Annotated in this window: 53 protein-coding genes (2 of these 53 cut by a window edge); 32 read left to right on the top strand and 21 right to left on the bottom strand. The window is 65.0% G+C overall.

Features of this window, described 5'->3' with window-relative positions:
* The 3 genes from J7396_RS13465 to ykgO all read right to left on the bottom strand — a co-directional run.
* Positions 1-600: the 5' portion of an agmatine deiminase family protein gene (locus J7396_RS13465; protein WP_209261578.1), read on the bottom strand. Its footprint begins 435 nt before the window's first position; only the first 600 of its 1,035 coding nucleotides appear in the window; it begins with the start codon at positions 598-600; its stop codon lies beyond the left edge, outside the window.
* Between the two features lie 236 nt (positions 601-836).
* Positions 837-1,178 (bottom strand): hypothetical protein, encoded by a 342-nt coding sequence (locus J7396_RS13460; RefSeq protein ID WP_007970129.1) that lies wholly within the window; start codon positions 1,176-1,178, stop codon positions 837-839.
* A gap of 240 nt (positions 1,179-1,418) precedes the next feature.
* Complete coding sequence (ykgO, locus tag J7396_RS13455; protein WP_005913193.1) at positions 1,419-1,544, bottom strand: type B 50S ribosomal protein L36; 126 nt, start codon at positions 1,542-1,544, stop codon at positions 1,419-1,421.
* A gap of 172 nt (positions 1,545-1,716) precedes the next feature.
* Here ykgO and cmk point away from each other — a divergent pair, with 172 nt between their 5' ends.
* The 9 genes from cmk to J7396_RS13410 all read left to right on the top strand — a co-directional run bounded on the left by cmk (position 1,717) and on the right by J7396_RS13410 (position 12,031).
* Positions 1,717-2,400 carry a (d)CMP kinase gene (cmk, locus tag J7396_RS13450; protein ID WP_008572390.1) on the top strand — a complete coding sequence of 228 codons (684 nt, stop codon included), beginning with the start codon at positions 1,717-1,719 and terminating at the stop codon, positions 2,398-2,400.
* Between the two features lie 182 nt (positions 2,401-2,582).
* Positions 2,583-4,268, top strand: coding sequence for a 30S ribosomal protein S1 (rpsA, locus tag J7396_RS13445; protein WP_003489652.1), 1,686 nt, complete (start codon positions 2,583-2,585; stop codon positions 4,266-4,268).
* A gap of 88 nt (positions 4,269-4,356) precedes the next feature.
* Positions 4,357-4,668 (top strand): integration host factor subunit beta, encoded by a 312-nt coding sequence (locus tag J7396_RS13440; RefSeq protein WP_008572387.1) that lies wholly within the window; start codon positions 4,357-4,359, stop codon positions 4,666-4,668.
* A gap of 66 nt (positions 4,669-4,734) precedes the next feature.
* Positions 4,735-5,040, top strand: a complete 306-nt coding sequence (locus J7396_RS13435; RefSeq protein ID WP_003489650.1) for a LapA family protein — start codon at positions 4,735-4,737, stop codon at positions 5,038-5,040.
* A 6-nt stretch (positions 5,041-5,046) separates the two neighbouring features.
* Complete coding sequence (lapB, locus tag J7396_RS13430; RefSeq protein ID WP_003489647.1) at positions 5,047-6,225, top strand: lipopolysaccharide assembly protein LapB; 1,179 nt, start codon at positions 5,047-5,049, stop codon at positions 6,223-6,225.
* Entirely contained in the window at positions 6,225-7,193 is a 969-nt protein-coding gene (locus J7396_RS13425) for a glycosyltransferase family 4 protein (protein WP_209261635.1), read from the top strand. Before lapB ends, J7396_RS13425 begins: the two co-directional genes overlap by 1 nt.
* 13 nt (positions 7,194-7,206) lie before the next feature.
* Entirely contained in the window at positions 7,207-9,114 is a 1,908-nt protein-coding gene (locus tag J7396_RS13420) for a nucleoside-diphosphate sugar epimerase/dehydratase (protein ID WP_046931922.1), read from the top strand.
* The gene (gene galU / locus J7396_RS13415; protein ID WP_008572379.1) at positions 9,114-10,007 is read left to right on the top strand and encodes a UTP--glucose-1-phosphate uridylyltransferase GalU; all 894 of its coding nucleotides are present in this window, start codon (positions 9,114-9,116) and stop codon (positions 10,005-10,007) included. Before J7396_RS13420 ends, galU begins: the two co-directional genes overlap by 1 nt.
* Before the next feature lie 173 nt (positions 10,008-10,180).
* Entirely contained in the window at positions 10,181-12,031 is a 1,851-nt protein-coding gene (locus J7396_RS13410) for a monovalent cation:proton antiporter-2 (CPA2) family protein (RefSeq protein WP_209261577.1), read from the top strand.
* Positions 12,032-12,301: 270 nt separating this feature from the next.
* Here J7396_RS13410 and J7396_RS13405 read toward each other — a convergent pair whose 3' ends face one another.
* Positions 12,302-12,622: a DUF1244 domain-containing protein gene (locus tag J7396_RS13405; protein ID WP_014090312.1), complete on the bottom strand. Its 321-nt coding sequence runs from the start codon at positions 12,620-12,622 to the stop codon at positions 12,302-12,304.
* 49 nt (positions 12,623-12,671) lie between these two features.
* On the opposite strand from J7396_RS13405, the gene folD reads away from it, so the two are divergent.
* From folD to guaA, 3 genes are all read left to right on the top strand, one after another.
* On the top strand, positions 12,672-13,583 hold the full coding sequence (folD, locus tag J7396_RS13400) for a bifunctional methylenetetrahydrofolate dehydrogenase/methenyltetrahydrofolate cyclohydrolase FolD (RefSeq protein ID WP_011347659.1): 912 nt from the start codon (positions 12,672-12,674) through the stop codon (positions 13,581-13,583).
* Positions 13,584-13,764: 181 nt separating this feature from the next.
* On the top strand, positions 13,765-15,222 hold the full coding sequence (guaB, locus tag J7396_RS13395) for an IMP dehydrogenase (RefSeq protein WP_008572372.1): 1,458 nt from the start codon (positions 13,765-13,767) through the stop codon (positions 15,220-15,222).
* A 121-nt stretch (positions 15,223-15,343) separates the two neighbouring features.
* Positions 15,344-16,909: a glutamine-hydrolyzing GMP synthase gene (gene guaA / locus J7396_RS13390; protein ID WP_014090311.1), complete on the top strand. Its 1,566-nt coding sequence runs from the start codon at positions 15,344-15,346 to the stop codon at positions 16,907-16,909.
* A gap of 146 nt (positions 16,910-17,055) precedes the next feature.
* On the opposite strand, the gene J7396_RS13385 is transcribed toward guaA, so the two are convergent.
* Together J7396_RS13385 and J7396_RS13380 are read right to left on the bottom strand one after the other, a co-directional pair.
* A complete protein-coding gene (locus tag J7396_RS13385; RefSeq protein WP_209261576.1) occupies positions 17,056-19,437 on the bottom strand; it encodes a DUF2309 domain-containing protein in 2,382 nt (793 codons plus the stop codon).
* A gap of 27 nt (positions 19,438-19,464) precedes the next feature.
* A complete protein-coding gene (locus tag J7396_RS13380; protein WP_008577913.1) occupies positions 19,465-21,036 on the bottom strand; it encodes a proton-conducting transporter membrane subunit in 1,572 nt (523 codons plus the stop codon).
* Between the two features lie 109 nt (positions 21,037-21,145).
* Between J7396_RS13380 and J7396_RS13375 the strand changes: the two genes are divergently transcribed.
* Positions 21,146-22,036 (top strand): LysR family transcriptional regulator, encoded by an 891-nt coding sequence (locus J7396_RS13375; protein ID WP_008577914.1) that lies wholly within the window; start codon positions 21,146-21,148, stop codon positions 22,034-22,036.
* A 155-nt stretch (positions 22,037-22,191) separates the two neighbouring features.
* Here the strand turns inward: J7396_RS13375 and J7396_RS13370 are convergent, their stop codons facing one another.
* From J7396_RS13370 to J7396_RS13350, 5 genes are all read right to left on the bottom strand, one after another.
* The gene (locus J7396_RS13370; protein ID WP_209261575.1) at positions 22,192-23,412 is read right to left on the bottom strand and encodes an FAD-dependent oxidoreductase; all 1,221 of its coding nucleotides are present in this window, start codon (positions 23,410-23,412) and stop codon (positions 22,192-22,194) included.
* A gap of 22 nt (positions 23,413-23,434) precedes the next feature.
* Positions 23,435-23,743 (bottom strand): 2Fe-2S iron-sulfur cluster-binding protein, encoded by a 309-nt coding sequence (locus J7396_RS13365; RefSeq protein WP_209261574.1) that lies wholly within the window; start codon positions 23,741-23,743, stop codon positions 23,435-23,437.
* A gap of 9 nt (positions 23,744-23,752) precedes the next feature.
* Positions 23,753-24,934, bottom strand: coding sequence for a cytochrome P450 (locus J7396_RS13360; protein WP_011347403.1), 1,182 nt, complete (start codon positions 24,932-24,934; stop codon positions 23,753-23,755).
* Positions 24,935-25,066: 132 nt separating this feature from the next.
* The gene (locus J7396_RS13355; protein WP_008577918.1) at positions 25,067-25,978 is read right to left on the bottom strand and encodes a helix-turn-helix domain-containing protein; all 912 of its coding nucleotides are present in this window, start codon (positions 25,976-25,978) and stop codon (positions 25,067-25,069) included.
* Positions 25,979-26,161: 183 nt separating this feature from the next.
* Entirely contained in the window at positions 26,162-27,292 is a 1,131-nt protein-coding gene (locus J7396_RS13350; RefSeq protein WP_209261573.1) for a YeiH family protein, read from the bottom strand.
* 115 nt (positions 27,293-27,407) lie between these two features.
* Here J7396_RS13350 and J7396_RS13345 point away from each other — a divergent pair, with 115 nt between their 5' ends.
* Positions 27,408-28,331 (top strand): LysR family transcriptional regulator, encoded by a 924-nt coding sequence (locus J7396_RS13345; RefSeq protein WP_209261572.1) that lies wholly within the window; start codon positions 27,408-27,410, stop codon positions 28,329-28,331.
* A gap of 211 nt (positions 28,332-28,542) precedes the next feature.
* On the opposite strand, the gene J7396_RS13340 is transcribed toward J7396_RS13345, so the two are convergent.
* The 4 genes from J7396_RS13340 to J7396_RS13325 form a co-directional block, all read right to left on the bottom strand.
* The gene (locus tag J7396_RS13340; RefSeq protein WP_031422913.1) at positions 28,543-29,163 is read right to left on the bottom strand and encodes a hypothetical protein; all 621 of its coding nucleotides are present in this window, start codon (positions 29,161-29,163) and stop codon (positions 28,543-28,545) included.
* Positions 29,164-29,207: 44 nt separating this feature from the next.
* Positions 29,208-30,335: a Cache 3/Cache 2 fusion domain-containing protein gene (locus J7396_RS13335; RefSeq protein ID WP_029819529.1), complete on the bottom strand. Its 1,128-nt coding sequence runs from the start codon at positions 30,333-30,335 to the stop codon at positions 29,208-29,210.
* A gap of 252 nt (positions 30,336-30,587) precedes the next feature.
* Positions 30,588-31,229: a response regulator transcription factor gene (locus J7396_RS13330; RefSeq protein WP_008577924.1), complete on the bottom strand. Its 642-nt coding sequence runs from the start codon at positions 31,227-31,229 to the stop codon at positions 30,588-30,590.
* Positions 31,222-34,314: a sensor histidine kinase gene (locus tag J7396_RS13325; RefSeq protein WP_209261571.1), complete on the bottom strand. Its 3,093-nt coding sequence runs from the start codon at positions 34,312-34,314 to the stop codon at positions 31,222-31,224. Before J7396_RS13325 ends, J7396_RS13330 begins: the two co-directional genes overlap by 8 nt.
* A gap of 517 nt (positions 34,315-34,831) precedes the next feature.
* Between J7396_RS13325 and J7396_RS13320 the strand changes: the two genes are divergently transcribed.
* From J7396_RS13320 to J7396_RS13290, 7 genes are all read left to right on the top strand, one after another.
* The gene (locus J7396_RS13320; RefSeq protein ID WP_029819527.1) at positions 34,832-35,254 is read left to right on the top strand and encodes an AraC family transcriptional regulator; all 423 of its coding nucleotides are present in this window, start codon (positions 34,832-34,834) and stop codon (positions 35,252-35,254) included.
* On the top strand, positions 35,251-35,907 hold the full coding sequence (locus J7396_RS13315; protein WP_011347411.1) for a hydrolase: 657 nt from the start codon (positions 35,251-35,253) through the stop codon (positions 35,905-35,907). The genes J7396_RS13320 and J7396_RS13315 overlap by 4 nt, the downstream gene beginning before the upstream one ends.
* Positions 35,904-36,338, top strand: a complete 435-nt coding sequence (locus J7396_RS13310) for a DoxX family protein (protein WP_011347412.1) — start codon at positions 35,904-35,906, stop codon at positions 36,336-36,338. Before J7396_RS13315 ends, J7396_RS13310 begins: the two co-directional genes overlap by 4 nt.
* A gap of 113 nt (positions 36,339-36,451) precedes the next feature.
* A complete protein-coding gene (locus tag J7396_RS13305) occupies positions 36,452-38,299 on the top strand; it encodes an amidohydrolase (RefSeq protein WP_209261570.1) in 1,848 nt (615 codons plus the stop codon).
* A 94-nt stretch (positions 38,300-38,393) separates the two neighbouring features.
* Positions 38,394-40,022, top strand: coding sequence for an MFS transporter (locus tag J7396_RS13300; protein ID WP_046932269.1), 1,629 nt, complete (start codon positions 38,394-38,396; stop codon positions 40,020-40,022).
* Between the two features lie 4 nt (positions 40,023-40,026).
* A complete protein-coding gene (locus J7396_RS13295) occupies positions 40,027-40,257 on the top strand; it encodes a DUF1427 family protein (RefSeq protein WP_057682197.1) in 231 nt (76 codons plus the stop codon).
* Complete coding sequence (locus J7396_RS13290; protein WP_008577142.1) at positions 40,254-40,412, top strand: XapX domain-containing protein; 159 nt, start codon at positions 40,254-40,256, stop codon at positions 40,410-40,412. Before J7396_RS13295 ends, J7396_RS13290 begins: the two co-directional genes overlap by 4 nt.
* A gap of 304 nt (positions 40,413-40,716) precedes the next feature.
* On the opposite strand, the gene J7396_RS13285 is transcribed toward J7396_RS13290, so the two are convergent.
* Both J7396_RS13285 and J7396_RS13280 read right to left on the bottom strand, forming a co-directional pair.
* Positions 40,717-41,541, bottom strand: a complete 825-nt coding sequence (locus J7396_RS13285) for an alpha/beta hydrolase (RefSeq protein ID WP_011347416.1) — start codon at positions 41,539-41,541, stop codon at positions 40,717-40,719.
* Between the two features lie 761 nt (positions 41,542-42,302).
* Positions 42,303-43,637, bottom strand: coding sequence for an Nramp family divalent metal transporter (locus J7396_RS13280; protein WP_209261569.1), 1,335 nt, complete (start codon positions 43,635-43,637; stop codon positions 42,303-42,305).
* A 141-nt stretch (positions 43,638-43,778) separates the two neighbouring features.
* Here J7396_RS13280 and mntR point away from each other — a divergent pair, with 141 nt between their 5' ends.
* From mntR to orn, 3 genes are all read left to right on the top strand, one after another.
* Positions 43,779-44,246 carry a manganese-binding transcriptional regulator MntR gene (mntR, locus tag J7396_RS13275; RefSeq protein WP_011347418.1) on the top strand — a complete coding sequence of 156 codons (468 nt, stop codon included), beginning with the start codon at positions 43,779-43,781 and terminating at the stop codon, positions 44,244-44,246.
* On the top strand, positions 44,243-44,758 hold the full coding sequence (tadA, locus tag J7396_RS13270) for a tRNA adenosine(34) deaminase TadA (RefSeq protein ID WP_039416737.1): 516 nt from the start codon (positions 44,243-44,245) through the stop codon (positions 44,756-44,758). The genes mntR and tadA overlap by 4 nt, the downstream gene beginning before the upstream one ends.
* Positions 44,759-44,829: 71 nt before the next feature.
* Entirely contained in the window at positions 44,830-45,414 is a 585-nt protein-coding gene (gene orn / locus J7396_RS13265) for an oligoribonuclease (RefSeq protein WP_029819517.1), read from the top strand.
* A 221-nt stretch (positions 45,415-45,635) separates the two neighbouring features.
* Here the strand turns inward: orn and J7396_RS13260 are convergent, their stop codons facing one another.
* A complete protein-coding gene (locus tag J7396_RS13260) occupies positions 45,636-46,628 on the bottom strand; it encodes a mechanosensitive ion channel family protein (protein WP_008577156.1) in 993 nt (330 codons plus the stop codon).
* Positions 46,628-49,006, bottom strand: a complete 2,379-nt coding sequence (gene ppsA, locus J7396_RS13255; RefSeq protein ID WP_209261568.1) for a phosphoenolpyruvate synthase — start codon at positions 49,004-49,006, stop codon at positions 46,628-46,630. Before ppsA ends, J7396_RS13260 begins: the two co-directional genes overlap by 1 nt.
* Positions 49,007-49,148: 142 nt before the next feature.
* Here ppsA and J7396_RS13250 point away from each other — a divergent pair, with 142 nt between their 5' ends.
* The 3 genes from J7396_RS13250 to J7396_RS13240 all read left to right on the top strand — a co-directional run bounded on the left by J7396_RS13250 (position 49,149) and on the right by J7396_RS13240 (position 51,227).
* Complete coding sequence (locus J7396_RS13250) at positions 49,149-49,970, top strand: pyruvate, water dikinase regulatory protein (protein ID WP_003482830.1); 822 nt, start codon at positions 49,149-49,151, stop codon at positions 49,968-49,970.
* 188 nt (positions 49,971-50,158) lie between these two features.
* The gene (locus tag J7396_RS13245) at positions 50,159-50,668 is read left to right on the top strand and encodes a DUF1249 domain-containing protein (protein WP_008573198.1); all 510 of its coding nucleotides are present in this window, start codon (positions 50,159-50,161) and stop codon (positions 50,666-50,668) included.
* Positions 50,669-50,738: 70 nt separating this feature from the next.
* A complete protein-coding gene (locus J7396_RS13240; protein WP_008573201.1) occupies positions 50,739-51,227 on the top strand; it encodes an 8-oxo-dGTP diphosphatase in 489 nt (162 codons plus the stop codon).
* A 360-nt stretch (positions 51,228-51,587) separates the two neighbouring features.
* Here the strand turns inward: J7396_RS13240 and J7396_RS13235 are convergent, their stop codons facing one another.
* Positions 51,588-52,346 carry a 3-hydroxybutyrate dehydrogenase gene (locus J7396_RS13235; RefSeq protein WP_011347421.1) on the bottom strand — a complete coding sequence of 253 codons (759 nt, stop codon included), beginning with the start codon at positions 52,344-52,346 and terminating at the stop codon, positions 51,588-51,590.
* A gap of 84 nt (positions 52,347-52,430) precedes the next feature.
* On the opposite strand from J7396_RS13235, the gene J7396_RS13230 reads away from it, so the two are divergent.
* The 5 genes from J7396_RS13230 (at position 52,431) to J7396_RS13210 (ending at position 56,248) form a co-directional block, all read left to right on the top strand.
* Positions 52,431-53,093: a CDP-alcohol phosphatidyltransferase family protein gene (locus J7396_RS13230; RefSeq protein ID WP_011347422.1), complete on the top strand. Its 663-nt coding sequence runs from the start codon at positions 52,431-52,433 to the stop codon at positions 53,091-53,093.
* 54 nt (positions 53,094-53,147) lie between these two features.
* Positions 53,148-54,377 carry a class III poly(R)-hydroxyalkanoic acid synthase subunit PhaE gene (gene phaE, locus J7396_RS13225; RefSeq protein WP_209261567.1) on the top strand — a complete coding sequence of 410 codons (1,230 nt, stop codon included), beginning with the start codon at positions 53,148-53,150 and terminating at the stop codon, positions 54,375-54,377.
* Entirely contained in the window at positions 54,374-55,450 is a 1,077-nt protein-coding gene (locus J7396_RS13220; RefSeq protein ID WP_011347424.1) for a class III poly(R)-hydroxyalkanoic acid synthase subunit PhaC, read from the top strand. Before phaE ends, J7396_RS13220 begins: the two co-directional genes overlap by 4 nt.
* A gap of 115 nt (positions 55,451-55,565) precedes the next feature.
* The gene (locus J7396_RS13215; protein ID WP_011347425.1) at positions 55,566-55,763 is read left to right on the top strand and encodes a PspC domain-containing protein; all 198 of its coding nucleotides are present in this window, start codon (positions 55,566-55,568) and stop codon (positions 55,761-55,763) included.
* A gap of 8 nt (positions 55,764-55,771) precedes the next feature.
* Positions 55,772-56,248, top strand: coding sequence for a hypothetical protein (locus tag J7396_RS13210; protein ID WP_014090228.1), 477 nt, complete (start codon positions 55,772-55,774; stop codon positions 56,246-56,248).
* Here the strand turns inward: J7396_RS13210 and J7396_RS13205 are convergent.
* Positions 56,206-56,764 carry the 3' portion of an FAD-dependent oxidoreductase gene (locus J7396_RS13205; protein WP_122272902.1) on the bottom strand. 653 nt of this gene lie beyond the right edge of the window, so 559 of the gene's 1,212 nt are visible here — the last part of the coding sequence; its start codon lies beyond the right edge, outside the window; the stop codon is at positions 56,206-56,208. The genes J7396_RS13210 and J7396_RS13205 overlap by 43 nt on opposite strands.

Here is a 56,764-nt window from a genome sequence, read left to right as displayed (position 1 = left end):
GCCGTGATCCAGCCACAGCACGCGCTCTTGCGCCAGCCACGTGGCCAGATCGCTGCTGAGCGATTCGCGCGTGCGCTGCGGATGCCGCTCATGCAGGCACTTCCAGGTGGTCAGCAGGGTGCCGGCACCATCGGTCTCGATGGCGCCACCTTCCAGCGCGAAGTCGATGGTCTCCACCTGCGCCGGCACGAACACTTGCGCGGCATCCAGCGAACTCACCAACTGATCGTCCAGGCTGGCTTCGAACTTGCCGCCCCAACCGGTGAAACGGAAATCCATCAACCGGAAGCCGGCTTCCTGGCGCAGCGTGATCGGGCCCGAATCGCGCAGCCAGGTGTCGTTGTACGCGGCGATCACGAAGCGCACGCGCGTCATGTCCACCCGCGCCGAACGCAGCCGCGCCTCGGCATAGATCTGCAGGTCGTCGTCGGCCACGCAGATGACCACCGGCTCGAAGCGGGAGATCGCCGTGACCAGCGCAATATAGGTCTCTTCCACGTCGGCCAGGCGCTCGGCCCAATCGGTGCCGGCATGCGGCCACGCGAGCAACACGGCGGATTGGGGTTCCCATTCGGCGGGAAAGCGAAGACGGTCGGTCATGCCAGGCAAATACTCATCTTGGTGTGCAGGCCATCGCCCGCTAGGTCATCGACATCCCGCACGGTGGATGCGGGCTCTTGCGATCCAGGCGCTGATCGCCGCGCCGGCCTTCTAACAGCATTGCAGCAACGCATGTCCGGCTGCTGACGGACACGGTGCACCTTGCGATGCGAATCGTGACGGCCGGCGTGCGAAGACCGGATGCCGAAACCTCCGGTCGAGCCGTCACCGATGCCTCAGCGGATCGGCGGCTTGGGCCCGATCTCGTTGGCATCGGCCTTGTTGGCCACCACGTCGATCACCTTGCTCTTTTCGAAGTACACGGTGAAGGCCGGATACACCCAGCGATGGATGGTGGGCCATTGGCGCTTCTGGCCGCCACGTGGGTCGAGCTTTTCCTGTGGCGCGCCGTAGCGGCCTTCGACCTGGCTCATGCTCTCGCCGCGCAAGGGCAGGGCAGCGGCAGGCTTCTGCTGTGCGCGGTCGACCAGCAACGTATCGGCCGAAGCGACGGCACTGATCCCCATCAGCGCGATTGTCAGCACGACCGGCGGCATCACAAACAAACGGTTACGCATGTCATCTACTCCCCAGTGGACAAGATTTCAGATGGTGATTACAGCAAAAAACGACGACAGGCGCTGTTGCGACACGGCTGACCTGTCGGGGCCGCGATTGCCCGGCGCCCTGGCCCAGGGACGGCGATGTCCTGCGTGGGCAGGCCGGCGGTAGATCCGTATGTCAACCACTGTGAAGCAGCGGCCAAGAAAAAACCGCCCGGAGGCGGCTTTCTCGGGTCTTGCACGCGCCGCAAAGGCTTAGCGCTGACGCGCCTTGAAACGCGGGTTCGACTTGCAGATCACGAAGACCTTACCGCGGCGGCGGACCACCTTGCAGTCGCGGTGACGGGTCTTCGCAGACTTCAGGGAGGACAGGACTTTCATGGCACACCTCGGCGTAAACGGTTGGATTCGATGGAAGAGTGCCCACGGTCGAGGGTGCACCCGGAATTAAGCCGGCGATTCTAACCGGCTTTTCGTCGTGCTTTCAAGTGGTTGCAGCGCGATCGCTGCGAGCGGCGCTACACTACGCGCTGATGACCTTCCGGAAACCTGAATGACCGACCTGTCGCCCGTTCTCACCATCGATGGCCCTTCCGGTGCCGGCAAGGGCACCGTGAGCCGGATCGTGGCCGCCCGGCTGGGCTGGCATTACCTCGATTCGGGTGCACTGTATCGCGCGGTGGGTGTGGCGGCGAGCTGGGCCGACCTGGATGTCTCCGACCCGGCAGCGCTGGTGCGTTGCACCTTCGACACCAGGGTGGAGTTCGACGATGCGGGCGAGGCAGGGCTGCGCGTGCTGGTCAATGGCGCAGATGCGACCAGTGAGCTGCGCCTGGAAACTACGGGCGCGCTGGCCTCGGCCATTGCCGCCATTCCCGAGGTGCGCAGCGCCCTGAAAGAGCGCCAGCGCGCATTCAGGCGCGCCCCCGGCCTGGTTGCCGACGGGCGCGACATGGGCACGGTGATCTTCCCCGATGCGGCCTACAAAGTGTTTCTGACCGCCAGTGCCGAAGAACGTGCGGGCCGTCGCCATAAACAGTTGATGGAAAAGGGTGTTTCGGTTATCTTTGACGACCTGCTGCGCGAGATCATGGCCCGTGATGCCCGTGATGCGCAGCGGGTGGTGGCGCCATTGCGGCCGGCCGAAGACGCCGTGCTGATCGATACCAGCGGAATGGGAATCGAAGATGTCGTCCAGCGTGTGGTCGGGTTGCTCGCAGACCGTGCGCCGTCGTAAGCGTTTGGCAAGCGGGTTTGTCCCGCCGACCGTAAGGCGTTCCAAAGCTCCGTCGCGCATCCTGCGTGGCGGTTCTATGACTTCCAACCGACTCGCTGTCCGGAGTCGACCAACAGGCTGGGCGGTTCGCATCTGTCGCATTCCGACGATCGGCGCCCGTGTGTTCAACTGAGTAAATTCAAATGACAGAATCTTTTGCAGAACTGTTCGAAGCCAGCCAAGCCAATCTGGCGAAGCTGAAGCCGGGCTCCATCGTCACCGGTACCGTCGTGGAAGTCCGCGGCGACGTGGTGGTGATCAACGCTGGCCTGAAGTCCGAAGGCATCGTGCCGATCGAGCAGTTCCGTAACGACGCTGGCGAGATCGATGTCGGCGTAGGCGACCAGGTCAAGGTCGCCCTCGATTCCATCGAGAACGGCTTCGGCGAAACCGTGTTGTCGCGCGAGAAGGCCAAGCGCGCGATGGTGTGGGACGAGCTGGAAGAAGCGTTGGAAAAGAACGAAACCATCACCGGCCGCATCAGCGGCAAGGTCAAGGGTGGTTTCACCGTGGACATCAAGGATGTCCGCGCGTTCCTGCCCGGTTCGCTGGTGGATGTGCGCCCGGTGCGCGACCCGGCCTACCTGGAAGGCAAGGAACTCGAGTTCAAGCTGATCAAGCTGGACCGCAAGCGCAACAACGTCGTTGTCTCGCGTCGTGCAGTGGTCGAAAGCGAGCACTCGGAAGAGCGCGAGCAGCTGATGGACAAGCTGCAGGAAGGCGCGATCCTGAAGGGTGTCGTCAAGAACCTGACCGACTACGGCGCGTTCGTGGACCTGGGCGGTATCGACGGCCTGCTGCACATCACCGACATGGCCTGGAAGCGCGTGCGCCATCCGTCCGAAGTGGTCAACGTCGGCGACGAGCTGGACGTGCGCGTGCTGAAGTTCGATCGCGAGCGTAACCGCGTCAGCCTCGGCCTGAAGCAGCTGGGCGAAGATCCGTGGGACAACATCGCGCGTCGTTACCCGGCCAACAGCCGCGTGTTCGGCAAGGTCTCCAACGTCACCGATTACGGCGCGTTCGTCGAGATCGAGCCGGGCGTCGAAGGCCTGGTGCACGTGTCGGAAATGGATTGGACCAACAAGAACGTCAACCCGTCCAAGGTCGTGCAGGTCGGTGACGAAGTCGAAGTCATGGTCCTGGACGTGGACGAGGAGCGTCGCCGTATCTCGCTGGGCATGAAGCAGGTTGCCGCCAATCCGTGGGAAACCTTCGCTGCCACCCACAAGAAGAACGACAAGGTGTCCGGTCAGATCAAGTCGATCACCGACTTCGGCATCTTCATCGGTCTGGACGGCGGCATCGACGGTCTGGTCCACCTGTCCGACATCAGCTGGAACACCACCGGCGAAGATGTCGTGCGCAATTACAAGAAGGGCGACACGCTGGAAGCCGTGGTGCTGGCAGTGGACCCGGAGCGCGAGCGCATCAGCCTGGGCGTCAAGCAGCTGGAGCAGGACCCGTTCGGTCAGTACATGGCGTCCAACCCGAAGGGCTCGAAGGTCGAAGGCGTGGTGCGTGAAGTGGATGCCAAGGGCGCCACGATCGACCTGGCCGATGGCATCGAAGGCTACGTCGCTGCACGCGACATCGCCAACGAGCGCGTCGACGACGCCACTCAGCACCTGAAGGTTGGCGACAAGATCGAAGCCAAGTTCGTGGGCATGGACCGTAAGGGCCGCACCCTGCAGCTGTCGATCAAGGCCAAGGACGATGCCGAAATGCGCGAAACGTTGGAGGACTACCAGTCCGCTTCCGCGTCGGGCGGCATGACTCAGCTGGGCGCGCTGCTGCGTGCACAGTTGAACAACAACAAGTCCGAGTAAGCGCGTAGCGCTCGCAAGAGCGTAATGGATCGGCCCGGGCTTGCCCGGGCCGATTCCGATGTGTCAGTCGAAAAAAGCAAGTCTTCCCATGACCAAGTCCGAATTGATTGAAATCCTGGCGCGACGCCAAGCGCATCTGAAGTCGGACGACGTGGATCTGGCAGTGAAGTCGCTGCTGGAAATGATGGGGCAGGCGCTCTCCGATGGCGATCGGATCGAAATTCGCGGGTTCGGCAGTTTTTCGCTGCATTACCGTCCGCCACGCTTGGGACGTAATCCCAAGACCGGCGAGTCGGTCGCGCTGCCGGGCAAGCATGTTCCCCACTTCAAGCCGGGCAAGGAATTGCGTGAGCGGGTCAGCTCCGTGGTGCCCGTGGATGTGGTCGATACGGCAGACTGAAGCCCGTCTGGCGCTGCGTTTATGTCGTCTCGGTTAAGCTAGCTTGCTTCCCGACGGAGTCTCGCCATGAAGGTGCTTCGCTTGCTGGTGATGTTGGCCTTCCTGTTGGTCGGTCTGATCATCGGTGCGGTCAATTCCCAGGACGTCACGCTCGACTTCCTGTTCTCCAGCGTGCATACCAGTTCAGGCGTCGCGATCATCGTCGCGCTGCTGGTCGGTGTGTTGATCGGTGCCGGCATGGTGCTGGTCAGTGTGGTCATTCCCCTCTATTCCAAACTGCGCCAGGCCAACAAGGCTGTTGCGGTCAGTCGCGCCGACGCCAGGCCTGTCACGCCTGCGACCGTCGAGCCGCGCCCCATCGATGGACTGTAACGACGTATGGACTTTCTGACCGAGTGGATCTGGTTCTTCCTGTTTGTGCCGCTGGCTGCGCTAGGCGGCTGGATCGTGGGCCGTCGTGGCGGTCAACGCCACGGCGACACGCAGGTCAGTCGTCTTTCCAGTACTTATTTCCGTGGGTTGAACTATCTGCTCAACGAGCAGCCGGACAAGGCGATCGAGCTGTTCTTGCATATCGCCGAACTGGACAAGGAAACCTTCGAGACCCAGGTCGCGTTGGGGCATCTGTTCCGTCGCCGTGGTGAAGTGGACCGTGCGATCCGCCTGCACCAGGGCCTGGTGCAGCGTGGCGACCTGACCGATCAGCAGCGCGTCCAGGCCTTGCTGGCGCTCGGCGAGGACTACATGAAGTCGGGTCTGCTGGATCGTGCCGAAACGGTCTTTACCGAGTTGGCGCAACTGGACCAGCGTGCGCCGCAGGCGCTGCGCCATCTGATCGGCATCTATCAGGCCGAGCGCGATTGGGAAAAGGCGATCGACAACGCCACCCGCTATGAAGAAGTGACCGGCGAGCCGATGGGCAAACTGATCTCGCAATTCGAATGCGAACTGGCTGATCGCTATCGCGGCCTGGGCAAGACCGACGATGCGCTACAAGCCATCGCACGTGCCTACCAGGCCGATGGCACCTCCGTGCGCGCCGGCATTCTGGAAGGGCGCATCGAAGCCGAGCGCGGTCACGACGAAGCGGCAGTGCGCGCTTTCGAACGGGCGGCCCGGCATGATCCGGAATACCTGCCCGAGATCATTCCTGCATTGATGGCCGCGTATCGACGGGTCGGCGATATCGCTGGGGCGCGCAACTTCCTGTCGGAGATGACCGAGCACTATCGCGGCATCGCTCCGGTGCTGGCGCTGACCCAGTTGATGGAAGCCCAGGATGGCGTCGCGCCTGCGCTGGCCTATCTTGGCCGCCAGCTCAAGGATCGGCCGTCGGTGCGTGGTGAGTCGGCGTTGATCGATCTCACCCTGGCCGAGGGAAGCGACCCGGTCGGCACCTTGCAGGACCTAAAGCACATCACCGACCAATTGCTGGTGCGCAATCCGAGCTACCGATGCACGCGCTGCGGCTTCGGTGCCAAAACGCATCATTGGCAATGCCCGAGCTGCAAGGAATGGGGTACGGTCAAACCGCTGTTGAACTACGCGGTGGTCTGATGGCGTGGCTGTGGTGCGCGCTGCACCTGCTGGTCGCGGCACTGGGGACCTGGGGGCTGCGGCGCTATGCCTTGCACCGCCGCCTGCTCGATCATCCCGGTGAACGGCGTAGCCACGTGGTCGCTACCCCGCGCGGCGGCGGTATGGCGATTGTGGCGGCGATCTTGCTGGGCTGCGTTGCAGCTTGCGCGCTGTGGCCGACGTCGCGGCTGACGGTCTGCTGGTTCGCAGCGGGCCTGATCGCCGTGGCCGGCGTAGGGTGGTGGGACGACCACCGTCCGCTTTCGGCAAGGCTGCGGTTTTCGATTCACCTGGCCGCGTCGGCGGCATTGGGCGCCTTGGTTTGGCATGACACGGGCAGCGTGTGGGATGGATTGCTGACTGCCGCTGCGTCCGTGGTATTGATCAATGTCTGGAATTTCATGGATGGCATCAATGGGCTGGCCAGCACCCAGGCGGCGTTGGCCGCGCTCGGATTCTCGCTGGTAGCGCCTGCCGGTTGGTCGTGGGCAGGTCTGGCGGTTACAGCGGCGTGCCTTGGGTTCGTGCCGTTCAATTTCCCACGTGCACGCATCTTCATGGGCGATGGCGGCAGCGGTGCGCTCGGCTATGTGCTGGCGGCGCTATTGGCGCTGAACGTAGCGGGTGGTCAGGTGAGCTGGTGGATCAGCTGGTTCCCGTTGACGGTCTTTGTTGTAGACGCCGGCTTCACACTGCTTGCTCGCATGCTTTCTGGGCAACGCTGGTGGGAACCGCATGCCCAGCACGTCTATCAACGTCTGGCGCGTCGTCTTGAGACGCACGTTCCGGTAACGTGCGTTTATTTCGCTTTCAGCCTCATTGCCGTCTGCTTGTACCTGCTAATCCGTCATGATCCGTTCTGGCTGCAGGTGTCCGGCGCGCTGGCATGGGGCATGGGCACCACTGCAATCTGGCATTTTCTGCGCGATGGATTGCGCAATTCCTGACTAATGGACTTTTATGATTTCCTGGCGTGACCGTCTGACCAAGGCCCTGCCGCAGATAGCGGTCGTGGTACATGATCTGCTAATGGTGTGGGTGTGCTGGCAGCTCCTGCATGCCGGCCGCTACTCGATGCTACGCGACGCGCCCGATCTGCCGCTGTGGGACTGGCGCACCGCGGTGGTGTTGGTGGCGCAGGGCCTGGTGTTCTGGAAGATGGGGTTGTATCGCGGGTTGTGGCGCTTCGCCTCGGTGCCGGACCTGTGGAACATCTTCAAGTCGAGTTTTCTCGGATTGGTCGCAATCGTGCTGGCGTTGGCGTACGACCGTCTGGATGGCGTGCCGCTGTCGGTGCTGGTGGTCTATCCCTTTGCGTTGTCGGCCATGCTGGGTACGCCGCGTCTGCTGTATCGCGCTTGGAAGGACTACCAGATCGCGCATTCCGGTGATGCGGGGCGGCGCGTGCTGATCCTCGGCGCCGGGCGCGCCGCCGAAGGGTTGGTGCGCGATCTTCGCCGTACCGGCGCGTTTGTGCCGATTGGCTATCTGGACGATGCCAGCAACCTGCATGGCGCCAAGATCCAGGGCCTCAATGTGCTGGGCAATCTGGACCAGGCCGCCGCGATCGCCAAAGAGACCGCTGCCAAATTGCTGGTGATCGCGATTCCATCGCTGGATGCCTCCGGCATGCAGCGCGTGGTGGCGATTTGCGAAAGCACCGGCCTGCCGTTCCGCATGGTGCCCAAGCTGATCAACGTGCTGGAGGGGCGCTCCTTGCCGGGCGAGTTGAAGGAGGTCGCGATCGAGGACCTGCTCAACCGCAAGCCGGTCACGCCCGATTGGCGCCTGATCCGCGACTGGCTGACCAACAAGACCGTGATGGTGACCGGCGCCGGTGGTTCGATCGGTTCGGAAGTCTGCCGCCAGTGCGCACGCCATGGCGCGCGCCGGATCGTGCTGCTGGAAATCGACGAGCTGGCGCTACTGACCATCGACTCGGATCTGCGCCGGCTGTTTCCGGATATCGAAGTGGTGCGCGTGTTGGGCGATTGCGGCGACCCGGCGGTCGTGGCGCATGCGTTGAACACTGCCACGCCGGACGCCGTCTTCCATGCGGCTGCGTACAAGCAGGTGCCGTTGCTGGAAGAGCAGTTGCGCGAGGCGGTGCGCAACAACGTGCTGGCGACCGAGAACGTGGCGCGCGCCTGCCAGCGGGCACGTATCGAGACATTCGTCTTCATTTCCACCGACAAGGCGGTCGAGCCGGTCAATGTGCTGGGCGCAAGCAAGCGCTATGCAGAAATGATCTGCCAGAGCCTTGACGCGCGCGATGCGCCGACGCGCTTCATCACCGTGCGCTTCGGTAACGTGCTGGATTCGGCCGGCAGCGTGGTGCCGTTGTTCCGCGAACAGATCCGCCAGGGCGGCCCGGTGACCGTGACGCATCCGGATGTCACGCGTTACTTCATGACCATCCCCGAAGCCTGCCAGTTGGTCATCCAGGCGGCTGCATCTGCATCGCACGGTGCGATCTATACGCTGGACATGGGCGAGCCGGTGCCGATTCGCTTGCTTGCCGAGCAGATGATCCGACTGGCCGGCAAGCAGCCGGGCAAGGACGTGGCGATTCTCTATACCGGCCTGCGGCCGGGCGAGAAGCTGCATGAGACGCTGTTCTATTCCGACGAAGACTATCGTCCCACCGCGCATCCCAAGATTCTGGAAGCCGGTGTGCGCGAGTTCTCGCATGAGCAGGTGCTGCAGCTGGTGACGCGCTTGCGCGAGGCCGTTAACCGCTATGACATCAACGCGATGGAGACTGTATTGGGCAGCCTGATGCCGGATTTCGCGGCTGCTCGACGGAAAGTCGACGCGCGATCTGATACGGTCGTTCCATTCCCCGCACGTGAGGTCAGAAGACTGTAATGAGCCAGCGTATTCGCAAGGCCGTATTCCCCGTCGCAGGTCTTGGGACCCGCTTTCTTCCGGCAACCAAGACAGTGCCGAAAGAAATGCTGCCAATCATCGACAAGCCATTGATCCAGTACGCCGTCGACGAAGCCATCCAGGCTGGTTGCGATACGCTGATCTTCGTTACCAACCGCTACAAGCACTCCATTGCCGACTACTTCGACAAAGCCTATGAGCTCGAGCAGAAGCTGGAGCGCGCAGGCAAGCTGGAGCAGCTGGAGCTGGTGCGCCATGCATTGCCCGAGGGCGTCCGCGCCATTTTTGTCACGCAGGCAGAGGCGCTCGGCCTGGGCCATGCGGTGTTGTGTGCCAAGGCCGTTGTCGGTGACGAGCCGTTCGCGGTGTTGCTGCCGGACGATCTGATGTGGAACCGCGGCGATGCTGCGCTGACCCAGATGGCCAATGTGGCCGAGGCCTCGGGCGGCAGCGTGATCGCCGTGGAAGACGTGCCGCACGACAAGACCGCCAGCTACGGCATCGTTTCCACCGACGCGTTCGACGGCCGCAAGGGCCGCATCAACGCGATCGTCGAAAAGCCCAAGCCGGAAGTCGCGCCAAGCAACCTGGCCGTGGTCGGTCGTTACGTGCTGAGCCCCAAGATCTTCGACCTGCTCGAAGCCACCGGTGCAGGCGCGGGCGGCGAAATCCAGCTTACCGATGCGATTGCCGAGTTGCTGAAGGAAGAGCAGGTCGATGCCTTCCGTTTCGAAGGTCGCCGTTTCGATTGCGGCGCGCACATCGGCCTGATCGAAGCCACCGTGCATTTCGCGCTTGAGCACGAAAAGCATGGCGGCCCAGCGAAGGAAATCCTGCGCAATGCACTGGCCCAGGCCGACGCGCGCGGCTGAGTGTTGCCTGATCGCTGTTTCCACGAACGACGCCAGCTGGCGTCGTTCGTCGTTTAGGGGCTTGCCGTATGCCTTGCCGCGCCGGCAGAGCTCGGCTTGGCAAGCCCAAGCGGGGACAAAGATGCGCACCCTGATGCAGGCTGGGGCCGCGCAAGTGCCGCTAGAATCCGGGCATGAGCCAACCTGCCGAATCCAGTGAACTGATCAACGTGGTTGTGCTGCTCGGCGCTGCCGTGGTGGCAATCCCGTTGTTCCGTCGTCTGGGCCTGGGCTCGGTGTTGGGTTATCTGGCAGCGGGACTGGCAATTGGTCCGTTCGGCTTGGGCCTGTTCAACGAGCCGCAAGCCATCCTGCATGTGGCCGAGTTGGGCGTGGTGATGTTTCTGTTCGTGATCGGGCTGGAAATGCGCCCCTCGCACCTGTGGAGTTTGCGCAAGGAAATCTTCGGACTCGGCACGCTGCAGATCGCGGTCTGCGCGCTGGTGTTGACCGGCGTCGGCATGTTGCTCGGCTTTGCGCTACCGGTGGCCTTCGTGGCGGCGTCCGGTTTCGTGCTGACATCCACTGCCGTGGTGATGCAGCTCTTGGCAGAGCGTGGCGACGTCGCCTTGCCGCCGGGGCAGAAGATCGTGGCGATCCTGCTGTTCGAAGACCTGTTGATCGTGCCGTTGCTGGCGATCGTGGCCTGGATGGGAGCCAGCGGCGACCCGCAGGCGGCATCGCAGCGTTGGCAGGGAATCGGAGTCGGTCTGGCCTGCATCGTCGGCTTGCTGGCGGCCGGGCGTTGGCTGCTCAATCCCTTGTTCTGCATCCTGGCCGCATCCAAGGCGCGCGAGGTGATGACGGCAGCAGCATTGCTGGTGGTACTGGGCGCCGCGCTGTTGATGCAGGTGGGCGGGCTGTCGATGGCGATGGGGGCGTTCCTGGCCGGCGTGCTGTTGTCCGAGTCCACGTTCCGGCATCAGATCGAAGCGGATATCGAACCTTTTCGCGGCATCCTGCTGGGGCTGTTTTTTCTCGGTGTCGGCATGAGCCTGGACTTGCGCGTGGTGGCGGCGGACTGGCGCCTGATCGTGGTGGGCGTGCTGGCCCTGATGGTGGGTAAGGGCGTGTGCATCTATGCGGTGGCGCGGCTGATGCGCAGCGACCATCGCCAGGCACTGGACCGTGGTGTGTTGATGGCGCAAGGCGGCGAATTCGCATTCGTGCTGTTTGCCGCCGCGTCGGCATCCGGCGTCATCGATGCCCAGGTCAATGCCAGCCTGACAGCGATTGTGGTGTTGTCGATGGCACTGACGCCATTGTTCGTGCTGCTGCAACGGCGGCTGACGCCGGCGGCGGCGGTCTCGCTGGATGGCGTGGAAGCAGCCAGTGGCCAGACCGGCAGCGTGCTGATCATCGGCTTCGGGCGCTTTGGACAGGTGGCCAGTCAGTCGCTGCTGGCGCGCGACGTGGATGTGACCATCATCGATAACGACATCGAGATGATCCAGAGCGCGGAAGAATTTGGTTTCAAGATCTACTACGGCGACGGCACCCGGCTCGATGTGTTGCACGCCTCCGGCGCGCACAGCGCACGTGCGATTGCGGTGTGCGTCGACAACCAGGAGGCGGCCAATCGCATCGTCGAGCTGGCAACGCGCGAGTTCCCGCATGCCAAGCTGCTGGTGCGTTCGTACGACCGCCAGCATTCGCTGCAGTTGGTCGCTGCGGGAGTGGATTACCAGATCCGCGAGACCTTCGAGTCGGCGGTGCTCTTCGGCAAAGTGGCGCTGGTGGAGCTGGGGGTGGACGAGGACGAAGCCGGCATGATTTCGCGTCAGATCCGCCGCCGCGATGCCGAGCGTTTCGAACTGGAGATTGCTGCCGGCGATGCACGCGCCGGAGCCAAGCTGATGTATGGCAACACCGTGCCGACCGCGCCCCGGCCCACGCCGTTCACGCGGCCGCGTCGCGGCAGCCGCACGTTGAATCCCGATGCGGTGCCGCAGGCTGAGCCAGCAGAGACACAGACGCGCGACTAAGGGCGGCCCACAAACCGCTGCGCAGGCGCTCCGCGGCATGGCCAGTGCGCGATGCGGTGCGCCAGTCGTCCGGCGCGATAGCCGCGATTGGACGACTGCTCACTAGGTCTTGTTGGCCGCCAGGAGCGGGCACACACGCCTGCGCAGGCGTCGGGTGCGCCACCCCTGCTCGATGCGGTACGGATCGCTCGGGCGCTCCGGCTCCTCAGTGCGCCCACATCCCGCCAAAGATTGACGGGACGTTCTGGCAGGCGCGCTCACCGATGCCTACTAGCCATGCTTGCGCTGGGCGGCGGCGAAGGCTTCCAACTGCTCGGGCGTGGCGTCTTTCTGATGCTGCTGTTTCCACTGGGCAAATGGCATGCCGTAAATGGCTTCGCGCGCCTGTTCCTTGGTCATGGCCTGGCCTTGCGCTTCGGCCGCTTCGCGGTACCAGTCGCCCAGGCAATTGCGGCAGAAGCCGGCGAGAATCATCAGGTCGATGTTCTGCACATCGGTACGGTCCTGGTTGAGATGCTGCAAGAGACGGCGAAATGCTGCCGCTTCGATCGAAGTGGTGCTTGAATCGGTGCGTGAGGTGGTGTCGGTCATGGCGGAATCGGGGACAATAGACGGCCTTCGACTCTACACCTGACGCCCCATGACCGCTTCTGCGCCAGCTGCCTCCGCTTCGGCCCGCCTTCTCGATGGTCGCCGCATTGCCGAGGAATTGCTCGACGGATTGAAGCTGCGGGTGGATGCGCGGCTGGCCGCCGGCAAGGCGCGACCCGGGTTGGCGGTGGTGCTGGTCGGTGGCGATCCGGCATCGTCGGTGTATGTGCGCAACAAGCGGCGCGCGGCCGAGAAGGTCGGCATCGAAGCCTTCGATTACGACCTGCCGCAGGGCACCAGCGAAGCCCAGCTGGCGTCGCTGATCGATGAGCTCAATGCCGACCCCAAGATCCACGGCATTCTGATCCAGCTGCCGCTGCCGGGCATCCCCGATGCCAACCGGCTGATTCAGCGCATCGACCCGCGCAAGGACGTGGACGGATTCCATCCGCAGAATGTCGGGCACTTGGCCTTGCGCGAATTCGGGCTGCGCCCGTGCACGCCGCGCGGCATCGTGACCTTGCTCGGGCATACCGACCAACCGGTGCGCGGCCGCAACGCCACCATCGTGGGGGTGAGCAACCACGTGGGCCGGCCGATGGGGTTGGAGCTATTGATCGCCGGCTGCACGGTCACCAGTTGCCACAAATTCACCCCGCCCGATGTGCTGGAAGCGAGCGTGCGCAATGCCGACATCCTGGTGGTGGCGGTGGGCCGCCCGGGCCTGATTCCGGGCGAATGGGTCAAGCCGGGCGCGGTGGTGATCGATGTCGGCATCAACCGGCTCGATGATGGCCGCCTGGTGGGCGACGTCGGCTTCGACGCCGCCGCGCAGCGCGCGGCCTGGATCACCCCGGTGCCGGGCGGGGTAGGGCCAATGACGGTGGCCACGCTGATGCAGAACACCATCGAGGCCGCCGATGCCGCCGAGAGTGGGGATTCGGGATTGGGGATTGGTTAACCGCAGCGGCCAAGCGCACGCGTCGGCCGATCCGGATTGCATCCGGGATCGGCCGGCCATCGGCATCCTGACAAACAAGCGAACGGCGGACGGTGCAGGGCGCGCTGTTGCGAATCCCGACTCCCCCATCCTGGCCCCAATGCGTTAAAATGCCGCGCTTCCCCAAAACTCGGGTCCGCCGATGCTACGCATCCAGGCTGAAGCTCTCACCTACGACGACGTTTCGCTCGTCCCCGCTCATTCGATCGTCCTGCCCAAGGACGTCAGCCTGGAAACCCGGCTGACGCGCGACCTGCGCCTGAAACTGCCGATTCTGTCGGCGGCAATGGACACAGTGACCGAACACCGTCTTGCGGTGGCCATGGCCCAGCTGGGCGGCATCGGCATCATCCACAAGAACCTGACCCCGCAGCAGCAAGCCGGCGAAGTGGCACGGGTCAAGAAGTTCGAATCCGGCGTGATCACCGAGCCGTTCACCGTCAGCCCCGACACGACCATCGGCGAAGTGCTGGCACTGACGCGCGCGCGCAACATCTCCGGCGTGCCGGTGGTGGATGGCAGCGAACTGGTCGGTATCGTCACCAGCCGCGACATGCGCTTCGAAAAGAAGCTCGACGATCCGGTCCGCCACATCATGACCAAGAAGGACCGCCTGATTACCGTGCGCGAAGGCGCCAGCGATGAGGAAGTGCTCGAGCTGCTGCATCGCAACCGGATCGAAAAGGTCCTGGTGGTCAACGACAGCTTCGAGCTGCGCGGCCTGATCACGGTCAAGGACATCCAGAAGAAGACCGACAACCCCAATGCCGCCAAGGACAGCGCCAAGCGTTTGCTGGTGGGCGCGGCGGTGGGCGTGGGCGGCGATACCGAGCAGCGCATCGAGCTGCTTGCCGCAGCCGGCGTGGACGTGGTGATTGTCGATACCGCGCATGGCCATTCGCAGGGCGTGATCGATCGCGTGGCGTGGGTCAAGAAGACCTATCCGCAGCTGCAGGTGATCGGCGGCAACATCGTCACCGGCGATGCGGCATTGGCGTTGATGGATGCCGGTGCGGACGCGGTCAAGGTCGGCGTGGGCCCGGGTTCGATCTGCACCACGCGAGTGGTTGCCGGCGTGGGCGTGCCGCAGATCACTGCGGTGGACATGGTGGCCGAAGCGCTGCAGGACCGCATCCCCTTGATTGCCGATGGCGGCATCCGCTATTCCGGCGACATCGGCAAGGCGCTGGTGGCCGGTGCCTCGACGGTGATGGTCGGCGGCCTGTTGGCCGGTACCGAAGAAGCGCCGGGCGAGGTCGAACTGTTCCAGGGCCGCAGCTACAAGAGCTACCGCGGCATGGGTAGCCTGGGTGCGATGGAAAAGGGGTCCAAGGACCGCTACTTCCAGGATGCCTCCGATGCCGACAAGCTGGTTCCCGAAGGCATCGAGGGCCGCGTGCCGTATCGCGGGCCGGTCGGCGGCATCATCCATCAGCTCATCGGTGGCCTGCGCGCGACCATGGGCTATGTGGGCTGCGCCACCATCGAAGACATGCGGACCAAGCCCAAGTTCGTCAAGATCACCGGCGCCGGCCAGCGCGAAAGCCACGTGCACGACGTGCAGATCACCAAAGAGCCGCCGAACTATCGCGCCGGGTAACCGGGAATGGGGAATCGCGAATCGGGAATCGTAAGAGCCCGCCGCCTCCTCATCCGATAGCGGTCGGCGCTGCGTTTGCTGTTGCGATTCCCTCATCCCGATTCTCGATTCCCGGCTCTCAATGACCAACATCCATACCGACAAGATCCTCATCCTCGATTTCGGTGCGCAGTACACCCAGCTGATTGCGCGGCGTATTCGCGAGATCGGGGTCTACTGCGAGATCTGGGCGTGGGATCACGATCCGTCGGAGATTGCCGGTTTCGGTGCCAAGGGCATCATCCTGTCCGGCGGCCCGGAGTCGACCACGTTGCCGGGCGCACCGGTGGCGCCGCAGGAAGTGTTCGATAGCGGCCTGCCGGTGTTCGGTATCTGCTACGGCATGCAGACCCTCGCCGCGCAATTGGGTGGTGCGACCGAGGCAGCGGATCAACGCGAATTCGGCCATGCCGAAGTGGACGTGGTGGCGGCAGATGCCTTGTTCTCCGGCCTCACCGACCACGCCGGCGCCTCGCGCCTGAATGTATGGATGAGCCACGGCGACCACGTGTCGCAGGTGCCACCGGGCTTCACCATCACCGCCACGACCGACCGCATCCCGGTGGCGGCCATGTCCAACGAAGCCAAGCGTTGGTACGGCGTGCAGTTCCATCCTGAGGTGACGCATACCTTGCAGGGCCAGACCTTGCTGCGCCGCTTCGTGGTGGATGTCTGCGGCTGCCAGACGCTGTGGACCGCGGCCAACATCATCGAGGACCAGATCGCGCGCGTGCGCGAACAGGTGGGCGACGATGAAGTGATTCTTGGGTTGTCCGGCGGCGTCGATTCGTCGGTGGTGGCCGCGCTGCTGCACAAGGCGATCGGCGACAAGCTGACCTGCGTGTTCGTCGATACCGGCTTGCTGCGTTGGCAGGAAGGCGACCAGGTGATGGCGATGTTCGCCGAGCACATGGGCGTCAAGGTGATTCGCGTCAACGCCGCCGACCGTTATTTCGCCAAGCTTGAAGGCGTCAGCGACCCGGAAGCCAAGCGCAAGATCATCGGCAACCTGTTCGTGGAGATCTTCGACGAAGAATCCAACAAGCTGGCCAATGCCAAGTGGCTGGCGCAGGGTACGATCTATCCGGACGTGATCGAGTCGGCGGGCAGCAAGACCGGCAAGGCGCACGTGATCAAGAGCCACCATAACGTCGGTGGCTTGCCCGAGCACATGAAGCTGGGCCTGGTCGAGCCGCTGCGCGAATTGTTCAAGGACGAGGTGCGTCGCCTTGGCGTGGAACTCGGCCTGCCGCGCACCATGGTGTATCGCCACCCGTTCCCGGGCCCCGGCCTGGGCGTACGCATCCTGGGCGAAGTGAAGCGCGAGTACGCCGAGTTGCTGGCCAAGGCCGACGCGATCTTCATCGACGAACTGCGCAAGGCCGACCTGTACGACAAGACCAGCCAGGCCTTCGCCGTGTTCCTGCCGGTGAAGTCGGTCGGCGTGGTCGGCGACGCCCGCGCCTACGAATGGGTGATCGCGCTGCGCGCGGTGGAGACCATCGACTTCATGACCGCGCATTGGGCGCACCTGCCGTACGACTTCCTCGGCACCGTTAGCAACCGCATCATCAACGAACTGCGTGGTGTGTCGCGCGTGGTCTACGACATCTCCGGCAAGCCGCCGGCGACGATCGAGTGGGAGTGACCGCCGGTCTGCCGAACCCACTGTTTCGGCGATCGAAATCGCCGCACCGATGATCTGATCGGGCGGCGTTGCTCCGAGCTTGGAAGTAGATTCCAGGTTCGCCCCCGCCATCCACGAGCGGGGGCACAGTCGAGCAAGAACCTGTCTTACGCGAGGAGGGCCGTGCGATTGCTCTCCGAAGGCGCATCCCCGAAACACGTCTCCCAGCGCAGGTTGCCGAGATAGCGGTGCGCCATGCGGCCTTCGTCGTCCAGCGCGAACAGGTGCAGCCAGCGATTGTCGAACAGGGCGCGGACCTGCGGGTGGCGTTCGAGGATGGTGGCGATCGCTTCGGGCGGTGCTTCGATCAGCACGGAGAGCCGCAGCGGCTCGTGGGTCAGGCGTTGGCCGTCATGCACCGATTGCCACGGCAACCCGGTGCGCAGGATCCCGCCGTTGCCCTCGACCACACCGATGCCGCCGGTGACGTTGTGCAGCAGCTTGTTGCCGGCACCAAGACTCTCGGGCGCGACGGTGGATCCGTAGTACTGCAGGCTGATCCAGCTGGCGACGACGACCGGTGCGGTCAGGATCAACTCCAGCACGCCGAAGCCGTCGTCGTAGCGCCAGTCGTAGTCGTGGAGGAAGGCGCGTCCGGCCAGATCGCGCCCGGCAGTGCGCGAGCGGGGTGCGGCGATGAAGGCCTGGCAGCCGGCAAGTGCCCATTCGGGGCGAATCTCGGCCCAGTCGCGGGCACGATGTGCGATGTCCTGGCTGCGATGCGCGCGGGGCAGGCGCACGGCACGTTCCCCGCGCGCCAGCGCCCCGGCTGCGGCCAGCCACTGCCTCGCTTGGGCGAGATCTTCGGCATGCCCGGGCGAAGGGTGATCGGCGGTGTAGAGGGTGACCGCATCGGTCGTGGTGTCGTGCAGTGCAGCCAGAAATAACGTGTCGACGGGAATGACGATGCCGCGTGCGGCAAGACCGGCGCGCACCTGGCTATCGTTGAGCAGCGAGGCGAGCAACCGCGCGTTCACTTCGCCCGAATAGCCGCCGCATGCGCCGCAGTGCAGCGCGCTCGCATGAGGGTTGTTGACCACTTTCGCACCATGGCCGGCGAGTACCACCAGCCGGGCGAAGCCGCCGGTGAACGACATCGCCTTGAGGATGCGCGTGGCCATGGTCAGCCGGGTCTCCAGGTCCAGCCCGTCGCGCAGCAGCTTGGCGACGTAGATCGGGCCGGTGGCCTCGACGAAGGCGAACGAGGAAATGGCCGCCAGCTTGAAGCGGCCCCAGGCGCGCTTGGCACGTGCCGCGATCCGTGCGCTGAGGTCGGAGGCGGCTGCCGACGACGTTGCATCTGCCGCGCAGGTGGTCACACCTGGCGTGAGCAATACGGGCAGGCGCGCTTCGACCACGTCCGAGGCAAACCGGCGATGCCCGATGCCCAAGCCGAAAAACCCTGCAAACCCGAGGGTCTGGATGCCCGAATCGAGGCTTTCCAGCGCGCGGCGGAAGACTTCCGAGCGCACATCGATGCAGAACGCCATTTGCAGCTTCACACGCCCAGATGCGACCTGGGCCGGCGATGGCGCGGCCAGCACGGCGTTGAGCTTGCGCTGCGCGGCACGTTCGGCCGCTTCCTGCAGGATGCTGTCGATGACATCGTCCGACGTTGCAGCGACCGGCTCGGCGTAGGCGGCAACGGCCCTCTGCCAGCCAGGCACCAGCGTGCAGGCGCCGTTGCCCAGCAGCGCGGCTTCCCAGAGCAGGCGGATGGCGAGCAGATCGGTGACGCATGCATCGGTTGCGCCGCTCAACTCTGCCTGCCAGAGCCGATACCGGGCGAGCTGGCCCCAGCCGCCCAATGTGGTCAGCAAGCGGTGGAAATAATCGTCCAGTGCGTCCTGCGAAAGTCCCAGGCGAGCGACGCAGTCGACGATGGCGTCTTCGGCATTGGCCGGCGCCTCCGCCACATAGCGTGCGAAACCTGCCAGGCCGGCGATTTCCGGAGTCAGATCGTGGGTCGCGATGATCCGCCAGGTGCTGTAGGCGCCACCGGACTGGCCGACCGCCCAGAGCGCCTGGCCGTGGTCGAAATAGCCGGCTGCCCAGTGACCGATGCGCTCGTTGACGATGCCGGGCCAGTCGACCGCATCCGCGTCGCGGGCCAGCTCGGCGACCGTGGGGAGCGCCTGCGGGGCAGGGCGTGCGGCTTGGACCGCCTGTTTCAGGGCGGGCAAGTTCGGCGGCCGCAGGGCTGCCGGCGCGTTCTGCAAGGCGGCTTGCAGATCCTGCTCGGCGATCTGGCCGGACTGTAGCCGCTCTGCATACCAGGACCGCGGCATGGTGATCGCGATACCGGACGCGCGCCGCAGTCGCGCCCCCGCCATTTCCAACGGCTCGCTGGCCTGGCCGAGGAAGGGGTTGACCGCGACGCTGGAGGCGAGCGGCCATAGCGGCGGAATGGCGCGTGCCGCACGTTGGGCGGCGGCGATGATCACATCGTGGGACAGGGACACAGGTATGGCGGTGGGCGTGGTGGTCATCAGCGTGGGGGCCTGGGGTGAAGGGGTTCAGGAGGTCTTGCGAATGGACCAGCCGCCGAGCAGGCGATCGATCGTGGCGTTGGCATACAGCCCATTGGAGAGGTGGACGCGGAGCCCGGCGGCCGCGGGGTGCGAGGCCCAGAGCGGAAACAGCGCCTGCGCCACCGCCACCAGCCCGAAGCTCAGTACTGCGAGCGTCATCAGCGTCCACTCCAGCCGCCCCGGTGCGGGCGTGCCCGGCAGCACGCCGGCTGTCAGCCATTCGGCAGCGGTCTGCAGCGCGAAGTAGCCGATCGCTGCGGCACTGGCGTAGATCGCCGTCCTGCGAGTGAGAGGGCGTGGCGCGGCATCGGCAAGGCCCTGGGCCAGCAGGTAGGCGACACCAAAGATCAGGATCGCGCCCAGTGCCAGCGCTTGTGGCGACTTGTGCTCGAAGCCGAAGGTGAACCCGAAGGCAGTGCCGATGCCGATATAGATCGCCAGTGCGATCAAAAATGCGCGGCCGACCGCCGACCCGTTCGGAACGGCGACCGGCCCGGGCCGGCGAATGGCCGCCACCTGCTCGACCGCGCCGCCGGAGGCCAGGAACGCGTGCGCCTTGTAGAGCGAGTGCGCCACGATGTGCAGCAGGGCCAGCGGAAACAGCGCCAGACCGCACTGGAGCATCATGAATCCCATCTGCGCGACCGTGGACCAGGCCAGCGAGGTCTTGACCGCCGGCTGGGTCAGCATCACCAGCGCGCCGAACAAGGCGGTGAACCCGCCCAGCATGGCCAGCACGGCGAGCACGCCGGGGGCGGCGAGCATCAGGTCGGCAAAGCGGATCAGCAGGAAGCCGCCGCCGTTGACCACGCCGGCGTGCAGCAAGGCCGACACCGGCGTGGGCGCTTCCATCATCTCGGTGAGCCAGCCGTGGGTCGGGAACTGCGCCGATTTCAGCACCGCCGCGAGTGCGATCAGGGCGGCCGCCGCGACCAGCGCCCAGGAGTGCTGCCCGCGCGCGGCCAGCGCATTGATCGTGGCGATATCGGTCGTGCCCATGCTTTTCCAGATCAGCACCGCGCCGCAGGTCAGGGCGATACCGCCGGTGGTGGAGAACACGCGCTTCTTGCGTGCGGCGCGCTGCGCCTCGACGCGCTCGGGGTAGAACAGCAGCAGGCGATGCATCGCGATGCTGGTGGCGATCCAGGCGATGACGACCTGGACCAGGTTGCCGGCCTGCACCAGCAGCAGCACCGCTGCCAGCGCCATGCACAGCCACCCGGTGAAATAGCCCTGGCGTGCCTCGCCGTCGAGATAGGTGCGCGCGTACCGCACCACGATCCAGCCAACGAAGGCCACCAGCAGGAGCATCGTCACGCTGACCGCGTCCAGCCGCGCGGACAGGCCGATATCGCCCCATCCGATCAGCGGGCTGGCGCCGGTGCCTCGCAAGAGCACCAGCGCCAGCGATGCGATCGCGATGCAGAGCGCGCCGAGCGCGGCGCCTTCGGCGAGGAGGGGAATCTTCAGTGGAGGCCGACCGCCGCGCCCCAAGGCGACGACAGCGGCGGTCAGCAACAGGAGTGGTGCGAACAGTGGGAGTAGATAGAGCGACAAGGCAATCCCCTAAGAACGAACGTGGTGGCGGGCCGCGCCACGATAGCGATCGGTGGGGTTGGATAAAAATTCATTGTTCTTGCGGATTCGTTCGTTATTATCGAACGATATGGCCGCCTTGAACTACAACCATCTGCGCTACTTCTGGGCGGTCGCGCACGACGGCAATCTCACCCGTACTGCCGAGCGTCTCAACCTCACCCAGTCGGCGCTTTCGGTGCAAATCCGCAAGCTGGAGGAGCGCCTGGGCCATGCGCTGTTCGAACGCCGCGGGCGACAACTGCATCTGACCGAGGCCGGACAGATCGTGCTCGACCATGCCGATGCGATTTTTGCCACCGGCGATGAACTGCTCGGCACGCTGCGGCAGACAGGTGCGGCGCGGCAGGCGCTGCGGGTCGGCTCGCTTGCCACGCTGTCGCGCAACTTCCAGATGGAATTCCTGCGGCCGCTGCTGGGCCGCACCGACATCGACCTCATCCTGCGTTCGGGCAGCGCGGGTGAACTGCTGCGCGCACTGGAGGCGCTCAATCTCGACGTGGTGCTGCTGAATCGGGCACCTGCCGGCGACGCGCTGTCCCCCTTCGTCACTCACCGGCTCGCGGAGTACCCGGTCAGCCTGGTGGGGACGCCGGATCGCCTGGGCCATGCGGCCAGCTTCGCCGACCGCCTTCGCAGCCACCCCATCATCCTGCCGACGGTGGATAGCAGCGTGCGCATCGGCTTCGACGCATTGGCCGACCGGCTGGGCGTGCGGCCGCAGATCGTGGCGGAAGTGGAAGACATGGCGATGATGCGACTGCTTGCCCGCGAGGACATCGGCCTGGCGGTTCTTCCGCCGATCGTGGTCAAGGACGAGATTGCCGCTGGCGCGTTGATGGAAGGCGATCAATTGCCGGACATCGTGGAGACCTTCCATGCGGTGACCATGTCGCGACGTTTCCCGAATCCTCTGCTCAGGCTTCTGCTGCAGCCCTCGACCAGGCCAGACAGCCCGTAATGCCGCTCGGTTGCCATCTGCGGGCAGGCTGCAGACCCATGCATTGACGGGAGGCACCAAGCTGCTGCGGTGCGGTCTTGAACGCAAGGCGCGCGTGCAGCCGCACCGCCGAAGCGCAGGCGCGCGGGCTCGAGCCGGATCGACCAGCCGCATTGCTAGGCGGGGATGAGGCTGGTCAACGCGAAGTTGGGGTCGGCAGCTTGCTGCGGCGTCGGCGAGCGTCCCAGTTCGAGCAGCTTGCGGGCCGCCAGATGATCCTGTGGCCGATTGATCGAGTCCACGGCGCAGAGTTCGCCATGGGCGTAGTAGAAGAGGGAGAACGTGCTGGTCGCCAGGTCGCCGCGCACCACCGCCTGCGTGTGGCCTGCGGCAAAGCCGGCCATTTGCAGCCTGACCTCGTACTGCTCCGACCAGAACCAGGGCAATGCAGGGTAGGGGCGGTGCTCGCCCAGCAGTGAGGCGGCAGCGGATTTGGCTTGTTCGATTGCATTCTGGACCGACTCCAGCCGCAGCAAACTGCTGCCTGCACGCTGCCGCACCGTGCAGTCGCCGGCACCGACGATGCCGGGGCTGCTACTGCGCGCGCACGCGTCCACGATCAATGCCCCGCGATCGCAAGCCAATCCGGCCTGTTGGGCCAGTTCGCCGTTGGGGATGACGCCGATCCCGACGACGACCAGGTCTGCCGGAAACACGCGCCCGTCCGCGGTGTGGACGGCAGTCACCACGCCGCGACTGCCGCTCAATGCGCTGACGTTGGCGCCGAGTTCGATGGTCGCGCCGTTGTCTCGATGCAGGCGAAGGAAGAAGTTCGCCAGTTGCGGGCTGACGACGCGCGCCATCAGCCGATCGGCCGCCTCCAGCACAACGACCTGCTTGCCGAGCCGCCTGGCGATGGAGGCGAATTCCAGCCCGATGAAGCCGCCACCGATCACCACCACCTGCGAGGTGTGCGGCAGGATCGCGGCAAGCGCGCGAGTGTCGGCCATGTTGCGCAACATGCAGACATGGCCGAGCCCGGCGCCTGGGACCTCCAGCCGGCGGGCGCGTGCGCCGGTGGCAAGACACAGCCCCGTGTAGCCCAGGGTGCTGCCGTCATCCAGGTGCAGCGTGCGGGTGGCGTGTTCGATGCGCATCACCCGGGCGCTGGCGTGCCACTGAATGCCCTTGCGGTTCAAGGCCTCGGGTGCGCGAATGTACAGCTGGGTCTCGCTCACCTCGCCCAGCAGAAACCCCTTGGAGAGCGGTGGACGGTGATAGGGCGCGCAGGGCTCGTCCCCCAATAAGACGATGGAGCCCGTATAGCCGCCGCTGCGCAGGGATTCGGCGGTCTGCAGGCCCGCCTGACCCGCACCGACGATGACCATGCCGCTCATCGCACACCTGCCGTGCGCAGGCTCATGTCTGCCGATCCGGAAAGCGTACGGTCATGTCCGATGTCGGTACGAGCTGGCACGCCAGCCGGCTGTTGCTGCGCCGTTCGGCCGCCACGCTGTCGAGCATGCCGGCCTCCATGTCCAGCAGTGGCAGGTCCTGGCCGCCGGCCTCCACGTAGCAATGGCAGGTGGCGCACGCACAGGAGCCGCCGCACTGCGCTTCGACGCCATCGATGCCGTGATGCATGGCCCCTTGCATCAGGGTCCATCCCGGCGCGAGGTCGACCGCCACGGTCTCGCCGCTCGGTTCGATATAGGTGATGGTGGGCATGGTCGCTTCCTAGTGCGCGCGCATGGGCAGATGCGACAGCCCACGGGTGATGCTGTTGGGAATGCGTTGCACCGGCCCGGTCAGCGTGAAGTGGTCGATGTAGCGGGCCAACGCTGCGAATGTGGCCATCCCTTCCAGCTTGGCGAGCGCCTGGCCTGCGCAATTGTGCGTCGCCAGCCCAAATCCCAGGTGATCGACGGGATTGCGCTCGATATCGAAGCGGTCCGGTTCCGGATAATGGCGTTCGTCGCGATTGGCCGAGGCATAGCTCACGATCACCCGCGCGCCTGCGGGAAGCACGACACCTTCGCCCAGATCGACCTGGCGGGTGGTCACGCGCGAGAGGTGCTGCAGCGGGCTGTCGATGCGGACGATCTCCTGGAAGGCGGCAGGTGCTTTGCCCGGATCCTGGCGCAACCTTTCCCACTGCTCGGGATGTTGCGCGAACTGCCATAGCCCATTGCTGATGGCATTGATCGTGGTGTCGAAGGCGGCGATCACATAGCCCTCCATCAGGCCGATGGCCGCTTCGCGCGGGATCTCGCCGCGCTTGCCGGCGGCGGCGACCGTGGAACCGAAGCCACCGGGCGTAAGCCGATCGCGGTCGTAGGTGTCGGCGACGAATGCCCGCATCGCTTCAAGGCGTGGCAGGGCCGCGCGCATGCGTAAGGAGTCCGGGCCACAGGCATCGAAGCAGCCGGCGGCCAGCGCCGCCAGTTCGCCGCGCGCTTCTTCCGGCCATCCGATCAGATCGAAAATGACATTGACCGGCAGGTCGTGGGCGACGTCGCGTACGCCATCGAACTGCTCGCGCTGCTGCAGGCTTCTTGCCAGTTCGTCGGCGCGTTGATGGATGGTGTCTTGGACGTGCTGCAGATGGCGTGGACCGAGACGTTCGGTGAACAGCTTGCGGGTGCCACCGTGCATGGGCGGATCGACGCAGATCAGCGCGTGTTCCCACTGCTTGTTGATGACCGGATTGAGCCCGGCGCCCTGCGCGGACGAAAATGTCTGCCAATCCATCAGCGCCTTGCGCACCTGCTCGTAGCGGCCCAGGTAGTAGAGGTCATAGGTGCGCAGGTAGGCGGCAGGCCCGAGATTGCGCAGTTCGGCATAGAGCGGGTAGGGGTCGTGCAACGCGTCGTCGGTAAACAGATCGATATCGCTGCTGATGCGACTCAAGGCATTCATGCGGTGCCGCCTCCGGCTGGTGGTTCGTACCCGACATGGGCACGCGCAGCTTAGAGAGCGCGACGGCGGCAGCGCTTGGCGAGCGACGAAGCAAACTTGACCAGGAGCGAAATCGGCATCCAGCGCTGCACGCTAACCGGCGTTTGCGCCGTTGCGGTAGGCACGTGCGCTGCTGCCGAAGCGTTTGCGGAAGCAGCGGCAGAAATGCGAGACGTCGCTGAAGCCTGCCTCCAGCGCGATCTCGCCGATGGGCGCGGCGACCGGATCGCGCAGGCGCTCGGCCACCCACTGCAGGCGCTGTTCGAGCACATAGGCACCGAGGGAGGTGTGCGCGGCAGCGAACAGCAGTTGCACATAGCGGGGCGTGATGCCGAAATGCCGGGCGATGCTCTGCGCACCGAGCCCCGGATCGGCGAGATGCTGATGCACATGCTGGCGCAGGCGCGCCTGCCAGGCGAGCGCGGTGCTCCTTCCCGAATGCGTGCCGGCAGCCGCAGGCCAGGTCAGCGCCAACAGGGCACAGGCGGTGGTCAGCAGCGTCGAGACGTGCTGCCCGGCGCCGAGGTGATCGAGATGCGTGATGAAATTGCCGAGCAACTGGAACTGTTCGCCGCGATAAGCGGTGGCGCTCTGCGCAGCCAACTGATCGGCCAGATCGGTGCCGGGCAGGTAGAGCACGCGTGTGCGGTGATCGCGGCTGCATTCGATGCGATACGGATCGCGCGCGCGCAACACGACCAGTTCGCCGGCTTGCAAACGCGCCTGCCGGCCATGCTGATAGACGTCGCAGCTGCCATGCTCGTTGCGCATCAGGTAGATGCCATCGTATTTGCTGCTGCGCCTGGAATCGATCGCCACGGGAGTCGACTCGACGGTGGTCAGGTGCATCGAACCGAAGCCTCGCCTCTGCATGCGCGCGCAGAAGCGTTGCGATGCCGGCTCGATCTCCATGTTGTCGAAGGCCGTTCTTACCAGGTCTTTCCAATAGCGCAGGCGCGCGCCGGCCTGGATCGCCGTGGTGTCGAACAGCTCGGTGGTTGGCATGGCGACGTCCTCCGGAACGGAAGCAACGGCTGGCTGACCCGGGGCGGGTCGCAAGATGATGCACGCGATTGCGCCCCTGTCGTTTTGCGGCGCATCAATCTGCAGGTTGGCGAGCGGCTGGCTGATTCCGCGGGAGTGGGGATCCACATGCCGTGATGGGATGCACCCATCCCGAATTCCACGTCAGCGGAACATTGCGGTGATGCCCACATTGAGGGCAAAGCCGCCGCAAACCAGCCATGCAAACAGAATGGCTGCAAGCGCCAGCGGCCTGATGCCGGCCTTGCGGATGGCCGAGACGTGCGTCGTCAATCCCAGGCCGGCCATGGCCATCGCCAGCAGGACGGTATCGATGTCGATCGCCTGGTGCACCAGCGTCGGTGGCAGCAACGCCAGCGAGTTGAGTCCAGCAACCGCGATGAACCCAAGCGCGAACCAGGGCATCACGACGCTGCCGGGCTGCGTGCGCGCGTTCTGGTCGGTACCGCCATCGCACTTTGAGGGATCTGCGTGCTTTCCCCTGGTACGAGAAAGATAGGCCGACAGGGCGATAAGAAACGGCGCCAGCAGCATCACCCGCACCATCTTGGCGATCACTGCGGTATTTGCGGCCTGCTCGCCAATGGCGCGACCCGCAGCGACCACCTGTGCCACTTCATGGATGGTGGAACCGGCAAAGACGCCGTATGCCGCCGGCGACAGGGCGAACCCGCGGGAGTGCGCGACCAGGTGATACAGCACCGGGTACAGGAACATCGCCAGCGTGCCGAACACCACCACCGTGGCCACCGCGACCATCACCTGATCGGCGCGGCCGCGGACGACGGGTTCGGCGGCCATCACGGCGGCTGCACCGCAGATCGAGCTACCCGCACCGATCAGCATCGCCGTGGTGCGGTCCAGGCCGAACACGCGCGTGCCAACGAAACAGGCGAGGCCGAAGGTACTGCACAGCACCGCCGCGTCGATGGCAACGCCAGTCCAGCCGACGTTGCCGATGTCCTGGAAGGTCAGGCGCAGGCCGTACAGGACGATGCCCAGCCGCAGCAGGGTGGCCTTGGAAAAACGCACGCCCGGGTCGGCGTTCGCAGCCAGGCGCGGATAGAACGTGTTGCCGGCCAGCATGCCGAGCAGGATGGCCAGGGTCAGCGCGCTGACGCCGTTGGCCTGCAGCCCGCCGATCTTGCCCAGCTGCATCGACGCGCCAGCCAGCAGGCCCGTCAATGCAAGACCGGGCACCAACTGGCGCAGGCGCCGGGTGGCCCCAGCGGCATGGCCTTGCAAAAGGTTGAGTGGGGCAGGAGTGCTGTACATGGTGGTTTCATCGCAACGTGCGGCAGGCAGGAGCGCACTGTGGACTGCCCGGAACTATCCAACAAACGGATAATTTCGTTATAACCTAGCGATAAAACAGGTAAACGATAGCTCCATGCGCCTGACCCTGCGGCAACTCCTGATCTTCACGGCCGTGGCCGATACCGGCAGCACTACCGCGGCCGCAGAGCGTGTGGCGCTGTCGCAGTCGGCTACCAGCGGTGCGCTCAATGAACTGGAGAGCCTGCTCGGCGCGCAGCTGTTCGACCGCATCGGCAAGCGTTTAATGCTCAACGACAATGGCCGTGCATTGCTGCCGCAGGCCAGGGCAGTGCTCGATGGCGTGCAGCAGATCGAAGGCCAGTTCGGCCTTGGGAGTGCCGCTGCCGCGGCTGCGCCGTTGCTCACGCGCCTTCGCGTGGGGGCCAGCACCACCATCGGCAACTATGTGTTGCCGTCGCTGATTGCCAGCTATCGAAGCGCGTGGCCGGGCGCGGCGGTGGACGTGGTCATCGGCAACACACGCGAGGTGGCCGCCGCGGTGAGCCGGTTGGAGGTGGATATCGGCTTGATCGAAGGCCCGTGCCATGAGGCAGACCTCCAGGTCGTGCCTTGGCGACAGGACGAGCTGGTGATCGTGGCGGCACCGACGCATGCATTGGCGCAGGCCGCCATGCAGGCACGGGTTCCGTTGAAGGCCTTGCGACAGGCGCACTGGCTGCTTCGCGAGCCCGGCTCCGGCACGCGCGAGGCGGTAGAACGGGTCTTACTGCCGCACCTGCATCATCTGCACAGCGATCTGCAGCCGGGCAGCACCGAGGCGATCAAGCAGGCGGCGGCAGAAGGACTGGGACTGGCCTGCCTATCGCTGTGCGCGGTGCAGGACCTGGTGACGCTGGGCAGGCTGGTGATTCTGCAGACCACCTTGCCGCGGCTGACCCGGCGCTTTTACCGGATCCAGCACCGGCAAAAACGTCTGTCGGGCAATCTGCAGCGCTTCGTGGCGCATTGCGATCTGCATGAGCTGCGCGCTTGCTGATGGATGGCCGACATGCCGAGCCTGGGTCGGATGCCATGATCTATCGTCACGCTGGCCACTGCGCACGCTTCGCAGACCAGCAACGCATAGCCGATGTTCGGCCTGCCTCGACGTGGCTTGATGTTGCAACGCATGGCCGGCGCCCTTGCCGCGCCCAAAAAAAAGCCGCGCAGTGCGCGGCCTTGATGCAGGAGCCGAACTGAGATGCTCCTCAGCGAACCTTAGCCAATGCCACGCGGGCGTCGGCCATGAACTTCTGTGCTTCCTGGGGTGTCGCCAGGTTGGCGGCGAGCTGGCTGAGCACCTGCTCGATGTCGCTGGAGGCGTCCCAGGCTTCATCGCACAGCATGCCGGCGATCGGGCCGAGGTAGTTCAGCGCGACCGATTCCAGTGCACTGCGAACGCGCTCGTCGGGCCCGGCGTTGTCGCCACCGGCGACCGGCGCCGCACTCGCGCTTGCGACAGCTGCGGCAGGTGCCGGTGTCGGGGCAACCGGCGCACGCACCGGCGACGGTGCGCCGCCGAGATCCTGTTCAAAACCGCCCATCAACCACTGCCGCGAGTCGTCGCTCAACAGCGAGGGTTTGCCCAGGCCCGCCCCGGGGTCGGCCTGGAAGCGCGCCTTGGCCGCGTTGACCATGGTGAGGCGTTGCACCGCCTCGTCATTGCGCAGCATGCGGAACACCACTTCTTCGATCTGCCCGCTGTTGATGCGGACGATGCAGGAGTGGTTTTCCTCGGTGACGATGAACAGAAAGCCGGACGCCTTCTTCAATGCCAGCGCTTTGAGCTCGCGCAGGATCTCGATCAGCGGACGGAATTCAGTGGACATGGCGTCTTCCTTGCAGCATCAGGTACGGAATGGGTGACAGCGACTCAGCGTTTGCTGAGGCGCTCCATGGCCAACCGGACGCTGTTGGACAAGCGGGAGATGGCGCGCGCCAGCGTACCGATTTCATCTTTGAGGTTGACCTCTGCGATGGTGTGGTTCCACTTGCCCAGGCTCAGCTCTTCGGCCACGGTGGTCAAGTGCTGGATCGGGCGCAACACGCGGCTCCAGATCAAGGCCCACTGCAGGCCGAGCAACAAGGCGCAGACCAGCAGACCGATGCCGGCGATCCACAGCGACTGGCGCACGATCACGCCATTGACGTCGCTTTTGGGATAGGCCGAGACCAGGGTGAAGCCCCAATCGGGTACCTGTTCCTTGGTGACGACCCAATCATCCGGGGTGTCCTTGACGATACGCTCGATGGTGGCGGTATCGGTGGTGGCGCCGGTGGTGGACTGGAAGCGCAGCTTGTTCTTGCTGTCGAACACGGCAATGAAGCCGGAGTCGAGCACGCGACGGCTGCTGACCACGTTTTCCAGCGCCTGGGTGTCTGCCTTGTAACCGACGTACCACGCACCGATCACGCGCTTGTCGTTGCCGGCAAAGATCGGCTCGTAGCCGGTGACGTACGGGTTGCCGAGAATATCGACCACGCCGTAGAAGCTTTCCCCGTTACGCAGCTTGGCAGCGGCCTGGCCGTTCGGATCGAGCACGGTGCCGATGGCGCGGCTGCCGTCGTCCTTCTTGACGTTGGTGGAGATACGCACGAAGTCGTCGCCGGTACGCGAGAACAGCGTTGCGGTACCTTCGTGGATGGCGGTGACCTCGTCCACCAAGGTGAAGGCATTTGCCTGCGAGCGCTGGCCCAGCAGCAGGTCGTTGGCGCTACGATCGGCAACGCGGACGTCGCCGCCAACGCTGGGAGCGCCTTCCTTGTTGGCTTCCCTGCGCAGCTGGCGCATGGAGGAATTGACGCGGTCGAGCATCATCGCGCGGGTGACCGCGAACAAGGTCTGCAAGGACACCGACTGGCGTTCGATCGCGTCGCCGGCTTCGAACTTGACCCGGTTCGCTTCGGTAATGGCCAGAATGACCGTCAGTGCCACCACCACAACCAGCACCAAGGCCAGCACCGGCAACAGCAGGCGCACCCGCAAAGAGTGACGAAGCATCGCAATTCCCCTGAACGCGTTTAAATGAGTGAGTCGAGTGCCGCCGCAGCGCAGTGCGGCGGTTGGACGTAGCCGTTATCGGCTGCCGAACCAGATGCTGAAGCGGCCCCCATGCCGCTTGGCGGTGCATACGATAGCGTAAGCCGATCGGTTTGAGCGTGCGGAGCTATCGCGCGTGTCGCCTCGCGTTCAAGAATGGTCGACCGCGTAGCAAAAGCTGCCCGTGGGGGCGCAGGATGGGCGAGCCGCCGCTCAGGTCTCCAGCGACAGGATCCCCCGCCGCAGCGCGACGGTGACCGCATGGGTGCGATCGCGCACGCCGAGCTTGCCCAGGATGTTCTTCATATGGGCCTTGACGGTTTCTTCGGAGATGCTCAAGGCACTGCCGATCTGCTTGTTGGAGCAGCCGGTGGCGACCAGGTTCAGCACTTCGGTCTCGCGCGCGGACAGGGCATCGTCGAGCACATGGGCGGCGATGTTTTCGGCAACCGAGGCCGGCACGTGCCGGCGCTGGCCGCGGCGCACGTCGCGGATGGTGTCGACCAGCTCGCGGCGCAGCGCGCTCTTGAGCAGGTAGCCGCAGGCGCCTGCCTGCAGGGCGCGCACCGCGCGCACGTCGCCGGTATAGGTGGTCAGCACGATGACCTTGGCGGCGGAGTCGACCTGGCGGATGCGCTGGATGGCCTCGACCCCGTCCACGCGTGGCATCTGCAGATCCATCAACACCACGTCCGGGCGCAGGCGGATGTAGCAGGCTACTGCCTGCTCGCCGTCTTCCGCTTCGCCGACCACGCGCATGTCGTGCTCGGCGGCGAGCATGGCACTGAGCCCATCGCGCAGCAGCGGATGGTCGTCTACCACCAGCACCCCGGTTGGTCGGGCCATCTCAGCCATTGGAACTCTCCGTGGGTCGTGCGGTGTGAAATGGCCACCACCACCGCTTGGCGCGCAGGTAGGCGGCACGGGCGGGCAGGGTGATCTGGATTTCGGTGCCGCTGCCGGGACGCGACCACAGCTGCATCTTGGCGCCGATGCGCTGCGCGCGTTCCTGCATGCCGGTCAGGCCCCAATGCCCGGTGCGGGCGTGGCCGTGCAGCACGTCCGGGTCCAGGCCGCGGCCATCGTCGCGGATGCGCAGCGTGAAGTCACGAGAACCGTAACGCAGTTCCAGCGCGATGCCGGTGGCGTTGGCGTGCCGGTCGGCATTGGCGAGCGCTTCGCGCCCGAGCTGGAACAGCTCGTCGGCCACCAGGGGACGCAGGCGCATGGGCCGGCCTTCGACGCAGACCTGCAGTGCGGCCGTTGGCGGCGGCATGCTGGCGTTGCGCGCCCGTTGCAGGGCGGCGGCCAGGTCTTCGTGCAGGGACTGGCTGTCGCGCAAGCCGTTGACGCGATCGCGGCCTTCGGCAAGCGCGTTTTCGGCCAGATCCACCGCCTGTTCCAGCTCCAGCCGGCGCGGATCGTTCCAGGGAAGCGAGCGGCTGGCAGCATGCAGCCGCAGGATCAGCCCTTGGGTGCCCTGCAGCAAGGTGTCGTGCAATTCGCGGGCGATGCGTTCGCGTTCGCGGTAGCGCTCTTCCAGACGCGCGCGCAGGCGCCCGGCCACCTGCCGGGTCCGCATGCGCCAGGCAACGCCCAGCGCCAGCAGCGACGCCAGCGCGCAGCAGGCCTTGAACTGCCAGGTCTGGATGAAGGCCGGTTCGATGACGAAGGCCAGGGTGTCGCCGCGTGCATTCCACAGGCCGTCGTTGTTGGCGGCCGCAATACGGAAGCGGTAACGCCCCGGTGCAAGGTTGGTATAGAAGGCCTCGTTGCGGTTGCCGGCGTCCTGCCAGCGTGCATCCACCCCCTCCAGCCGGTAGCGGAACCGCACGCGCTCCGGGCGGGTGAGGCTGATGGCGTCGTAGCCGATGCGCAGACGGTCGGTCCACTTGGGCAGGTGCAGGCCGTCCTGACGCGGGTAAGGCCGGTCGTTGGCAACCACCTCGGTGATGAAGACCTTCGGCGCGGTTGGGTTGCGATAGGTTTGCTCGGGGTCGAGCCAGGCCAGGCCCTGGTTGGTGGTGAACCAGAGCAGGCCATCGGCCGCCGCGATCGCGGTGGGCACCGGGGTGGCCTGCTGGGCGACGCCGGGCAGGCCATCCATGATGTCGTACAGGCGCAGCGTGGGGCTGACCAGGCCGTTGCGCAGGCTGCGCAGCAATGCCTGCCGGCCGATTTGCACGACGCCACGATTGCCGTTCAACCAGAAGGTGTCGTGACGGTCGCGCGCGATGCCGGTGATGCCCTGCAACACCGGATTGGCCTGATCGGCCACCTGCTGGAAGCGGCCATCGCTGCCGAGCACTGCCAGCCCGCTTTCGCCGGCCACCAGGGTGAGGGCTGCGCTGCGCCAAATGGCGGTGATCGGGCCGACCGACAAGCCGTTGTTGGCGGTGTAGTGCTGTACCTGCCCGCCACGTAGCACGCTGAGCTCGCCTGTGACGCTGCCTACCCACAGCGCGCCATCTGGCGCAGCCACCAGGACCGAACAGGGTTGGTCCTGCAAGCTCGCAATCGGCTGCCAGCGATGGCCGTCCCAGCGCTGCGGGCCGCTGGCATCGGGACACGCCCAGGGCGAGTCCTGGGCATCGACGGCAAACGCGCGGATCGATCCGGTGCGCGCATCCTGCGGCAGGGGCAGGGAGTGCGTGCGGCCTGCGTGCAGGCGCAGCAGGCGGTTGTCGCCGAGCAACCAGCCGTTGGCGTTGGACGGCACCTGGAGCACGCCGACAGGCGCGCCGCGTTGCAGGGCCTGGATGCCGGTCCGCGTCAATGCCAGCTGGCGCTCGTCGCGCAGGACCGCCAGCAACACCGGTGCACTTGGCGTGGCGACGGTTGCAAAGACCGCCACCGCCGTGGTCTGGCCGGGCAGCAATGCCGCCAGCGGCAGCAGGGCCCGATGGCGGAAGCGGTTGAGCCCCAGATTGGTGCCGGCCCAGAGGTTGCCTTCGTGGTCTTCCAGCAGCGGGCCGGCAGTGGAGGAGGTCAGACCCTGCACCGGGCCATAGCGTTCGAGCACGGGCGCCGACGATGTGGGTTGGGCGACACGGAACACCCCGCCTGCGATGTAGTCGCTGCCCCACAGCGCGCCATCGCGCATGAAACGGATGCGATGCGCGAACAAGCCGGGAAACTGCAGCCGGTTGCGTGCCACGGCGGGTAACACCACGCCATGCGCATCGGTGAGCGCGAACACGCCGCGGTGCGGATCGGCGACCCAGATCGCGCCGCCCGGGTGCTCGGCCATGGTGGTGAAGTGCCCGACCTGCTGGCCACTGGATTCGAAGCGTCGTGCACCCGGTTGCAGCGACAGGATGCGGCTGCCATCGCTCACCCACAGGATGCCGCGGCGATCGCGCAGCAGCCATTGCGCGCTGGATTCCGGGTAGCCCCAGTCGGCACCGGCGCGATGCCAGCGTTGTCCGTCGAACCAGCACAGCCCGCCATCGATGGCGGCCCACAGACGGCCGCTGCCATCGCGCTCGATGCGGAAGACCATCCCATCCGGCACATCCTTGCCGGGGACGAAATGGGTGAGATGGCCGTCGGCCAGGCGATCGATGCCGGCATTGAAATAGCCGATCCACGCGCCGTCGTCGGTGGTCAGCGACAGTGCGGTCATGTTGTGCGATGCATAGGCTTCGCCCTCCGGCGCTGCCTGCCGGGTGAAGTGTTCGCCGTCGAACTTGAACAGCCCGAAGCCAGTCGCCAGCCACAGCGCGCCGCCATCGGCTTGCTGGATGTCCCAGATGTCGGCCGGCGCACCGCGCTCGATGCTCCAGGCCGTGTGGTGGAACTGCAGCAGCCCGTCGCGAGTCGCGGCGATGCCGGCTGCGCAGGCAGGACGACAGAGCATCAGTAGCCACCACAGCGCCACCACCGCTGCCGCGCGCAAGCGCGACAAGCAAAGCGAATGGATGACGGACGCATGCGGCATCGCATCATTGTCGGGCGGGATCGGGGGAAGCACCACCACCTCTTTCGGGGGAGGGACGTGCGGGAAGAATTCGTTTAGCGACTGACTCAGGCCGCGCGCGTGATGCGCGAACCGTAGGGCGGCGCGCAACGCCTCGGCATGCTGCAGCCTCACTGCACCGCGTTGCGGTTGCGGTTGCTTGGCGGTCGCCGCGACGCGCTGTTGCATGTTGATCGCGATATTGAACAACCGCGCGCCGTCTGATCAGCGCGATGTGTGGCGATGCGTCTGCGCTCTCTGGATCGCACTGGCACTGCACCGGGGCATGACGCCGCGCTCGATCGAACGCGCATTGCATCCAGGCCGCTGCCCGTGGCGAAGACGTGCAAGCGCTCCCCCGAAAGAGGGAAAGATTCGCCTCACCATCAGGGGTAGGGCAACGAGGCTGTCCCCGGCACCATGCGGTCATTCCCCCCGGAGACGCCCCGTGGCACCTCTGACTGCCATCGCTTGCCCCGAGACGCGTGCTGCAGGGCGCATGCAAACGCAGGCGCCGCGTGTGCGCGCTGTTGCGCGCGCAATGCAGTACATCGACACGCATCTGTACGAACCTGTCAGCGTGGCGCATCTCGCGCAAGCTGCCTGTCTGAGCCGCTTCCATTTCGCCCGCGTATTTCGCGATGCGGTCGGCGCCAGTCCAATGGAATACCTGCGTCATCGTCGGCTCGAACGTGCCCAGGCGATGTTGCGCGAAGGCCGCCACACCATCAGCCAGATCGCCACCGATCTGTGCTTCTTCGATCAAAGCCACTTCGTTCGCAGCTTTCGCAACGCCACCGGGTGCACGCCGGCGCGTTTCGCCGCGCAGACGGCGATGGAGACATGCGGGGCTGCACACATGCCCTCATCGCAGCGGCGCGGCGATGAATCGGTGTCACTTTCCATGGAGCAACCCGCATGACCACTGCAATTGCCGTGCCCGGCACATCCTTGCTATCGCCTGGCGATCACACCCTGATTCTGATCGACCATCAATCGCAGATGGCGTTCGCCACGCACACCATCGACATTTCGGCGCTGCGCAACAATGTGTCCTTGATTGCAAAGGGCGCCAAAGGCTTCAAGGTGCCGGTGATCCTGACCACCGTCGCAGAAAAATCGTTCTCCGGCCCGTTGTTCCCGGAGTTGCCGGACATCTTTCCGGATGAGCCGGTATTGGATCGCACCAGCATGAACGCCTGGGAAGACCAGGGCGTGATCGATCGCATCAACGCACTCGGCAAGCAGCGTCTGGTGATCGCCGGTCTGTGGACCAGCGTGTGCATCGTGGGCCCGACACTGTCGGCGATCGACCAAGGGTTCGAGGTGTACGTCATCACCGATGCTTGCGGCGACGTGAGCGACGAGGCGCACGAACGTGCCGTTATGCGCATGGTGCAGGCCGGCGCTGCGCCCATGACCAGTGTGCAGTACCTGCTGGAATTGCAGCGCGACTGGGCACGTAGCGACACCTATGCGCTGACCACCGGCATTGCACGCGCGCATGCCGGCGGCTACGGCATCGGCATCCAGTACGCCAAGAGCATGTTCGGTGCGCAGGAAGGCGGGCATTGAACCTATCGGCACCACGTGGCACCGCCGGACTTTCGTCAGCGTTGCTGATGCTGCGCATCGCCGGCGGCGGCTTCCTGCTGCCGCATGGGCTGGGCAAGTTGCTGGGCTGGTTCGGTGGACCGGGCCTGACCGGGTTCGCCGCCGAGTTGCAGCAGTTCGGCCTTCCATCCGCTGCACCGTTACCGCTGCTGCTGGCCCTGATGCAGACCCTCTCCGGGCTGGCGGTCTTGCTGGGAATGTGGACGCGTGCCAGCGCCGCATTGGCAGCGCTGTTCATCGCAACCACCGTGCTGGTTGCCATTCCCAACGGATGGTTCTGGATGCACGGCGGCATGGAGTATCCGCTGATGTGGATGGTCGTCTTGCTGTCACTGGCTGCAGTCGGTGGTGGCGACTGGTCGCTGGATCGTCTGCGTAGGCGCGCGGCATGAGCCCCACTGCGGGCAATCACGATGCCGGTCGACGCGTGTGGATGCAGGGCGCCGCAGCCGGTCTTGCGTTGGGTGCATTGCCGGCTGCCTCGTCTGCGTCAGGGAAGTCTCCCATGGTCGATCTCGTCGTTCGCAATGCGCGCATTACCACGCTCGATCCGCGCCAGCCCAGTGCCACTGCCATCGCCGTTGCCGATGGACGCATCGTGGCAGTCGGCGACGATGCGCAGATCATGGCCTTGGCGCAGGGCATGCGCACCATCGATGCGCAGGGGCGGCGGTTGCTGCCCGGCCTCAACGACAGCCACACCCATCTGATCCGTGGTGGTCTGAACTACAACCTGGAGCTGCGCTGGGATGGCGTGCGCTCGCTGGCCGACGCCATGGCCATGCTGAAGGTGCAGGTCGATCGCACGCCAGCGCCGCAGTGGGTGCGCGTGGTTGGCGGTTTCACTGCGCATCAGTTCGCTGAAAAGCGCCTGCCCACGCTCGAGGAGATCAACGCCATCGCGCCGGACACGCCGGTGTTTCTGTTGCATCTGTACGACCGTGCCTTGCTCAATCGTGCCGCGCTGCGAGCCTGCGGCTACGACAAGACCACGCCGGATCCGCCGGGCGGGCGCATCGAGCGCGACAAGTTGGGCAACCCCACGGGGTTGCTGCTGGCCAAGCCCAACGCGTTGATCCTTTACGCAAGTCTGGCCAAAGGCCCGCGTCTGCCGCTGGAATACCAGGCCAATTCCACTCGCCATTTCATGCGCGAGCTCAACCGGCTCGGGATCACCTCGGTGATCGACGCCGGTGGTGGTTTCCAGAATTATCCGGAGGATTACCAGGTCATCGAACAGCTGCACGCAGCCGGCCAACTGAGCGTGCGCATTGCCTATAACCTGTTCACCCAGAACAAGGGCAGGGAGGTCGAGGACTTCCGCGGCTGGACCGACTTACTGCCGGTGCGCAAGGGCGATGACCTGCTGCGTCACAACGGCGCCGGCGAGATGCTGGTGTTTTCCGCGGCAGACTTCGAACAATTCAGCGAGCCGCGCCCAGAGCTGCCGGCGGCGCTGGAGCCCGAGCTGGAGCAGGTGGTGCGGCTATTGGTGGAAAAGCGCTGGCCATTTCGTATCCATGCGACATACGACCAAAGCATCGCGCGCATTCTCGATGTCTATGAAAAGGTCAACGCCGACATCCCGTTCGACGGCCTGCATTGGTTCATCGACCATGCCGAAACGATTACCCCGCGCAATATCGACCGCATCCGAGCCTTGAACGGCGGCATCGCCGTGCAGCATCGTATGGCCTACCAGGGCGAGGCGTTCGTGCAGCGCTACGGTGTGCAGGCTGCAAAACAGACGCCGCCAGTGCGACGCATGCTCGCAGCGGGAATTCCGGTCGGCGCAGGCACCGATGCCACGCGCGTGGCCAGCTACAACCCGTGGGTGGCGCTGTCGTGGCTGGTCACCGGCCGCACGGTGGGCGGTCTGGCCCTGTATGGCGAGGACAATCTGCTCGATCGCGAACAGGCGTTGCGCTTGTGGACGCAGGGCAGCGCCTGGTTTTCCGGCGACGAGACCCGCAAGGGCACCTTGGCGGTAGGGCAGTTGGCCGACTTCATCGTGTTGTCTGACGATTACTTCCGCATCGACGATGCGGCCATCGCCGACATCACCAGCGTGCTGACCGTGCTGGGCGGGCGTGTTGTGCATGGCGATGGCGACTTTGCCGCGCTCGCTCCCACGCTGCCGCCTGCCATGCCGGACTGGTCGCCGGTGAATCGGTTCGGCGGCTATCAGGTTGGAGGCGCGGTAAGCGGGCTGTCCGCTGCAACGCACACGCATGCACACGGCCACGCGTGTCGTGCCCACGGCGCGCACGCGCACGCCGGGCAACATGCGGTCCCCACCGATGATCTACGTAGTTTCTGGGGCGCCTTGGGATGCGCGTGCTTCGCGTTCTGATGGCGGTATCGCCAGCACATCTGCGTGCCTGTGCGTTGCGCGCGGCACACCTGTGCGTTGTCTGTTTCGTCCCATTGCCTGGAGCCTTGCCGCGATGACTGTTTCTGCCGCACCTGCCGAAGGTGGTGCCTGGGCGCCGCTGCGTGAGCCGGTCTTCCGTGCCTTGTGGCTGGCGATCCTGGGCAGCAACGTCGGTACCTGGATCAATGATGTCGCCGCGTCCTGGGTGATGGCCGAACAGACCGGCTCGCCATTGATGGTGGCGGCGGTGCAGTCGGCCACCACCTTGCCGGTGGTGCTATTGGCACTGGTCGCCGGCACGCTGGCCGACATCGTCGACCGTCGTCGCTACCTGCTGTTGACCCAGGCCTGGATGCTGCTGGTGGCCGGTATGCTCGCGTTATTGGCGCATCTGCAGTTGCTGACGCCGTGGGTCTTGGTGGCGCTCACCTTTGCAATGGGCGTGGGCGCAGCAATGGCGATGCCGGCGCAGGCAGCGATCGTGTCGGAACTGGTGCCGCGCCCGATGCTGGCTTCGGCGGTGGCGCTCAATTCGATCGGCATGAACATCGCGCGATCGATCGGCCCGGCCGTGGGTGGGCTGATCGTGGCGCAATTCGGCCCGCCGTGGGCCTTCCTGCTCAACGGGCTGACCTTTGGGATGATGCTGTACGTGCTGTGGCGGTGGCGCCGCGATGTGCGTGCCTCGGCGCTGCCGCCGGAGAGCTTTGGCGCAGGCCTGCGCGCAGGGTTGCGCTACGCCGCGCGCGCCGGTCGCCTGCAGGCGGTGCTGATCAAGGCTGCGGGTTTTTTCGTGTTCGCCAGCGCGTTGACGGCGTTGCTGCCGCTGGTGGTCCGCCGCGATATGCAACTGGGCGCCGGCAGCTACGGCATTTTGCTGGGCTGCATCGGCATGGGCGCAATCAGCGGCGCCTTGCTGTTGCCGCGCCTGCGTGCGCGCTACGACCGCGATCTGCTGGTGTTCGTTGCCACCCTGGTGTGCGCCGCATCGCTGCTGGGGTTGGCGTTGTCGCGGCTGCTTGGCGTGTTGTGCGTGGTGATGGTGGTGAATGGTCTGGCCTGGATCACGGTGCTGTCGTCGTTGCAGATCGCCGCACAGACCGCCGTCCCTGCGTGGGTGCGTGCGCGTGCATTGTCGCTGTACATCGTGGTGTTTTCCGCAGGCATGGCCGGCGGTTCGCTGTTATGGGGTGCGTTGGCGCAACGCACGTCGATTGCGACAGCACTGCAGATCGCCGCTGCCGGTGCAGTGATCGCCGCGCTATTGGTCAAACGCGCGCGGATTGCCGGAACCGAACAGCTGGACCTCGCCCCCGGCGGACATTGGCCTGCACCTGCGCAAACCGATCGCGTCGAGCACGACCGCGGCCCGGTGCTGGTCACGGTGGAATACCGTATCGCTGCCGAGGCACGCGTCGCATTCTTGCAGTTGATGACGCAACTGGGCAACGCGCGCCGCCGCGACGGCGCCGTGGTCTGGGGCATTGCCGAAGACGCTGCAACGCCGGGTGTGCAATTGGAATACTTCATCGTCGCCTCATGGCTGGAGCATCTGCGGCAGCACGAACGCGTCACCGGCGACGACCGCCAATTGCAGGAACAGATCCGCGCCCTGCATCACGGCGAGCGCGCGCCGGTGGTGCGCCACTTCGTCGGTGGCGGCGGTGCTGCGCTGCCGCCGCACGCGCACTCGGATATCTGATGCCATGAATTGGAAGTTCATCAGCGGTGTCGCGCTGGGTGTGGCAATCGGCTTCGGCTGCCGTGTGGCTGGCATTCCATCGCCTGCACCGACGGCCTTCGTCGGTGCGCTGCTGGTGCTGGCAATGACGTGCGGCTATGCACTGGCCGACCGCTTTCTGGCCCGGCGCGCGGCGAAGAATCTAGAGCATTGTGGCGGACCCAGCGGCCGCGTTGGCCGGCAGGGCGATGCATGAGCCTGGCAGTGCTCGGGGTCCTGCTCGCATTGGCGATCGGCATCGGCTGCCGGTTGCTCGACTTGCCGTTGCCCGCTCCGCCACGTCTGACCGGTGCATTGCTCGTCGTGGCGATGAGCGTCGGGTTCCTGCTGGCCGACTGGTTGCTGCGCTGAAGCGCCACGGTGTCGGGAGCATGCGGCGTGTCCTGAGAGCGGCGAGCGCATGATGCCCTCAGTCAACCAAGATCTCGACTGAGCCTGAGAAGCGCAGCGAACAGCAACGACTCTCACCGTCAGGCAGACCTGGCCGGTGTGCGAATCGGGATCCATCACTGGCAAGGTGTAGGTCCGAGCGCAGCGTCGATACCGCCCGACAACAACCTGTCCGGGCGTGAGCGGTGCTTGCGCGATCACTAGCGCCAGATCAAAAAAGGCCGGCTCTGTCGAGCCGGCCTTTCGCCGATCCATCCAACTTCGATCAGGCTTTTGCGAACGCCAGCAGATCCTTGTTGAACTGGTCCGCATGGGTCACGGTCAGGCCGTGCGGCGCGCCGGCATAGATCTTCAATTCTGCATTCTTGATGATCTTGGCCGACATCTTGCCGGATGCATCGATCGGCACGATCTGATCGTCGTCGCCATGGACCACCAGCGCCGGCACATCGATCTTCTTCAGGTCGGGCGTGTAATCGACTTCGGAAAATTCCCTGATGCAGTCGTACTGACCCTTATGCCCACCCAGCATGCCCTGCAGCCAGAACGCATCGCGCATGCCCTGGGTGACCTTGTGGCCATCGCGGTTGGCGCCGAAGAACGGCGTGGTCAGGTCCTGATAAAACTGCGAACGATCCTTGGCCACACCGTCACGAATGCCGTCGAACACGCTCATCGGCAGGCCGCCCGGGTTGGTCGGGCTCTTGACCATCTGCGGCGGCACGGCGCCCACCAGCACCACCTTGGCCACGCGCTTGCTGCCATGGCGGCCAACGTAATGCGCCACTTCGCCACCGCCGGTGGAATGGCCCACCAGGATCGCATCCTTCAGATCCAGCGCCTCGATCACCGCGGCCAGATCGTCGGCATAGGTGTCCATATCGTTGCCGTCCCAGGTCTGCGACGAACGGCCGTGGCTGCGGCGGTCATGCGCAATCACGCGGAAGCCGTGCTGGCCCATGAACAACATCTGCGCATCCCAGGCATCGGCGCTGAGTGGCCAGCCGTGCGAAAACACGACCGGTTGGCCCTTGCCCCAGTCCTTGTAGAAAATGTTGGCGCCGTCGGGACGTTTGACGAAATTGGACATCTGCTTGACTCCGTGAGTGGACGAGGAGGTGGATGGCATGCGCGTGGCCGCGGCAGCGCTGGCGAGATGTGGCAGCGATAACGCTGCCACGGCTGCCGTGCCGGAAATGAGAAAGTGGCGGCGCCCGGCATCGGCCGGATACGCCTCGAACGGATCCATAAGAACTCCTGCAGGCGAGGGCATGCAGCCCGACGGTCGCATGCGCGCGTTGGCGCGTCATGCAAGGCATGCCTACGCAGCGCAAGGCCACTGCAGGCAAAAGACACACCGGTGCATGCGCCAAGTAGAGCGCGTGGGGCACGAGGCAGATTGCACATGCGTGCGCAGTGCGCGAACTGGCGCAGAATGTGGTCGATTCGAGCGATGCGCAGGCCGTAATGGAAGAAACGTATACATGCGCACAGCGCTGGCGACGGGCTCAAGCGGTAGCGTGATGTTTCGCTCTTCAATCACCTCACCGAGCACCTGTCTGGTGCGGTGTGCTCACCGTTGGCAGCATGGATCCCGACATCGAGCCTACATAGAAGGTACTTGCGGCGTGTCCTGCGAGCGGCGAGGGCACCGCCACCTCGAGTCAGTCGAGTCTGCTGCAGAGAGCGTGTCCAGCCATCATCGCAGGACACGCTGGGTAAGCTCTCAAGCATCACCAACAGCGATGGTGCGCATTGAAGGGAAGAAAGCGCGACGTCGTCTTCCAGCTGTCCGGGCGATGCGAAACAATTGATCGAACGCCGGTGCAACACCCGAGCCGATGCCGCATCTCAATGCAGCGCGGTATCCCACAGCAGCTTCAGATTGAGGCATACGATCACCGCCGCGATCACCCACGCGATGCGTACCAGCCACGCTGGCGCTACCAGCGCGCCCATCAATTGCCGGTCGGACACGAAGCGCACCAGCGGAATCACCGCAAACGGCAGCTGCATCGACAACACCACCTGGCTGAGTACCAACAACCGTGCGGTACCGGCTTCGCCATACAGCCAGGTCACGATGACCACCGGCACGATGGCGATACCGCGGGTGAGCAAGCGCCGTATCCACGGCGGCAGGCGTAATTGCAGGAAACCTTCCATCACGATCTGCCCGGCCAACGTTGCGGTCACGGTGGAGTTGATGCCCGAGGCAAGCAGCGCCACCGCAAACAGCGTCGAGGCCAGGCCGACGCCCAGCATCGGCGCCAGCAACGCATGCGCCTGTTCGATCTCCTGCACGTCGGTGCGGCCCTGCGCATGGAACACCGCCGCAGCCAGGATCAGGATCGAGGCATTGATGAACAACGCGAACATCAACGCCACGGTGCTGTCGGTGACCGCCCAACGCAGCGCCGATTTCCGGCCGACATCGGTCCGCGGATACGCGCGCGTCTGCACGATCGACGAATGCAGATACAGGTTGTGTGGCATCACCGTCGCCCCGATGATGCCGATCGCCAGATACAGCGCCTGCGGGTCGGTGACCACCTGCGCACGCGGAATGAAACCGCCCAGGATCGCCGCAACCGGCGGTGCGGCCAGCGCGATCTGGATGCCGAAACACACGAAGATGATCAGCAGCAGCGCGATCACGAAGGCTTCCAGCGCGCGGAAGCCGCGGTTCATCAGCAGCAACACCAGCACCACATCCACCGCGGTGATGATCGCGCCCAGGGTGAGCGGAATCCCGAACAACAGCTTCAACGCAATCGCGGTACCGATGACCTCGGCCAGATCGCAGGCGATGATGGCCAGTTCGCAAATGCCCCACAGCGCCAGGTTGACGCCACGCGGATAACGCACGCGACAGGCCTGCGCCAGATCCAGCCCGGTCGCGATGCCCAGCCGCGCCGACAAACCTTGCAGCACGATCGCCATCAGGTTCGACAACAGGATCACCGACAGCAGCAGGTAGCCGAACTGCGACCCGCCGGCCAGATCGGTGGCCCAGTTGCCCGGGTCCATATAGCCCACCGACACCATGTAGCCCGGTCCCAGGAAGGCCAGCAGGCGGAACCACCAATGGCCGCCCTTGGGCACGGAGACGCTGGCCTGGTGGTCGCCCAGGCCGCCGGTGGCGGTGGCTGGCGATGGCGCTGAGGCGGCGGTGTTGGCGGACATGCACTCGGGTCACAACGGGGTCAATGCATGATATAGCAGTTGCTATGCTGTTGAGCATTGGCAATTTGAATCGTATTGATCTGTCGTGTGCTTCAAACTATGCGCCCGGCATCGACGCCGGCGACGATGACGAGGACGAGGGTGGGCAAGAGCGAAAAGGTGGAAGCGGCCGCGCCGGTCCTGATCGATGCGCAGGTGCACATGGAGAGCTTCCGTCAGGTACGCGAAGCGCGCCGCGCCGAGCTGGTCGAAGACTACGTGGAGCTCATCTCCGATCTGCTGGTGGATGGCGGCGAGGCACGTCAGGTCGATATCGCGGCGCGCCTGGGTGTGGCGCAGCCCACCGTGGCCAAGATGCTCAAGCGGCTGGTGCGCGATGGGTGGGTCGTGCAGCGTCCCTACCGTGGGGTGTTCCTGACCCCGGCCGGCGAGGCGCTGGCCGCCTCCAGCCGGCAGCGCCACCAGATCGTGGAGCGCTTCCTGCTTGCGCTTGGCATCGACGAAGCCACCGCGCGCCGCGACGCGGAGGGCATCGAACACCACGTCAGCGAAGCCACGGTTGCCGCGTTCGCCGCGTTCCTGGACCGCCAGGGCGGTGCGGCCACGTGAGTGTGCCCATTGATGCGCCGACCGAAACGCCGCACGCGGCGATCGATGAGCACTGGATGCGGCATGCCTTGCAATTGGCCGAGCGTGCCGAGCGCGACTATGACGAAATCCCGGTCGGCGCGCTGCTGGTCGATGCGCAAGGCAACGTGCTTGGCGAAGGCTGGAATTTCAATATCGCCAGCCACGATCCCAGCGCGCATGCCGAAATCGTGGCAATGCGCGAAGCCGGGCGCCGCCTGGCCAATCACCGCCTGATCGGCTGCACGCTGTACGTCACCCTGGAGCCGTGCGCGATGTGCGCGATGGCGATGATTCATGCGCGGATCGCGCGCGTGGTGTTCGCCGCCAGCGATCCCAAGACCGGCGCCTGCGGCAGCGTCTTCGACCTGCTTGCCGACCCGCGCCACAATCATCGCGTGCAGGTGTGCGGTGGCGTGCTTGCGGCCGAGGCGAGCCTGCGGCTGACCAATTACTTCAGGGCCAAGCGCGGCAAGCCACCACTTGCGCCCTGAGCGACGTGGCCGCGGTATGATGCGCGCCCTCTTCAGCATCCGGCCGGCGACGGCCTCCACAGGACGGCGATATGGCAGAGAACCTTGCAGGCAACGACCGACTGATCTGGATCGATCTGGAAATGACCGGCCTGGATACCGATCGCGATTCCATCATCGAGATCGCCACCATCGTGACCGATGCGCAGTTGAACGTGCTTGCCGAGGGGCCGGAACTGGCCATTGCGCATCCGCTGGAAACCCTGGAAGCGATGGACGAATGGAACCGCAATCAGCACCGCCGTTCGGGTCTGTGGCAGCGCGTGCTCGACAGCCAGGTGACCCACGCGCAGGCTGAAGCGCAGACGGTGGCATTCCTGAGCGAGTGGATCCGTGCCGGCGCCTCGCCGATGTGCGGCAACTCGATCTGCCAGGATCGCCGCTTCCTGCACCGTCAGATGTCTCGCCTGGAACGCTATTTCCATTACCGCAATCTGGACGTGTCCACCATCAAGGAACTCGCGCGACGTTGGGCGCCCACGGTGGCGAACGGGTTTGCCAAGAGTTCGGCGCATACCGCCCTGAGCGATGTGCGCGATTCGATCGACGAGTTGCGCCACTACCGTCAGTTCATGGGTGCGCTCGGTGGCGATGCTGCGGCGGGTGTGGAGGGCTGAGCGTTGGCCACGGCGTTGTTGCAGGCTGTTGGCGTGTCGCCGGTGTCCCATTCCAATGGCACGCATGCGTGCGCCAGTCGACTCCTCAGCCGACTGCGCGGGGTGCAGGTCACTCGATGGCGACCCATCCAACAAAAGCATCCGACAAGAAAGGCATCAACAAAAAAGGCCGCATCGTTCGATGCGGCCTTTTCTGCCTTTCCATCACGCCATTGTGTACGTCAGCGCGCCAACGAAGGCCCCTTGCTCAGGTCGCCATCGTCTGCGATGCCTTTCAGCAACAGGTCGGAGATCGGCTTGCCATCGGCATCGTGGTGATACACGTGCAGGTCGCGCTGCGGGTAGGGGATGTTGAGTCCGTTTTCCAGCAACTGGTTGCGGATCTGCTCCAGTGTGGTGCTCTTGGCAGCGCCGAAATTGCCGTTGGTCGCATACGCGAACAACATCAGGTCCACCGTACTCTCGCCCAGGTTGGTCACCTGCACGAATGGTGCAGGCGACTCCAGGATGTTCGGGTTGTCCTTGGCGATCTGCAGCAACAGCTGCTGCGCCTTCTTCAGATCGTCTTGGTAGCCCACGCCGACCGTCACTTCCAGGCGGCGGTTGGGCAGGGTGCTGTAGTTGACGATGGGGGCGGTGGTAATCGTGCTGTTTGGCAGGGTGATCATGCGTTCGTCGAACGAACGGATCCGGGTCTGGAAGATCCGGATCTCGTCGACGATGCCTTCCTGCCCGGCGATCAACACGTGGTCGCCATCGCGCATCGGCCGCAGCACGATCAGCATCACGCCTGCGGCGATGTTGGACAGCGAATCCTTCAGGGCAAGGCCGACCGCCAGGCCTGCTGCGCCGAGCACTGCGATCAGTGAGGTCGGTGGCACACCGATCTGACTCAATGCGCTGACGAAGACCAGCACCAGCAACAACGCGTACATCACGTTGCGCAGGAAATTGGTCAGCGTGATCTCGACGCGTGCGCGGGTGAGCGCGCGGTGCAACCACTGGCTGAGTTGCCGGGCCAGCCACATGCCGACCACGACGATCAGCAGTGCCACTCCCCAGTTGACCGCGTACTGCGCCCACGGAATGGCGGCCCAGTTGAATGCCGGCTCGCTGGTCGCGGCGGGCTTCGCGGCTGCCGCTCCTGCTGCAGCAACCGGTCTTGCAGCAGCTGCTCCTGCAGCTGCTGCCCACATCGCACCCATCAGTCCCATCAGCCCTCGCTCTTGAGCTTGGCCAGACGCAGCCAGGTGTCGACCACGGTGTCGGGATTCAACGACACCGATTCGATTCCTTCCTGCATCAGCCACTCGGCCAGTTCCGGGTGGTCGGACGGCCCCTGGCCGCAGATCCCCACGTATTTGCCCTTGGCGCGCGCCGACTTGATCGCCATCGACAGCAGCTTCTTGACCGCCGGGTTCCGCTCATCGAACAGGTGCGCCACGATCGAAGAATCGCGGTCCAGGCCCAGGGTGAGCTGGGTCAGGTCGTTGGAGCCGATCGAGAAGCCGTCGAAGATCTCCAGGAACTCGTCGGCCAGCAGCGCATTGGACGGCAGCTCGCACATCATGATGATCTTCAAACCGTTCTCGCCTTGCTTGAGCCCGTTCTGCTCCAGCACTTCGATCACCTTGCGGCCTTCTTCCAGCGTACGCACGAACGGGATCATCACCCAGAGGTTGTCCAGGCCCATCTCGTTGCGCACCTTCAACACCGCCTTGCACTCCAGCGCGAAGGCCTTGGTGAAGGACGGGTCGACGTAGCGGCTGGCGCCGCGGAAGCCGATCATCGGGTTCTCTTCATGCGGCTCGTAACGCGAACCGCCGATCAGGTTGGCGTACTCGTTGGACTTGAAGTCCGACAAACGCACGATCACGGTATTCGGCGCGACCGATGCGGTCAGCGTAGCGATGCCTTCGGCCAGGCGGTTGACATAGAAGCTGACCGGATCGCCGTAGCCGGCGATCTTGGCGTCGATCTTCTTGCGGACATCGGCATCCTGCTTGTCGTATTCCAGCAGGGCGTTGGGATGCACCCCGATGTGCGAGGCGATGATCATTTCCAGGCGCGCCAGGCCGATGCCGGCATTGGGCAGCTGGCCGAAGTCGAACGCGCGTTCCGGGTTGGCGACGTTCATCATGATCTTCAGCGGGGCAGGCGGCATGTTGCCCAGATCGGTCGTGGTGCGCTCGAACGCCAGCTTGCCTTCGTAGATGAAGCCGGTGTCGCCCTCGGCGCAGCTGACGGTGACTTCCTGGCCGTCCTTGATCACGGCGGTGGCATTGCCCGAGCCGACCACGGCCGGCACGCCGAGCTCACGCGCGATAATCGCTGCATGGCAGGTACGGCCGCCGCGGTTGGTGACGATGGCCGAGGCGCGCTTCATCACCGGCTCCCAATCGGGGTCGGTCATGTCGGCGATCAACACATCGCCAGCCTGGACACGATTCATGTCGTCCAACGAACGCACCACGCGTGCCACGCCGCTACCGATCTTGGCACCGACCGCGCGGCCTTCGGCCAGGATTTTGGCGTCCTTGGCTTCCAGCGCAAAACGTTCGATCTGGGTCGCATGGCTGCGCGACTTCACCGTCTCCGGACGCGCCTGCACAATGAACAACTTGCCGCTGACGCCGTCCTTGGCCCACTCGATATCCATCGGGCGGCCGTAATGCTTTTCGATCACCAACGCCTGCTTGGACAGCTCCTGCACGTCTTCGTCGCTGATCGAGAAGGTGTTGCGCAGTTCCACCGGGGTGTCTTCGGTGCGCACACGCTCGCCGGGCACGTCCGAATAGACCATGCGGATGGCCTTGCTGCCGAGCGAGCGGCGCAGGATTGCCGGCTTGCCCGCGGTCAGCGTGGGTTTGTAGACGTAGAACTCGTCGGGGTTGACCGCGCCCTGCACGACCATTTCGCCCAGACCGAAGCTGGAGGTGACGAATACCACGTCGCGGAAACCGGATTCGGTGTCAAGCGTAAACAAGACGCCTGCCGCGCCCACGCCCGAGCGCACCATCAACTGCACGCCGGCCGACAGGAACACGTCTTCATGCTTGAAGCCGTGGTGCACGCGATAGGCGATCGCACGGTCGTTGTAGAGGCTGGCGAACACTTCCTTGACCTTGTGCACCACATCGTCGGCGCCGGTCACATTGAGGAAGGTCTCCTGCTGGCCTGCGAACGACGCGTCCGGCAGGTCTTCGGCGGTTGCCGAGGAGCGCACGGCCACGGCAACTTCACCGCCGCCGTTCTCGGCGCACAACTGGGCGTAGGCGGTGCGGATGTCGCGGTCCAGTTCCGGCTGCAGCGGGGCATCGATCACCCAGCCGCGGATTTCCTTGCCGGCCAGCGTGAGTGCATTGACGTCCTCGACATCCAGCGTCGCCAGCTTGTCGAAGATGCGCTTGGACAGATCGTTGTGTGCGATGAAGTCCTTGAAAGCTTCCGCGGTCGTCGCATATCCACCGGGAACCGAGACGCCCAACCCAGCCAGGTTGCCGATCATCTCGCCAAGTGAGGAATTTTTACCGCCTACGCGGGCCAGGTCGGCCAGGCGTAGCTCATGCAACCACAGGATATTCTCGTTCAAGCGCGATGCTCCGTAAGGCCATCGCCCGAGCGGGCTGAATGGCCGCGACCGTAGGAAGAAGCCGCTATGATGCAGTGCACAGCGGAGCCTGCACAAGCATGAATCCGTAAGTTTTGGACACCAGTTCAAAGAGGTGGTCTTGATGTCAACAATTCGGCCGGTGTTTTACGTCTCCGATGGAACCGGTATCACCGCTGAAACGATTGGGCATAGCCTGCTCACGCAGTTCAGCGGTTTCAACTTCGTCACCGACCGCATGTCGTTCATCGATGATGCAGATAAAGCGCGCGACGCCGCCATGCGTGTGCGCGCCGCAGGCGAGCGGTACCAGGTGCGGCCGGTCGTGGTCAATTCGTGCGTCGATCCACAATTGAGCATGATCCTGGCCGAAAGTGGCGCGCTGATGCTGGATGTGTTCGCGCCCTTCATCGAGCCGCTGGAGCGCGAGCTCAATGCGCCGCGTCATTCGCGTGTGGGCCGCGCGCATGGCATGGTCGACTTCGAAACCTATCACCGCCGCATCAACGCGATGAACTTCGCGCTCAGTCACGACGATGGCATTGCACTCAATTACGACGAGGCCGATGTGATCCTGGTGGCAGTGTCGCGCGCGGGCAAGACCCCGACCTGCATCTATCTGGCCTTGCATTACGGCATCCGCGCCGCCAACTATCCGCTGACCGACGAAGATCTGGAAAACGAGCAGTTGCCGCCGCGGTTGCGTAACTACCGCAGCAAGTTGTTCGGTTTGACCATTGATCCTGAGCGGTTGCAGCAAATTCGTCAGGAGCGGCGCGCCAATTCGCGCTACAGCGCGGCAGAGACCTGCCGGCGCGAGGTCGCGATCGCCGAGCGCATGTTCCAGATGGAGCGCATTCCCTCGCTCAGCACCACCAATACCTCGATCGAAGAAATCTCCAGCAAGGTGTTGTCCACCCTGGGCCTGCAACGCGAGATGTTTTGATCGGGGATCAGGCGTGGTCGCCGGCCCGCCGGTCTTGCGAGCGTGCGCATCGGACGGAGAGCGACCGGTGCGCTTGCGGCGGCGGCTGTGGGAGCAAAGCGGGCGGGGCAGTGCTCCGCCAAGGTAGGCCTGCCGTTGGGCCCTCGTCAATGCTGCCCGTGCGGCGGCGCAGCGTGTAGGATCGGTCCATGGCGCAAGCACTGAGCAAACTCGAACGCATTCCCAAACTGAGCCGCTTCGGCTGGCTGATGGGCTTGTATGCAGAAAACTTCCAACATCTGACCCGGCTGTTCGCCCCGGCCGATCTTGCGCCGGGCTCGTACGTGTCCTCGATTGGCGATGGCCTGAACCTGCGGCTGGACGTGATCGAATGCCACCGCTACACGGTGGAACTGCGCCTGACCTACGACCTGTGCGACCCGGTCACCGGCGAGCCGGACCCATCGGCGTATGTGCGGCTGTACCGCGATGCGCGCCAGGCCGAGACCACGCATTGCTATGTCGGTCGGCGCTGGCAGGACGTGATGGGCATGTTCCCGCCGCCGGCCGAGCTGATCAGCCACCGCATGCGCATGAATACGTTCCTGGGCAAGTGGCTGGAGTACCTGGCCGAACGCGGCCACGGCGTTGCGACCCTGCGCCTGGATACCGATCACGTGGCACCGCCGCGCCCGAATCCGCAGGCCGCCGTCGGCTGAGCCGGCGTTACCGCCGCGTGCGGCGTGCCGCTTCAGTCATACTGATGCGCTTCGTGTCAGATCGCATGCCATGCCCTATACCCCGATTGTCGCCACGCTCGGCTACCTGTTGTCGCCGGACGGCACCCAGGTGCTGATGATCCATCGCAATGCCCGTCCCGGCGACCAGCATCTGGGCAAATACAACGGCCTGGGCGGCAAGATGGAGCCGGACGAAGACGTGCTGGCCTGCATGCGCCGCGAGATACGCGAGGAAGCCGGCGTCGACTGCGGGCAGATGCAGCTGCGCGGCACCATCAGCTGGCCGGGCTTCGGCAAGCAGGGCGAAGACTGGCTGGGCTTCGTGTTCCTGATCCACAGCTTCGACGGCACGCCCCACACCTCCAATCCGGAAGGGACGCTGGAGTGGATCGCGATCGAGCGGATGGACCAGGTGCCAATGTGGGAAGGCGACCGCCATTTCCTGCCGCTGGTGTTCGATGGCGACCCGCGCCCGTTCCACGGCGTCATGCCGTATCGCGACGGGCGCATGCAGTCGTGGACGTATTCGCGGATCTGATCGCTGCGCGTGCACAACGCGATGGGGGACGTGTCGCCGACACCGTTCCGGCAGCGACCTAACCGAGCCCGACTGCTGTAGGTCGACGTCCTCGACGTGCGATGGGGGAAGCGGAGCAGCGCTTCCCATCCGATCGGCGAGCCGTGCCGGCTCGCAGCGCAGCACCAATTCCAGCCAGGCTCAACCGTGCGCTGTCTGACATTAATCGCGGGGAGCCTTTCGACGCTATCGAGAACGGCAGGCCTCACCCAGTTCTCCACACCCCCTGTGGATGGACGCTGCGCAAGTCTGTGGACAAGTCCGCGCACCCCTTGCGCCATCTGGCATGCGCGACGCCTGGTCAAAATTTCGCCAGCGTGATCATTGGGCCGTCCAGCCGCCGTCGATGGCGATGGCTTGCCCGGTGATGTTGCGCGCGGCATGCGACATCAGAAACGCCACCGTGCCGGCCAGCTCGTCATACTCGATGAAGGCGCCCTTGGGCATCGGCTTGAGCATCACATCGCGCACCACCGCGTCCTCGGCGATGCCGCGGGTGCGCGCCTGATCGGCAATCTGCCGCTCCACCAGCGGTGTGCGCACATAGCTGGGGCAGAGCGTGTTGACGGTGATGTCGCAATCGGCGGTTTCCAGCGCGATGACCTTGGCCAGGCCGACCAGGCCATGCTTGGCGGCGACATACGCACTTTTGTATGGGCTGGCCACCAGCGAGTGGATGCTGCCGATATTGAGGATGCGGCCATAGCCGGCTGCACGCATGCCGGGCAGCACGGCGCGACTGAGGCGTGCGGCGCCGGTGAGCATGACATCCACCAGCAGCGCCCACTGCTGCATCGGGAACTCCTCCAGTGTGGCCACATGCTGCAGGCCGGCATTGTTCACCAGTACCTGCGGGGCGCGTGATGCGTTGGCCAGTGCCTGCGCAATGCTGTCTGCATCGGTCACGTCCAACGCCAGCGCCTCGGCCGAGGCGCCTGCCTGGCGCAACGCCTCGGCCGTGCGCTCGGCGTCCGCCAGCTGCACATCGCTGACGAGCAGATGATGGCCATCGGCCGCCAGTTGGCTGGCGATACCGGCGCCAATGCCGCTGCCCGCGCCGGTGATCAGGATGCTGCGCATCGGATGTCCTCGTGAAGTGGTGCGCGGCCGGGAGCGGTCACGCGGATCGCCAGCCTAGCCGAGTGCAGCGAAACGGTCGCCTGCATGGCGCGCGCGCGTTACCCTTTGCGCCTTGCTCACCTCAGGCTCCGCATGAAACGCCATTTTTCGATGCTGCGCGATTTCCAACTCGCGGACTGGTTCACGCTTGCCAACGCGTTCTGCGGCACCGGCGCGGTGTTTGCGGCCATGCGGTTCCTGCAAGAGGGGCATCGCGGCGATCTGCTGCTTGGCATGGCCTTGATCCCGCTGGCGTTCGTGTTCGATGCGCTGGACGGGCACGTGGCGCGCTGGCGCAAAGCGTCTTCCACACTGGGCCGCGAACTGGATTCGCTGGCAGACGTGATCTCCTTCGGCGTGGCGCCGGCGGCGCTGGGCTACGCCTGCGGCATGCGCGGCGGTTGGGACTGGCTGGTGCTGAGCTACTTCGTCTGCTGCGGGGTCAGCCGGCTGGCGCGCTACAACGTCACCGCCGAAGAGATCGCTGGCGAGGCCGACAAGGTGCCGTATTTCGAAGGAACGCCCATTCCGACCAGCCTGGTATTGGTGATCCTGCTCGCCGTTGCCGCCAGCAGCGGGCATATCGGCGACACCTTGTGGTGGGGGCAATGGCAACTGGGGCCGTGGCAGTTCCATCCGCTGGTGCTGCTGTTTGCGGTGTCCGGCTCGCTGATGATCAGCAAGACGCTGCGTATCCCCAAGCCCTGAGCGGCACACCGCCACGCACGCGGTAGGATGGCTGGGTAAAGGTCACTGGACGGGATGATGGCAAGCAGCGGTTCGGACAACGGCAACTTCGACGACAAGGCGCGCCAGTATTGGGCTGCCTGGGGAGATGCCATGCGCCACGGCCAGGCCGGCGCCGCCGCGCAACAACCACCGCCAGCGTCCGGTAGCGATGCTCCGCAGGATTGGCGCAAGGCCGTGGATTGGTGGTCGCAGTTGCTGCCCACCCAGGCCGCCCCGCAGGCGCAGGAGGCCATCGACCGCTTTCGCACCCAGGCCGGCGACTGGTTCGGGATCATGCAGCAGGTGGCCGCGCAGTTTGCCGGGCGCGACACCTCGGCCAATGAAGTGGCCGAGGCCTGGCGCCAGGCCGTACAAGGGCAGGGCGAACAGCTGATGCAGTGGACCTTGGGTTCGCTGCGCGGCGGCAGCCCAGGTGGGTTCGACCCATGGCTGCAGGACGCGGCGCAGGCGCTGCAGAAGTGGCGCGAGGAAAATGCGCCCTGGCTGGACATGCCGGCGTTCGGATTGAACCGCAACCACCAGTCGCGCCTGCAGAAACTGGCACGCGCACAGCAGGAGTTCCAGGCCCAGTCGGAGGCCTATGGCGAGCAACTCAAGGCGGCGATCGAGCAGGCGTTCGCGCGTTTCGCGTCCAAGCTGAGCGAGCACGAGAGCAGCGGTAGCCAGTTGACCAGCGCCCGCGCCCTGTTCGATCTGTGGATCGAGGCGGCCGAAGAGTCCTATGCCGATGTCGCCTTGTCGGAGCAGTTCCGCAAGGTGTACGGCGGTTTTGCCAATGCGCACATGCGTCTGCGCGCTGCGCTGCAGGAAGAGGTCGAGCAACTCAGCGAACGCTTCGGCATGCCCACACGTTCGGAGATGGACGCCGCGCATCGGCGCATTGCCGAACTGGAACGCCTGGTCAGGCGGATGCTGCGTAACGCAGCTTCACCGGCAAGCAAGCCCGCTGCGGCGCCGCAGCCTGAAACGGTGACATCGGCGGCGGGCAAGCGCGCGTCGTCCGCCAGCGCCAGTGCGGCGGCAGCGCGGCCGGCGGAGGCAGCACGGGCAGTCAAGCCGGGTGCATCCAAGAAGGCGTCCGTCGACAGGACCGCGACGAAAAAGGCGGCTCCGAAACAGGCGCCAGCGGTCTCCAAGTCGACGAAAACGACCTCGGTCAAGAAGCGCGGTGGGGCGAAATCCCCGCCCAAGCCTGCGGACCGTAAACCCGCTGCAGGTAAAAAACGTGGAGCGCAGGCATGAAAGGTCCGTTGGGATTCAGTGCCGAAGACCTGATGCAGGAAACCTTGTCGATGCAACGCAAGTTGCGCGAAGGGCTCAAGTTGCTGCCGGGCGTGGACGATGTGGATTACGGCGTCACCGAGCGCGAAGAAATCTGGCGCGATGGCAAGGTGGTGCTATACCGCTTCATCGGCGAGCAGGCACCGGTGGCGAAGACGCCGCTGCTGATTGTCTATGCATTGGTCAATCGCCCCTACATGGTCGATCTGCAGGCGGATCGCTCGCTGGTGAAGGGGCTATTGAGTCACGGCCAGGATGTCTACGTGCTGGATTGGGGCTACCCGGACCGATCCGAGCGCTACCTCACGCTGGAAGATTATTTGCTGCGCTATATCGACGGTGCGGTGGATCACCTGCGGGCGCAGTCGGGGCTGGAAGCGGTCGATGTGCTCGGCATCTGTCAGGGCGGCACGTTTTCGTTGTGCTACGCCGCGCTGCAACGCGACAAGGTGCGCAACCTGATCACCATGGTAACGCCGGTGGATTTCCATACTCCCGACAACATGCTGTCCAACTGGGCGCGGATGGTCGATGTGGATCTGTTCGTGGACACGATGGGCAATGTGCCGGCAGACCTGATGAACGCCAGTTACCTGATGCTCAAGCCGTTCCGGCTGAATCTGCAGAAATACGTGGGCCTGCTCGACATCCTCGACGACAAGCAGGCGCTGGAGGATTTCCTGCGCATGGAAAAGTGGATCTTCGATTCGCCCGACCTGGCCGGTGAGGCCTTCCGCGAATTCGTCACGTTGTTCTATCAGCGCAACGGGTTGGTCACCGGGCAGGTGAGCATCGGGGGACAGGCAGTCGATCTGCAGGTGCTCGACATGCCGGTGCTGAATATCTACGCCGAACACGACCACCTGGTGCCGCCGGATGCCTCACGGGCGCTAGGAGGGCTGGTCGGCAGCGACGACTACAGCGAATTGAGCTTCCGTGGCGGGCACATCGGAATCTACGTCTCCGGGCGTGCGCAGCGCGAGGTGCCGGTGGCAATCCATCGCTGGTTGCAGGAACGCGGCGGCAATGCCTGAGATGGCTGCCTGCACGCCGCGCAGGTGATGCTGCGCCAAGCAGGCCGGGCGGCCATCACGATGTGCAGCGGCCGCTTTTTCTAGACTGTTGGCTACGTCTTGCAGGAGTCCTGCCATGTCTACCACCACGTTGTCCCGCTCCCTCAACGACCGCATGATCGCCGGTGTCGTTGGCGGCATTGCGCGTCGTTTTGGCTGGAGCTCGACGCTGCTGCGTGTGTTGTTCGTCATCGTGTCGATTGCCTCGGCCGCGTTTCCCGGCATCCTGGTGTATCTGATTCTGTGGCTGCTGATCCCCAACCAGGCCGATTGAAGCCGGTAATGCGCGGCCTGCCTGCACTGCAGGTGCTGGGCGCGTTGTGGACGCTGCCCAATACCTTGATCGGGCTCGCGATCGGCGCGGCCGGCTGGTGTTTCGGCGCGCGTCCCGTCTGGTCGCCGCGGGAACATGCCGTGGCCTTTCACGCGTGGCCGTGGGGTCCGGGGGGCGCAATGACGTTGGGCAACGTGATCCTGCTGAAAGGTGCATCGCTGGACCTGCAGTGCAGCACCTACGCGCACGCCGCAGGCCGTTGCCAGCATCCGCCGGTGCGCCTGGGCGACCACGAGCGCGCGCATGTCTATCAGTACATGCTGCTTGGGCCGCTGTTCCTGCCCATGTATGTTCTGTGCGGCGGCATCCACGTGCGCAATCCGCTGGAGCGGGCTGCCGATACCTATGCGATGCACGGCCACGGTTGGTGGCCGTGGGGGATTCAACGCAGGCGCGCGAAGCCGAACAATTCGGACAGCGGGTGAGGCGTGCCCTCTAGTTGTGCACGCAACAAGCCTGCGCCAATGGCGCTATAGGTAATGCCGTTGCCGCCATAGGCCATCGCAAACGATACACGTGGCCCCAGTTCGGCATGCGGCCCGAAGAACGGCAATCCATCGGCAGTCTCTGCGAAGGTGCCAGCCCATGCGAACGCCGGGCGCAGGCGCATATCGGGCATGGTCTTGCCAATTTTCTTCAGCAACGTCCTGAGCTTGCCCTGCACGCGTGCGTCGCGGCGAGGGGGAATGTCGATGTTGTCGTCTTCGCCACCCGCGACCACGCGCCCGTCTGGTGTGCTGCGCAGGTACAGATACGGGCGCGCGGTCTCCCACATCATGGTGTGCTTGAGCGCGCCCATTTCGCTGTCGTGCAGGGTGTCGGTCACGAAGGCGTAGCTGCTGCGATTGCGCGCCACCGGCTGCGAGAGCCAGCGCTGGTTGCCATAGCCGGCTGCCAGGATCACGTGACGGGCGCGCACGCTCACACCGTCTTCGGTGCGC

Source organism: Xanthomonas sp. A1809 (genome assembly GCF_017746015.1).
Classification (GTDB): domain Bacteria; phylum Pseudomonadota; class Gammaproteobacteria; order Xanthomonadales; family Xanthomonadaceae; genus Xanthomonas; species Xanthomonas euvesicatoria.
Note: the sequence above shows the minus strand (reverse complement) of the source record. Positions and strands in the feature narration are given on the sequence as shown.

Coding starts and splice junctions, on each gene's coding strand:
- J7396_RS13375 (WP_008577914.1), top strand. CDS start 21,146: ATGGCCGCCTTGAACTACAACCATCTGCGCTACTTCTGGGCGGTCGCG.
- J7396_RS13315 (WP_011347411.1), top strand. CDS start 35,251: ATGACCACTGCAATTGCCGTGCCCGGCACATCCTTGCTATCGCCTGGC.
- J7396_RS13250 (WP_003482830.1), top strand. CDS start 49,149: ATGTCAACAATTCGGCCGGTGTTTTACGTCTCCGATGGAACCGGTATC.
- J7396_RS13230 (WP_011347422.1), top strand. CDS start 52,431: ATGGCGCGCGCGCGTTACCCTTTGCGCCTTGCTCACCTCAGGCTCCGC.
- J7396_RS13220 (WP_011347424.1), top strand. CDS start 54,374: ATGAAAGGTCCGTTGGGATTCAGTGCCGAAGACCTGATGCAGGAAACC.
- J7396_RS13215 (WP_011347425.1), top strand. CDS start 55,566: ATGTCTACCACCACGTTGTCCCGCTCCCTCAACGACCGCATGATCGCC.
- J7396_RS13305 (WP_209261570.1), top strand. CDS start 36,452: ATGGTCGATCTCGTCGTTCGCAATGCGCGCATTACCACGCTCGATCCG.
- J7396_RS13300 (WP_046932269.1), top strand. CDS start 38,394: ATGACTGTTTCTGCCGCACCTGCCGAAGGTGGTGCCTGGGCGCCGCTG.
- J7396_RS13235 (WP_011347421.1), bottom strand. CDS start 52,346: ATGCGCAGCATCCTGATCACCGGCGCGGGCAGCGGCATTGGCGCCGGT.
- orn (WP_029819517.1), top strand. CDS start 44,830: ATGGCAGAGAACCTTGCAGGCAACGACCGACTGATCTGGATCGATCTG.
- lapB (WP_003489647.1), top strand. CDS start 5,047: ATGGACTTTCTGACCGAGTGGATCTGGTTCTTCCTGTTTGTGCCGCTG.
- J7396_RS13295 (WP_057682197.1), top strand. CDS start 40,027: ATGAATTGGAAGTTCATCAGCGGTGTCGCGCTGGGTGTGGCAATCGGC.
- J7396_RS13330 (WP_008577924.1), bottom strand. CDS start 31,229: ATGGCTGAGATGGCCCGACCAACCGGGGTGCTGGTGGTAGACGACCAT.
- J7396_RS13440 (WP_008572387.1), top strand. CDS start 4,357: ATGACCAAGTCCGAATTGATTGAAATCCTGGCGCGACGCCAAGCGCAT.
- J7396_RS13365 (WP_209261574.1), bottom strand. CDS start 23,743: ATGCCCACCATCACCTATATCGAACCGAGCGGCGAGACCGTGGCGGTC.
- J7396_RS13410 (WP_209261577.1), top strand. CDS start 10,181: ATGAGCCAACCTGCCGAATCCAGTGAACTGATCAACGTGGTTGTGCTG.
- J7396_RS13420 (WP_046931922.1), top strand. CDS start 7,207: ATGATTTCCTGGCGTGACCGTCTGACCAAGGCCCTGCCGCAGATAGCG.
- J7396_RS13290 (WP_008577142.1), top strand. CDS start 40,254: ATGAGCCTGGCAGTGCTCGGGGTCCTGCTCGCATTGGCGATCGGCATC.
- J7396_RS13360 (WP_011347403.1), bottom strand. CDS start 24,934: ATGAATGCCTTGAGTCGCATCAGCAGCGATATCGATCTGTTTACCGAC.
- J7396_RS13350 (WP_209261573.1), bottom strand. CDS start 27,292: ATGTACAGCACTCCTGCCCCACTCAACCTTTTGCAAGGCCATGCCGCT.
- folD (WP_011347659.1), top strand. CDS start 12,672: ATGACCGCTTCTGCGCCAGCTGCCTCCGCTTCGGCCCGCCTTCTCGAT.
- J7396_RS13280 (WP_209261569.1), bottom strand. CDS start 43,637: ATGTCCGCCAACACCGCCGCCTCAGCGCCATCGCCAGCCACCGCCACC.
- ykgO (WP_005913193.1), bottom strand. CDS start 1,544: ATGAAAGTCCTGTCCTCCCTGAAGTCTGCGAAGACCCGTCACCGCGAC.
- cmk (WP_008572390.1), top strand. CDS start 1,717: ATGACCGACCTGTCGCCCGTTCTCACCATCGATGGCCCTTCCGGTGCC.
- phaE (WP_209261567.1), top strand. CDS start 53,148: ATGATGGCAAGCAGCGGTTCGGACAACGGCAACTTCGACGACAAGGCG.
- guaB (WP_008572372.1), top strand. CDS start 13,765: ATGCTACGCATCCAGGCTGAAGCTCTCACCTACGACGACGTTTCGCTC.
- J7396_RS13210 (WP_014090228.1), top strand. CDS start 55,772: ATGCGCGGCCTGCCTGCACTGCAGGTGCTGGGCGCGTTGTGGACGCTG.
- J7396_RS13460 (WP_007970129.1), bottom strand. CDS start 1,178: ATGCGTAACCGTTTGTTTGTGATGCCGCCGGTCGTGCTGACAATCGCG.
- J7396_RS13345 (WP_209261572.1), top strand. CDS start 27,408: ATGCGCCTGACCCTGCGGCAACTCCTGATCTTCACGGCCGTGGCCGAT.
- J7396_RS13425 (WP_209261635.1), top strand. CDS start 6,225: ATGGCGTGGCTGTGGTGCGCGCTGCACCTGCTGGTCGCGGCACTGGGG.
- J7396_RS13385 (WP_209261576.1), bottom strand. CDS start 19,437: ATGACCACCACGCCCACCGCCATACCTGTGTCCCTGTCCCACGATGTG.
- J7396_RS13320 (WP_029819527.1), top strand. CDS start 34,832: ATGCAAACGCAGGCGCCGCGTGTGCGCGCTGTTGCGCGCGCAATGCAG.
- J7396_RS13335 (WP_029819529.1), bottom strand. CDS start 30,335: ATGCTTCGTCACTCTTTGCGGGTGCGCCTGCTGTTGCCGGTGCTGGCC.
- J7396_RS13355 (WP_008577918.1), bottom strand. CDS start 25,978: ATGCCAACCACCGAGCTGTTCGACACCACGGCGATCCAGGCCGGCGCG.
- J7396_RS13260 (WP_008577156.1), bottom strand. CDS start 46,628: ATGGGACTGATGGGTGCGATGTGGGCAGCAGCTGCAGGAGCAGCTGCT.
- J7396_RS13405 (WP_014090312.1), bottom strand. CDS start 12,622: ATGACCGACACCACCTCACGCACCGATTCAAGCACCACTTCGATCGAA.
- J7396_RS13245 (WP_008573198.1), top strand. CDS start 50,159: ATGGCGCAAGCACTGAGCAAACTCGAACGCATTCCCAAACTGAGCCGC.
- J7396_RS13435 (WP_003489650.1), top strand. CDS start 4,735: ATGAAGGTGCTTCGCTTGCTGGTGATGTTGGCCTTCCTGTTGGTCGGT.
- galU (WP_008572379.1), top strand. CDS start 9,114: ATGAGCCAGCGTATTCGCAAGGCCGTATTCCCCGTCGCAGGTCTTGGG.
- rpsA (WP_003489652.1), top strand. CDS start 2,583: ATGACAGAATCTTTTGCAGAACTGTTCGAAGCCAGCCAAGCCAATCTG.
- J7396_RS13240 (WP_008573201.1), top strand. CDS start 50,739: ATGCCCTATACCCCGATTGTCGCCACGCTCGGCTACCTGTTGTCGCCG.
- J7396_RS13340 (WP_031422913.1), bottom strand. CDS start 29,163: ATGTCCACTGAATTCCGTCCGCTGATCGAGATCCTGCGCGAGCTCAAA.
- J7396_RS13285 (WP_011347416.1), bottom strand. CDS start 41,541: ATGTCCAATTTCGTCAAACGTCCCGACGGCGCCAACATTTTCTACAAG.
- guaA (WP_014090311.1), top strand. CDS start 15,344: ATGACCAACATCCATACCGACAAGATCCTCATCCTCGATTTCGGTGCG.
- J7396_RS13370 (WP_209261575.1), bottom strand. CDS start 23,412: ATGAGCGGCATGGTCATCGTCGGTGCGGGTCAGGCGGGCCTGCAGACC.
- J7396_RS13325 (WP_209261571.1), bottom strand. CDS start 34,314: ATGCCGCATGCGTCCGTCATCCATTCGCTTTGCTTGTCGCGCTTGCGC.